The 57,671-nt window shown below is 40.0% G+C and carries 56 protein-coding genes, 1 pseudogene and 1 riboswitch (1 of these 58 cut by a window edge); of the genes and pseudogenes, 16 read left to right on the forward strand and 41 right to left on the reverse strand.

Going from position 1 to position 57,671, the window contains the following annotated elements; translation table 11 throughout:
* The 4 genes and pseudogenes from HMPREF2637_RS11450 to HMPREF2637_RS02205 all read left to right on the forward strand — a co-directional run.
* A pseudogene (locus HMPREF2637_RS11450) lies at nt 1–603 on the forward strand (XRE family transcriptional regulator); the annotation flags it as partial.
* 85 nt (nt 604–688) lie between these two features.
* A complete protein-coding gene (locus HMPREF2637_RS02195; protein WP_070838940.1) occupies nt 689–1,525 on the forward strand; it encodes an ABC transporter ATP-binding protein in 837 nt (278 codons plus the stop codon).
* A complete protein-coding gene (locus tag HMPREF2637_RS02200; RefSeq protein ID WP_014634657.1) occupies nt 1,518–2,237 on the forward strand; it encodes an ABC transporter permease in 720 nt (239 codons plus the stop codon). Before HMPREF2637_RS02195 ends, HMPREF2637_RS02200 begins: the two co-directional genes overlap by 8 nt.
* A gap of 157 nt (nt 2,238–2,394) precedes the next feature.
* On the forward strand, nt 2,395–3,303 hold the full coding sequence (locus HMPREF2637_RS02205; protein ID WP_070838941.1) for a helix-turn-helix domain-containing protein: 909 nt from the start codon (nt 2,395–2,397) through the stop codon (nt 3,301–3,303).
* A 113-nt stretch (nt 3,304–3,416) separates the two neighbouring features.
* Here HMPREF2637_RS02205 and HMPREF2637_RS02210 read toward each other — a convergent pair whose 3' ends face one another.
* The 17 genes from HMPREF2637_RS02210 to HMPREF2637_RS02290 form a co-directional block, all read right to left on the reverse strand.
* On the reverse strand, nt 3,417–4,289 hold the full coding sequence (locus HMPREF2637_RS02210) for a hypothetical protein (RefSeq protein ID WP_070839018.1): 873 nt from the start codon (nt 4,287–4,289) through the stop codon (nt 3,417–3,419).
* A gap of 371 nt (nt 4,290–4,660) precedes the next feature.
* The gene (locus HMPREF2637_RS02215) at nt 4,661–5,122 is read right to left on the reverse strand and encodes a GNAT family N-acetyltransferase (RefSeq protein ID WP_070838942.1); all 462 of its coding nucleotides are present in this window, start codon (nt 5,120–5,122) and stop codon (nt 4,661–4,663) included.
* 37 nt (nt 5,123–5,159) lie between these two features.
* Nucleotides 5,160–5,945, reverse strand: a complete 786-nt coding sequence (locus HMPREF2637_RS02220; RefSeq protein WP_070838943.1) for an ABC transporter permease — start codon at nt 5,943–5,945, stop codon at nt 5,160–5,162.
* Nucleotide 5,946: 1 nt separating this feature from the next.
* Entirely contained in the window at nt 5,947–6,765 is an 819-nt protein-coding gene (locus HMPREF2637_RS02225; protein ID WP_070838944.1) for an ABC transporter permease, read from the reverse strand.
* 1 nt (nt 6,766) lies between these two features.
* Nucleotides 6,767–7,759: an ABC transporter ATP-binding protein gene (locus HMPREF2637_RS02230; RefSeq protein WP_064525145.1), complete on the reverse strand. Its 993-nt coding sequence runs from the start codon at nt 7,757–7,759 to the stop codon at nt 6,767–6,769.
* Nucleotides 7,760–7,997: 238 nt separating this feature from the next.
* Complete coding sequence (locus HMPREF2637_RS02235) at nt 7,998–8,516, reverse strand: DUF3592 domain-containing protein (protein WP_064525148.1); 519 nt, start codon at nt 8,514–8,516, stop codon at nt 7,998–8,000.
* Nucleotides 8,517–8,705: 189 nt separating this feature from the next.
* A complete protein-coding gene (locus HMPREF2637_RS02240) occupies nt 8,706–9,308 on the reverse strand; it encodes a response regulator transcription factor (protein ID WP_064525151.1) in 603 nt (200 codons plus the stop codon).
* Nucleotides 9,305–10,387 carry a sensor histidine kinase gene (locus HMPREF2637_RS02245; protein ID WP_064525154.1) on the reverse strand — a complete coding sequence of 361 codons (1,083 nt, stop codon included), beginning with the start codon at nt 10,385–10,387 and terminating at the stop codon, nt 9,305–9,307. Before HMPREF2637_RS02245 ends, HMPREF2637_RS02240 begins: the two co-directional genes overlap by 4 nt.
* The gene (locus HMPREF2637_RS02250; RefSeq protein ID WP_064525157.1) at nt 10,380–11,117 is read right to left on the reverse strand and encodes an ABC transporter permease; all 738 of its coding nucleotides are present in this window, start codon (nt 11,115–11,117) and stop codon (nt 10,380–10,382) included. The genes HMPREF2637_RS02245 and HMPREF2637_RS02250 overlap by 8 nt, the downstream gene beginning before the upstream one ends.
* Nucleotides 11,114–11,995: an ABC transporter ATP-binding protein gene (locus HMPREF2637_RS02255; protein ID WP_064525160.1), complete on the reverse strand. Its 882-nt coding sequence runs from the start codon at nt 11,993–11,995 to the stop codon at nt 11,114–11,116. The genes HMPREF2637_RS02250 and HMPREF2637_RS02255 overlap by 4 nt, the downstream gene beginning before the upstream one ends.
* Nucleotides 11,988–12,167, reverse strand: a complete 180-nt coding sequence (locus HMPREF2637_RS02260) for a hypothetical protein (protein WP_049528118.1) — start codon at nt 12,165–12,167, stop codon at nt 11,988–11,990. Before HMPREF2637_RS02260 ends, HMPREF2637_RS02255 begins: the two co-directional genes overlap by 8 nt.
* Before the next feature lie 10 nt (nt 12,168–12,177).
* Nucleotides 12,178–12,387 carry a hypothetical protein gene (locus HMPREF2637_RS02265; RefSeq protein ID WP_002885203.1) on the reverse strand — a complete coding sequence of 70 codons (210 nt, stop codon included), beginning with the start codon at nt 12,385–12,387 and terminating at the stop codon, nt 12,178–12,180.
* A gap of 218 nt (nt 12,388–12,605) precedes the next feature.
* Nucleotides 12,606–13,550, reverse strand: coding sequence for a 3-oxoacyl-[acyl-carrier-protein] synthase III C-terminal domain-containing protein (locus tag HMPREF2637_RS02270; protein WP_064525163.1), 945 nt, complete (start codon nt 13,548–13,550; stop codon nt 12,606–12,608).
* A gap of 14 nt (nt 13,551–13,564) precedes the next feature.
* Complete coding sequence (locus HMPREF2637_RS02275; protein ID WP_064525166.1) at nt 13,565–14,827, reverse strand: F390 synthetase-related protein; 1,263 nt, start codon at nt 14,825–14,827, stop codon at nt 13,565–13,567.
* Nucleotides 14,805–15,620, reverse strand: a complete 816-nt coding sequence (locus tag HMPREF2637_RS02280) for an MBL fold metallo-hydrolase (protein ID WP_064525169.1) — start codon at nt 15,618–15,620, stop codon at nt 14,805–14,807. The genes HMPREF2637_RS02275 and HMPREF2637_RS02280 overlap by 23 nt, the downstream gene beginning before the upstream one ends.
* Nucleotides 15,595–16,575, reverse strand: a complete 981-nt coding sequence (locus HMPREF2637_RS02285; protein ID WP_064525172.1) for an NAD-dependent epimerase/dehydratase family protein — start codon at nt 16,573–16,575, stop codon at nt 15,595–15,597. Before HMPREF2637_RS02285 ends, HMPREF2637_RS02280 begins: the two co-directional genes overlap by 26 nt.
* The gene (locus tag HMPREF2637_RS02290) at nt 16,572–17,846 is read right to left on the reverse strand and encodes a glycosyltransferase (RefSeq protein WP_064525176.1); all 1,275 of its coding nucleotides are present in this window, start codon (nt 17,844–17,846) and stop codon (nt 16,572–16,574) included. Before HMPREF2637_RS02290 ends, HMPREF2637_RS02285 begins: the two co-directional genes overlap by 4 nt.
* A 261-nt stretch (nt 17,847–18,107) precedes the next feature.
* Between HMPREF2637_RS02290 and HMPREF2637_RS02295 the strand changes: the two genes are divergently transcribed.
* The 4 genes from HMPREF2637_RS02295 to HMPREF2637_RS02310 are packed head-to-tail and all read left to right on the forward strand — an operon-like array spanning nt 18,108 to nt 21,915.
* Nucleotides 18,108–18,884 carry an SDR family NAD(P)-dependent oxidoreductase gene (locus tag HMPREF2637_RS02295; protein ID WP_064525178.1) on the forward strand — a complete coding sequence of 259 codons (777 nt, stop codon included), beginning with the start codon at nt 18,108–18,110 and terminating at the stop codon, nt 18,882–18,884.
* On the forward strand, nt 18,881–20,023 hold the full coding sequence (locus HMPREF2637_RS02300) for a glycosyltransferase family 2 protein (protein ID WP_064525181.1): 1,143 nt from the start codon (nt 18,881–18,883) through the stop codon (nt 20,021–20,023). The genes HMPREF2637_RS02295 and HMPREF2637_RS02300 overlap by 4 nt, the downstream gene beginning before the upstream one ends.
* On the forward strand, nt 20,016–20,684 hold the full coding sequence (locus HMPREF2637_RS02305) for a hypothetical protein (RefSeq protein WP_064525185.1): 669 nt from the start codon (nt 20,016–20,018) through the stop codon (nt 20,682–20,684). Before HMPREF2637_RS02300 ends, HMPREF2637_RS02305 begins: the two co-directional genes overlap by 8 nt.
* Nucleotides 20,632–21,915 (forward strand): glycosyltransferase, encoded by a 1,284-nt coding sequence (locus HMPREF2637_RS02310; protein ID WP_064525188.1) that lies wholly within the window; start codon nt 20,632–20,634, stop codon nt 21,913–21,915. The genes HMPREF2637_RS02305 and HMPREF2637_RS02310 overlap by 53 nt, the downstream gene beginning before the upstream one ends.
* Before the next feature lie 90 nt (nt 21,916–22,005).
* On the opposite strand, the gene HMPREF2637_RS02315 is transcribed toward HMPREF2637_RS02310, so the two are convergent.
* From HMPREF2637_RS02315 to HMPREF2637_RS02380, 14 genes are all read right to left on the reverse strand, one after another.
* Nucleotides 22,006–22,491, reverse strand: a complete 486-nt coding sequence (locus HMPREF2637_RS02315) for a hypothetical protein (protein WP_064525190.1) — start codon at nt 22,489–22,491, stop codon at nt 22,006–22,008.
* 4 nt (nt 22,492–22,495) lie between these two features.
* Nucleotides 22,496–23,851 carry a J domain-containing protein gene (locus HMPREF2637_RS02320; RefSeq protein WP_064525193.1) on the reverse strand — a complete coding sequence of 452 codons (1,356 nt, stop codon included), beginning with the start codon at nt 23,849–23,851 and terminating at the stop codon, nt 22,496–22,498.
* 10 nt (nt 23,852–23,861) lie between these two features.
* Nucleotides 23,862–25,631, reverse strand: coding sequence for an Hsp70 family protein (locus HMPREF2637_RS02325; RefSeq protein ID WP_064525196.1), 1,770 nt, complete (start codon nt 25,629–25,631; stop codon nt 23,862–23,864).
* A 345-nt stretch (nt 25,632–25,976) separates the two neighbouring features.
* The gene (locus HMPREF2637_RS02330) at nt 25,977–26,915 is read right to left on the reverse strand and encodes a bile acid:sodium symporter family protein (protein WP_037602152.1); all 939 of its coding nucleotides are present in this window, start codon (nt 26,913–26,915) and stop codon (nt 25,977–25,979) included.
* Nucleotides 26,916–27,055: 140 nt separating this feature from the next.
* Nucleotides 27,056–27,505 carry a cytidine deaminase family protein gene (locus tag HMPREF2637_RS02335; RefSeq protein ID WP_064525199.1) on the reverse strand — a complete coding sequence of 150 codons (450 nt, stop codon included), beginning with the start codon at nt 27,503–27,505 and terminating at the stop codon, nt 27,056–27,058.
* Between the two features lie 10 nt (nt 27,506–27,515).
* Nucleotides 27,516–28,253 carry an ABC transporter permease gene (locus tag HMPREF2637_RS02340; protein ID WP_064525202.1) on the reverse strand — a complete coding sequence of 246 codons (738 nt, stop codon included), beginning with the start codon at nt 28,251–28,253 and terminating at the stop codon, nt 27,516–27,518.
* A complete protein-coding gene (locus HMPREF2637_RS02345) occupies nt 28,250–29,131 on the reverse strand; it encodes an ABC transporter ATP-binding protein (protein WP_021151707.1) in 882 nt (293 codons plus the stop codon). The genes HMPREF2637_RS02340 and HMPREF2637_RS02345 overlap by 4 nt, the downstream gene beginning before the upstream one ends.
* Nucleotides 29,132–29,201: 70 nt before the next feature.
* Nucleotides 29,202–29,879: a hypothetical protein gene (locus HMPREF2637_RS02350; protein WP_070838945.1), complete on the reverse strand. Its 678-nt coding sequence runs from the start codon at nt 29,877–29,879 to the stop codon at nt 29,202–29,204.
* 138 nt (nt 29,880–30,017) lie between these two features.
* On the reverse strand, nt 30,018–30,683 hold the full coding sequence (locus tag HMPREF2637_RS02355; protein ID WP_048790077.1) for a hypothetical protein: 666 nt from the start codon (nt 30,681–30,683) through the stop codon (nt 30,018–30,020).
* Nucleotides 30,684–30,695: 12 nt separating this feature from the next.
* Nucleotides 30,696–31,190: a YkgJ family cysteine cluster protein gene (locus tag HMPREF2637_RS02360; protein WP_002885314.1), complete on the reverse strand. Its 495-nt coding sequence runs from the start codon at nt 31,188–31,190 to the stop codon at nt 30,696–30,698.
* Nucleotides 31,191–31,274: 84 nt separating this feature from the next.
* A complete protein-coding gene (locus HMPREF2637_RS02365) occupies nt 31,275–33,275 on the reverse strand; it encodes an ABC transporter permease (protein ID WP_070838946.1) in 2,001 nt (666 codons plus the stop codon).
* Nucleotide 33,276: 1 nt separating this feature from the next.
* Nucleotides 33,277–34,035 (reverse strand): ABC transporter ATP-binding protein, encoded by a 759-nt coding sequence (locus HMPREF2637_RS02370; RefSeq protein WP_070838947.1) that lies wholly within the window; start codon nt 34,033–34,035, stop codon nt 33,277–33,279.
* 144 nt (nt 34,036–34,179) lie between these two features.
* Nucleotides 34,180–35,154, reverse strand: coding sequence for a sensor histidine kinase (locus tag HMPREF2637_RS02375; protein ID WP_107373190.1), 975 nt, complete (start codon nt 35,152–35,154; stop codon nt 34,180–34,182).
* Complete coding sequence (locus tag HMPREF2637_RS02380; RefSeq protein ID WP_048675379.1) at nt 35,144–35,824, reverse strand: response regulator transcription factor; 681 nt, start codon at nt 35,822–35,824, stop codon at nt 35,144–35,146. The genes HMPREF2637_RS02375 and HMPREF2637_RS02380 overlap by 11 nt, the downstream gene beginning before the upstream one ends.
* 206 nt (nt 35,825–36,030) lie before the next feature.
* Nucleotides 36,031–36,126: riboswitch (purine riboswitch) on the forward strand.
* Between the two features lie 148 nt (nt 36,127–36,274).
* Here HMPREF2637_RS02380 and HMPREF2637_RS02385 point away from each other — a divergent pair.
* The 3 genes from HMPREF2637_RS02385 to HMPREF2637_RS02395 all read left to right on the forward strand — a co-directional run bounded on the left by HMPREF2637_RS02385 (nt 36,275) and on the right by HMPREF2637_RS02395 (nt 39,601).
* A complete protein-coding gene (locus HMPREF2637_RS02385) occupies nt 36,275–36,856 on the forward strand; it encodes a xanthine phosphoribosyltransferase (protein ID WP_004182304.1) in 582 nt (193 codons plus the stop codon).
* Nucleotides 36,856–38,124: a nucleobase:cation symporter-2 family protein gene (locus HMPREF2637_RS02390; RefSeq protein WP_002891246.1), complete on the forward strand. Its 1,269-nt coding sequence runs from the start codon at nt 36,856–36,858 to the stop codon at nt 38,122–38,124. The genes HMPREF2637_RS02385 and HMPREF2637_RS02390 overlap by 1 nt, the downstream gene beginning before the upstream one ends.
* 127 nt (nt 38,125–38,251) lie before the next feature.
* A complete protein-coding gene (locus tag HMPREF2637_RS02395) occupies nt 38,252–39,601 on the forward strand; it encodes an MATE family efflux transporter (protein ID WP_070838948.1) in 1,350 nt (449 codons plus the stop codon).
* A gap of 887 nt (nt 39,602–40,488) precedes the next feature.
* Here HMPREF2637_RS02395 and msrB read toward each other — a convergent pair.
* The 3 genes from msrB to manA all read right to left on the reverse strand — a co-directional run bounded on the left by msrB (nt 40,489) and on the right by manA (nt 44,057).
* On the reverse strand, nt 40,489–41,439 hold the full coding sequence (gene msrB, locus HMPREF2637_RS02405; RefSeq protein WP_070838950.1) for a peptide-methionine (R)-S-oxide reductase MsrB: 951 nt from the start codon (nt 41,437–41,439) through the stop codon (nt 40,489–40,491).
* 132 nt (nt 41,440–41,571) lie between these two features.
* The gene (gene brnQ, locus HMPREF2637_RS02410) at nt 41,572–42,900 is read right to left on the reverse strand and encodes a branched-chain amino acid transport system II carrier protein (protein WP_070838951.1); all 1,329 of its coding nucleotides are present in this window, start codon (nt 42,898–42,900) and stop codon (nt 41,572–41,574) included.
* 215 nt (nt 42,901–43,115) lie between these two features.
* Nucleotides 43,116–44,057: a mannose-6-phosphate isomerase, class I gene (manA, locus tag HMPREF2637_RS02415; RefSeq protein WP_070838952.1), complete on the reverse strand. Its 942-nt coding sequence runs from the start codon at nt 44,055–44,057 to the stop codon at nt 43,116–43,118.
* A 371-nt stretch (nt 44,058–44,428) separates the two neighbouring features.
* Here manA and HMPREF2637_RS02420 point away from each other — a divergent pair, with 371 nt between their 5' ends.
* The 3 genes from HMPREF2637_RS02420 (at nt 44,429) to HMPREF2637_RS02430 (ending at nt 45,771) form a co-directional block, all read left to right on the forward strand.
* On the forward strand, nt 44,429–44,881 hold the full coding sequence (locus HMPREF2637_RS02420) for a DUF3290 family protein (RefSeq protein ID WP_002885310.1): 453 nt from the start codon (nt 44,429–44,431) through the stop codon (nt 44,879–44,881).
* Nucleotides 44,878–45,510, forward strand: coding sequence for a DUF421 domain-containing protein (locus tag HMPREF2637_RS02425; protein WP_021143946.1), 633 nt, complete (start codon nt 44,878–44,880; stop codon nt 45,508–45,510). The genes HMPREF2637_RS02420 and HMPREF2637_RS02425 overlap by 4 nt, the downstream gene beginning before the upstream one ends.
* Before the next feature lie 66 nt (nt 45,511–45,576).
* Complete coding sequence (locus HMPREF2637_RS02430) at nt 45,577–45,771, forward strand: CsbD family protein (protein WP_002891254.1); 195 nt, start codon at nt 45,577–45,579, stop codon at nt 45,769–45,771.
* 71 nt (nt 45,772–45,842) lie between these two features.
* On the opposite strand, the gene HMPREF2637_RS02435 is transcribed toward HMPREF2637_RS02430, so the two are convergent.
* From HMPREF2637_RS02435 to HMPREF2637_RS02445, 3 genes are all read right to left on the reverse strand, one after another.
* Nucleotides 45,843–48,434 carry a carbohydrate-binding domain-containing protein gene (locus tag HMPREF2637_RS02435; RefSeq protein ID WP_070838953.1) on the reverse strand — a complete coding sequence of 864 codons (2,592 nt, stop codon included), beginning with the start codon at nt 48,432–48,434 and terminating at the stop codon, nt 45,843–45,845.
* 119 nt (nt 48,435–48,553) lie between these two features.
* Complete coding sequence (locus tag HMPREF2637_RS02440; RefSeq protein WP_070838954.1) at nt 48,554–48,997, reverse strand: ASCH domain-containing protein; 444 nt, start codon at nt 48,995–48,997, stop codon at nt 48,554–48,556.
* A gap of 74 nt (nt 48,998–49,071) precedes the next feature.
* On the reverse strand, nt 49,072–50,457 hold the full coding sequence (locus HMPREF2637_RS02445) for an amino acid permease (protein ID WP_070838955.1): 1,386 nt from the start codon (nt 50,455–50,457) through the stop codon (nt 49,072–49,074).
* A gap of 325 nt (nt 50,458–50,782) precedes the next feature.
* Between HMPREF2637_RS02445 and HMPREF2637_RS02450 the strand changes: the two genes are divergently transcribed.
* Entirely contained in the window at nt 50,783–53,932 is a 3,150-nt protein-coding gene (locus HMPREF2637_RS02450; RefSeq protein ID WP_070838956.1) for a KxYKxGKxW signal peptide domain-containing protein, read from the forward strand.
* 130 nt (nt 53,933–54,062) lie between these two features.
* Nucleotides 54,063–54,545, forward strand: a complete 483-nt coding sequence (locus HMPREF2637_RS02455; RefSeq protein ID WP_070838957.1) for a glutathione peroxidase — start codon at nt 54,063–54,065, stop codon at nt 54,543–54,545.
* Nucleotides 54,546–54,650: 105 nt separating this feature from the next.
* Here HMPREF2637_RS02455 and HMPREF2637_RS02460 read toward each other — a convergent pair whose 3' ends face one another.
* The 4 genes from HMPREF2637_RS02460 to HMPREF2637_RS02475 all read right to left on the reverse strand — a co-directional run.
* Nucleotides 54,651–54,911: a SemiSWEET family transporter gene (locus HMPREF2637_RS02460; protein ID WP_002888017.1), complete on the reverse strand. Its 261-nt coding sequence runs from the start codon at nt 54,909–54,911 to the stop codon at nt 54,651–54,653.
* A 252-nt stretch (nt 54,912–55,163) separates the two neighbouring features.
* Nucleotides 55,164–55,526 carry a hypothetical protein gene (locus tag HMPREF2637_RS02465; protein ID WP_070838958.1) on the reverse strand — a complete coding sequence of 121 codons (363 nt, stop codon included), beginning with the start codon at nt 55,524–55,526 and terminating at the stop codon, nt 55,164–55,166.
* Between the two features lie 125 nt (nt 55,527–55,651).
* The gene (locus HMPREF2637_RS02470; protein WP_070838960.1) at nt 55,652–56,692 is read right to left on the reverse strand and encodes a hypothetical protein; all 1,041 of its coding nucleotides are present in this window, start codon (nt 56,690–56,692) and stop codon (nt 55,652–55,654) included.
* A 478-nt stretch (nt 56,693–57,170) separates the two neighbouring features.
* A protein-coding gene (locus tag HMPREF2637_RS02475) for an FtsX-like permease family protein (protein ID WP_070838962.1) crosses the window boundary here: on the reverse strand, nt 57,171–57,671 show its end. 645 nt of this gene lie beyond the right edge of the window; the window shows 501 of its 1,146 coding nt (coding positions 646–1,146); its start codon lies beyond the right edge, outside the window — the gene reads right to left on this strand; its stop codon occupies nt 57,171–57,173.

A 57,671-nucleotide genomic window follows, 5' to 3' on the forward strand; every position in this document is an offset into this window, starting at 1 on the left:
AAAGATATTGAGGAACTCTACGACAACTATATTGAGATTCTACCAGAGGACGAGCTTTTTGCTATTGATATCATTGAAAGAACATTAAATTTCATAGCTGAAGGGGAGGGAGAAGACCTTGTTGAAATAGTATTTGAAGATTATTTAAATCAAGTATTGAAAAAAGAACAGTACACATTGAATGATCTTTTATTGATAAAATATTATTCTGTACAGTGCCAATCATCTTCATATGATGAATCTATAATCGAGAATTTTCGAAAAAAATTGATAAAACAAAGATTGCAAGGAGATGAATTAACCAATGTGGAACTATTGGGAGCATTATCAGCTATAGCTGGGATATATGTTATGCACCATGAATACGAACATATGAAGTCTCTCGTCGATAAGATGTATGAAATCATACATTCCATTATGCAACACTCATATCAGCCAGGTATCACAATGCTTGAAGCAAAATACTATTTATATTATGAGAATAACATAGAAAAAGCAACCGAGCTCTATCATACAGCTACCCTACTAGCCGAAGCCTTCGGCGACCAAGTCTTCATCAAAAATCTTAAAATGGAAATGAAAAAAGATTTAAATACGAAATAACAAATCTAAGTGACATAAATGTCCTTTTGATTCGTTATTTTTTTGTTTATACTCATTCATATAATCAAATAGGAGAAATCAAGATATGACAAACCTTATCGTAGCAAAACAGTTAAGCAAACAATTTCAAAAATATAAAGCAATAGAAAATCTAAACTTCACAGTTGAAGAAGGTGAAATTTTAGGTTTCCTAGGGCCTTCAGGTTCTGGTAAAACGACAACAATTAATATCTTAACAGGTCAACTCACTCCTAGTCAGGGAGAAACTTATATTTTAGGCAAATCATCCCTTCAGTTAAAAGAAAAAGATTTGTCAAAGATTGGATTAATTACTGAAAATAGTGGCTTTTATGAAAAATTAACACTTCATGACAATCTTCTATTCTTCGCCAAACTCTACAATGTTTCACTAGATTATATTGACGATTTGATGAAACGTGTCGGACTTTATGACCATCGAAAAACCTTAGCAGAAAAACTCTCTACAGGGATGAAACAACGGATGCTTTTAGTTAGGGCTATGATTAACAAGCCAAGAGTTCTCTTTCTTGATGAACCGACTTCTGGTTTAGATCCATCAACATCTCAAACCATTCACGCTCTCATCAAAGAGCTTAAAGAACATGGAACAACCATTTTTCTGACGACACATGACATGCACGAAGCTACCATTTTATGCGATAAAATTGTACTTCTAAATAAAGGGAAGATTGTTGAAGAAGGAAAACCTGCTGAGCTTATTCAGAAATACAATACCAATAAGATGGTAAAAGTGACCTATTGTTCAGGTCAAGAGAAAGTGATTCCCTTCTCTGAATTAAATCATATTACTGCTATTCAGGATATTCAAACCATCCACTCATGTGAACCGACTCTAGAAGACATCTTCATTCAACTGACAGGAGGAAAACTTAATGTTTAACCAATTAAAATCTTTACTATGGCTTAGAAAACGAGTAATCAAATCTAATAAAAGCATTATCCTACAAATCCTCCTTCCTTTAGGACTTGCCTTTCTCTACAAATATATTTATGAGATACAAGGTAGCCTAAACAATTCAGTGAAAGCCAATCTATTAGTTACCTGTTTAGCCATATCTTTGAGTGTATCAGTTGGAACTCCAATCAGCACGATTGTTTCTGAAGAAAAGGAAAAAAATATTTTAAGAACTTTGTTTTTAAGTGGTGTTAACAGTACGAACTATATCCTTTCAGTTTTATTTTACCCAGTGCTTATTAGCTTAGTTATGACAACTGCTATTCCAAAAATACTAGAACTGAATATTGAAACTCATTATGGTCCTTATCTTATCGTCTCATTTGCTACATCTTTAGTAATGATGCTTATCAATCTTTTCATTGGATTAATCAGCAAAACTCAAGTATCTGCCCAAGTGATTAGTCTTCCAGTAATAATGATTAGTATGTTTATTCCAATGCTTTCAGAAATCAGTAAAGATTTTGATAATGTCACAAAGTACAGTTATATGGGATTGTTCACGAAATCTATAGGGCACCTTGAAACCTTTAAGTGGCAGGACCAAGTAGCAAGCTCACTATCCCTGCTAGTCTGGTTACTCCTATTTACTACACTGATCATTCTACAATCTAAGAGATTACGAAAAATATCTTAATTCAAAACCATAACCATCTAAACTGAGTGTTAGATGGTTGTTTTGTTTATTTCCCTTCTTTTGCTCTAACTAGAAACTCAGATAGCTTCCTAGAGTCTTTTCATTCACATGATTTTAAGGTATATTATTATATAATTAAAACTCAAGGGGAATACAGATGTCTGATGATATTAAAATCGAGATTGGAAAAAGAATTCGTGAAGAACGTGAACGAATAGGTTTAACACGTGAGCAGGTTTGTGACACCGAAGAAGAATTAACCGTCAAACAACTGATGAGAATCGAGCTCGGTCGCTCATTACCAACTATTGTCAAACTGCAATACATCAGTGATAAATTGGGAGTTTCCCTAAACCATTTGCTAGGTGAAACAAAACTAGACATTCCTGAAGACTATTACAAGGCTAAATATAAACTCATGAAGTCTCCTGTCTATGGCGACCCCGAACGTATCAAGAAGAAGCTAAAAGATATTGAGGAACTCTACGACAACTATATTGGTATTCTACCAGAAGAAGAACTTTTAACCATTGATATCATTGAAAGAACCCTGAATTTTATATCTGAAGAGAAGAAAGAAGATCTTGTAGAGATTGTATATGAAGACTATTTGAACCAGGTATTAAAAAAAGAAGAGTACACCTTGAATGACCTTCTGCTAATAAAATACTATACCTTTCAATGTCAAGTTGGTGACTATGATAAAGAAATTGTTGAAAGTTTTCGATGTAAATTAATTAATCAAGAATTACAAGGGGAAGAGCTAGTTAATGTTGAGCTACTTGGAGCATTGTCAACTATAGGTGGAATCTATGTGATGCATCAAGATTATAGAAATATGAAAACTATTGTCGATAAAATGCATACTATTATTGATAAGACACTACAACATGCTTACAAACCCGCCGTACTCATTTTTGAAGCGAAATATTATCTCTTCTATGAGAACAATAGAGATAAAGCAACTGAACTTTACAAAATGGCTACCATACTAGCCGAAGCCTTCGGTGACCAAGTCTTCATCAAAAATCTTAAAATGGAAATTGAAAAAGATTTAAACATATAATAGAAAATATATCAGCAACATCTTTAATATGATTCATTCTAAATGTAATAACTACCAAAGAAGCATCTGAAGTCAAACTCAGATGCTTCTTTTATTATTTTAATTTTTTACTTTCAGCTGATAATATGCTTCTTCAGATACTTCTTCCCATACCAGTCTTCTACTGACTTGCCTTCCCAGTCACGGTATTCTTCGGGGTATTTTATTTTGTAGTAACCTTCTAAAAAGAAAGGGAACTCCATGAAGATAACCATTGCCAAGAATCCAATATCTATGATTATCCATGTCAAGAACATACCTAACAAAGTCAGGCTTTGTGAAACTGCTATACCCGAATGCGATAAGATTATTTTGATGATTACAGCAAGCCCTAGCACTCCTGAACCATAGGTGGCGATTAGGCTTGCTATTCTATCAACAAGAGTTTCTCTCGCCTCTTCACCGAAAAAACAAGTGCTTAAACTTCTTTTCTCCATACGAAGGAATATTAGGGCAATAATAAACAGAAGAATATAAATAAACCAGATTCCAACTGAGGTTAGGGTCGGTAGGGCTACAGTTATTGCCAAGAGATTGAACTCAAGGCAAAACCAAAATAAAAAGGTCTCCATATGAAAGCGATATCTGTATGGACGAATAAACGGTTTTCGAACAAATTTTCCAATAAGTACAAGTAATAGCCATATAAAACAGCAAATCAGAAATAATTCAGGGGTCAAGAGTGACGGCTTGTGAACAGGCAAGGTTAAATCTTTGGGATCTGCAACATCCAAAGAAGAGGCAAATAAGGCACAGAGAAAATTACATCCGAATACAAAAAAGACGCTGTAGAGAATACTTTTTATTCTAAAACCAATACTTGGCTTTCCATTATTTAAGCCTTTTCCAAGTTTTTCGTAATAGTCTTTCTTTATATACTGAAGAGAAGCATCGTCTAGTAAATTTAGACTCTCTTCAAAACTGGCTTTAAAGATTGATTTTTTCATTTTTATCTTATCAATAATTCCTTGTGTTTTTTTAGGTACTTCCAATTAATCTCTATTCGATTGGTTAAATCATAAAGAGCGAGACAGACCTTTTTAGTTTTCTCAGCTAGTGTAGAGTCTGTGTTTAACTGAGCCTCTAGCTATTCTCTGGACAAATCAGGATCTATCAGCACGATTGAAAGGATGAGATAACTCTCAAAAAGTTCTTATATTTCTGCTTTAATTACGTCTGACTGATTGCTTCTCTAGCATTCTTTATGACAGCATCAAAATCTCCTGACCTAGACTTTACGAGTGCCTTGCTCTACCAACTGAGCTAAATTGGCTAACACTTTTATAGTATGGCACTCTCAATTTTTTGTCAGGAAGTTTTAAACGATTTTCTTTATCAAAATCTGGCAAGGATTTTGGGGATCCCATAGTTGAGGAAAAATCTCTAATTTTTTAAAACCAACACTTCGATAAAAGACATTTGTTCGGTCATAATCTTTATTTGAACCTTCTGCCACTGTTTTTACCTGTAGGTAGTCTACTTGTTTGCCTGCTTCACTTTCTAAAGTCGCAAGCAATTGACTGCCAATTCCTCTACCTTGATAAGCTTTTTTTACGCCGAGACAATCAATCTCTGCACACTCTTCACTAGAATAGGACAAGCTTACAAATCCAGTCAAATCACTCTCCTGATAGGCTGCCCAAACTTGCAAATCTTTGGCTCCTTCGATGTAGGCTTGCGTGCTTTCTGGTATTCCAAACCATTCTGGCAAATCCTTTAAAACCTCATCAACAACTGCCATTTTTTGATCTTCATCCTTGACTTCTTCAATTGTAAACATCATAAGTTCCTTTCTTGATTTTGGTCTTACTTCCCCCTTACGAGCCAGCACTTTCATAGGCATCCAAGCCCCTATCCCAGAGTTTGAGGGAAATGAAAAAGAAGACAAGGGAAATCAGAATCAAACCACCGATGTTAAAGAGCCCATTCTTGCCCTGCAAGAAATAGCTAGCTGGATAATAAGCTGTAAAGGCGAAAGGCACGATAAAACTAATCAACCAACGAAGGAGCGAATTGTAAATGGAAATCGGGTACTTGGCAAAGTCATTAAACATATAGAAAATGTAAATCATGGCACCTGACTGCTTGGTCCAAAAAGCGATGCTGGCTGTCGCGATTTTTAAAGAAGTATAAATCAAGGTCGCAAAAGGAATACAGACTAGAAAAATCAGGAATTTTGAAAGAGTCCAAGCGATGCTAGTCACTGTTGTTCCTAATAGAATGCCACCGACTAAGAGTTCACCCAAGGCATCAATCTGAAAGGTCTCAACCAGGATGTGAAAGAGAGGGTTGATAGGACGAGTCAAATACTTATCAAATTCCCCTTTTCGGACTAGCCGTTGACCTAAAGCCCAGAGATTGTCAAAAAAGAGATGATCTAATCCCTTTGGAATCAAGGAAAATCCATAGATAAAGGCAATCTCTTGAAAAGTCCATCCTTCTAGGGATGGGATATGTTGAAAGATGACATTGAGAAATAAGAGGTTCAGACCTTGTGTCAGAAAGACTCCCAAGACACCAACCACAAAATCCACCTTGTATTCCATGATTTGCTTGATGTATTGTCTGATAAAAATCAGATGCATGCGTTGATATTTTTTCATACTAACCTCCTTGAATGGTGATGAATGTCTGGACTCGTTTCCAAATCAACTGAGACAAGCCCACCATCACTATAAGCCAGAAGAACTGGAGCAAAAGCGCTTGAAGAATCTGACTGGCATCGTATTTCCCAACAATGATCATAACCGGAGTGTAAATCAAGGATGAAAAAGGCAAGAAGGAGAGAATAGCTGAAACCACCTTTGGAAAGAAAGCCAAGGGAATCAAACTTCCAGACATAAAAGCCACTATGGAAGTCTTGAGTAGATTGGAACCCCAAAGATTTTTAAACACAAAGGCTGAAAAACCAAAACAGATATTAAAGAAAAAGTTAATCAGATAGGCGAGCGTTAAGCTAAAGAGATATAGAACCATCAACCCCAGCACTTCTACAATGCCTTGCCCAGATAAGATTTTCATCAAAACAATGACACTTAAAAATGGCAGTCCAACAGAGATAAAAATCAACCACTTGGAACCAAGCTCCGTAAAGAGGTAAGAAGCCGCAAAATGCACTGGTCGCAACAAGCGCATGATAATGGAGCCATCCTTGACCTCCTCCCCAATCATAAAGGAGCTATCAGACCTGGTCAAGAGATTGGTCACAAAACTCATGATGATATAAAGGGTGATATCCGCCATGCTAAAGCCCTGAATCAAAGGCTCCTGGGAGGAGTCAAAGACAGCCTTCCAGAGATAAAAGGCCACAAAAGCCCCCATGACATCTCCAATCCGATAGAGAATAAAGTTGACACGATAGGTAATCAACTCCTGAATCCCTGCATTGATAAAGGGTTTATACCGTCTCCACAATTTGACCACCTTAGAGCTCCTTTCGGTAGAAGCGACGGATAATATCCTCAATATCCGTATCCACCATCTTCAAATCACGGACTTCAAAATCAGACAGAGTTTGCTTGATAATATCAGCTGACTGGTAGCGAGAACTATCGAATTCAATAGTCAGGCTATTTCCTTGCCTATCAATGGTCATATCAGGCAAGCCTTCATAATGAGAGACTAAATGACTTTGACCTGGTATCAGATCGAAGGAGAGAGTCTTCATCTTGCCAAAGGTTTCCTTGAGCTGGCTCACCGTTCCATCAAAAATCTCTTGTCCCTTATCAATCATAAATATCCTATCACAGAGTTGCTCAATATCACTCAGGTCGTGAGTGGTCAATAGAATAGTGGTCTCTTCCTCCTGATTGATTTGAGTGATAGCCCGACGAATGTTATCCTTGACTGACACATCCAAACCAATAGTTGGCTCATCTAAAAAAAGAACCTTGGGATTGTGAAGCAAGGAAGCCGCAATATCCGCCCGCATCCGTTGACCAAGCGAAAGAGTCCGTACAGGATCCTTGATAAATTCCTTCAAATCTAAAACTTCATTCAAAAAATCCATGCGCTTGTGGAAGAGCGAGTCTGGCACATCGTAAATCTCCTTCAAAACCGAGTAAGTCTCTTGCAGGGCCAAATCCCACCATAGCTGGGTTCGTTGTCCAAAAACAACCCCAATATCCTTGACATAATCTTGACGATTATCCTGTGGAATCTTGCCATTAATCCGACAAAAACCAGATGTCGGTTTCAATATTCCTGTTAGCATTTTAATTGTGGTCGACTTCCCAGCACCATTTGCTCCGATAAAACCAAGAATCTGCCCCTTGGGCACCTCGAAGGTCAAATCTTTGACCGCTTCAAAGGTCTGCTTTTCAGGATGAATAAAGGAACGCAAAGCCCCCTTCAAGCCCGGTTCCTTAACAGTCTTCACAAAATTTTTCTGAAGATGTTCCACTTCAATCATCGCCATATCTATCTCCTAAAGTAAAAAATCAACAAACCGTGTCCTCTAAACACAAAAAGCCAATTTCTCATCTCCTAAAATCTGCCTTCTTTATCACAGCAGAAGGTATCAGTATTACTCTATTATAAAGCAGTTAAAAAAGGAAACCAAGTGTTATTTAGCAAAAGAGAAAATAGTTTTGATACTTGAAAAAACAAAAAAATCTGTCTAAAAAGACAGACTCAGATTGTATGATATAAAGCATTTATCGGACTGCCATAGTCAAACAAATAATCGTGATGATAACAAGCGTCAAAACCAATAGCCAATAAGTCAATTTATAAACTTTCACAGCTCCACAAAAACGTTCGACATAGGATTCTTTGGGATTATCTGGATTGTACCAAACCGTCAGGGGTGATCCCAAAGGAAAAAAATCCTTGGCAGTATATGGCACTGACGAATTGGTGTATAGAACAAGTCTTTTAGCCAACAAGTCTGGATTAGAGGTGGCTTTGGAACTCTTCCAAGGAAGTGAAACTGTCGTGACCCACTCATACTCCAGACTTCTTCTAAAAGCTTTACCATTGACGACATACTCTACAATCGGAGCAATGGCATCAGTATAGTATCTATAGCCAACTACGCTACCTTTTATGCTCTCTGTAGACCTCTTTTTACGATTAAGTTCTTTGAGATACAAATAGCGAAAAAGAAATATTGTAAATGACAAAACGACGAAGCCTATGGACCAAGCCCAAAATAGAATCTGCAACTTAGACATGATTTGCCACCTCAAAGATGATTTTTCCCATTTGATTCTCCCACATTAGTCTTTGTATTTTACTCACTTGAATAAGCACAATTCACTTCATTTTACCATTTCTAGGCTTGGCTTGCTTGTGAATGTTTAGATAGATTATAAGACACAAGAAAAGCCACCAATAGTGACTTCATTCTTATCTATTTCTCCTCATCCCAACCAGTCTTTTTCTTTGGCAATGCGGACGGCTTCTGTTCGGTTGCCTGCATCGAGTTTAGTCAGGATGGCTGTCATGTAATTTCGGACAGTTCCATTTGAAAGAAAGAGGCTTTCAGCGATTTCTTGGTTGGTTGAACCTTGGGCAACCATGGCCAAGACTTCTTGTTCACGTTGACTGAGTGGATTATTGTCAAAGGCGACACCTTCGACAAGCTCTGGTGAGTACTCCTTATGACCTGCTAGGACGGTATGGATGGTCGCCATGAGGTCACTGATGGAACGCTCTTTGAGCACGTAGGCATCCACGTGGGCTGCAAGGGCTCGTTTGAAATAGCCTTTTCGTTTGAAGGTGGTCACTATAACGACCTTCGTTTCTCTTTGGTTGGCACGGATCCACTCAAGAACATCAAGGCCTGTTTTAACTGGCATTTCAATGTCTAAAATGGCCACGTCTACCTCTTCTTTTTCCAAGAGAGCAATGGCTTCTTGGCCATCACTGGTCGCATGGACCTCCTCGACATCGTCCTCCAGCATGAGAAGTTGGCAGAGGGCGTCCCTCAACATTGACTGGTCTTCGGCGACTAATAATTTCATGCTTTTCCTCCCTCTTTCAAATGCACACGAATGGTTGTTGGATGCGATTGAGACAGAATTTCCAACTCTCCATCTACCAAACTGAGGCGCTCTCTAATACTGTGTAGTTCTTGTCCAGTGACTTCCTCAAAGCCACAACCATCATCTTCAAACTCTAAAACAATCCCATGATGACGACTTAGACGAATCTGACAGCTATCAGCCTGACTATGTTTAATGACATTATTGGCCAGTTCACGAAGTACCATAGATAAGGTAGACTGAGTAACTGGTGACAGGCTGTCTAAGTCAAGACTGCTGTCCACGGTCAAGACGATATCCGATAGGTCAAAGAGCCGCTCAAGTTCTAGCAACTCCTCAGCTACCGTTCGATACTTGAGCTGATTGACAATCTCACGCACCTCGTACATGGAGTCACGGCTAATTTGGTTCAATTCTTCCAGATTCTTTCTAGCAGCATCATACTGCTCCTTGTCCATCTGTTTTAGAGCCAACTCGGTTTTAAGACTCATCATGGCAAAGGTGTGTCCCAAGGTATCGTGCAAGTCACGACCAATACGATTACGTTCATTTTCAGCTGATAGGATATTGATGGTACGGTTGGCTTCTTCCATCTTTCTCTCCTGACGTATACGGTTTTGAAAATAGTACATTCCCAACGAAAAGAGGAGAATAGCCATAGACATGAGGTGGGTACCCAAATCGTCTGTCAATAGGAAGGATGATGACGTCAAAATCAAGAGTGTCGCTAGAAAGGATAAGAAGCGATAAGATGATATGCTATCCTCAAAGCGCCAAACGAGAAGATTGACGTTGAAAAAAATAAACCACATCATGCCCCCCTGGAAGGTCATGGTCATAAAGATAATGTAAGCTAGAGTGTAAAACCACAGAAAGGGAATCCACTTACTATAAGCTTTTTTCAAATACACCATCAGGAGATAAGCTATGGTAAACAGTCCAGTCAAAACTATGGTCCAAACTGGAAAATACCCACCAAAGACTCCCAATACTGGAAAGACAAGGAAAATCAGACTAACAAAATAAGCGAAATCATTTTTCTGGTAAGTTCTAAACATGGTCACTTTCTCTGTAAGATTTGATAAAAAAGGCTAAGCCTGTAGCTATTGTAGCATAGACCAGGATAAAAATGAGTGATTTCCATGAAAATTCCCCTTTTTTGGCAAAATTAACTACCAATTGATTGATATGATAGATGGGTGTCCACTCAGAAATATGCTGAACCCATTTTGGAAACATGGTTACTGGCATCCAAGAACCACCGATAATAGCAAGTCCAAGAAAGACGATATTTCCGACGATAGACATGATTTGTTGAGACTTAATTTGAGCTAGGAGCAAGCCAAAGGATAGGAAGACTAGGCTTGACAAGAGTAACAGAGCACCTGAACCAAGCCAATGTGAGAATGGCATCTCAACATCACGCGCAAAAGCTCCCACACAGAAAGTCACTAGGATAGCTACCATAAAGTTCATAAGAACACGGAAGATTTTAGAAAGGTAATAGGCCTGAATACTGATTTTTGAATGTTCGATATAGGTTAGCCAGTGCTCCGTTTGGTCCTCTCTAAGCATGTAGGGAAAGGTAAAAAAGCCAAAGCTGGACATAGAGAATCCTGTCATGGTCAACATATAGGACAAGATAAAAGCTTTTTGTGACGCTGGGTCAGGACTCATCTCCATACCTGAAAACAAGAGGAAAAATCCGACGGGCATTCCGATAGACATGATAAAGACTGGCCAACTGCGCCATGTTTTTATCCATTCGATTTTAAGTAGTGCTTTCATGACTTGTCCTCCCTTGTGCTATCAAATAGGCTATCTAAAAGTGTCTTGTTTTGAATTTCAATGTCAGAAATGCGACAGCCTAGAGCTTGCAAACTACTCCATACACTTTCAATATCTTTAGTCATAAAGGTGACAACATCACGTTTTTCAGTCACTTCATAAATGGCTGCCAGTTTGTCAATACTTGGCACAAAGCGACTTGCTAAGGTGACTTGCTTTTCCTTTTCTTCGCTACGCATAGCATGTGGCGTAGTATCCCTAATGAGTTTCCCCTGATGAAGAACCAAAATGCGGTCAGCTGTGTGCTCGACTTCTTCGATATAGTGGGACGAATAAAGAATAGTCACACCTGACTTTTTCAGATCATTTATGATTTCCCAAAAGCGTTGGCGTGTCGTAGTGTCCATCCCTGCTGTCGGTTCATCTAAAAAGAGAATGTCAGGCTTACCAATAAGACAGAGGACAAAGGCAAGAAGACGTTTTTGTCCCCCTGAGAGTTTGTCTGCGAACTGCTGATACTGGTCGTCTTTGAATTGTAAGAGTGCTTGTATCTCTTCTTTAGATAATCCATTTTCAGAAATATCTTGGAAAAAAGCAATCAGTTCCTTGACTTTCAATTGCGAGGGAATGGTATTTTCTTGGAGGAGAACCGCAATTTGATCTTGCGCTTTACCCGTTTTGCCCTTGATAAATACTTGACCGCTACTGGCTTTCTTATCGCCAAGAATACAGGACATTAAGGTCGTTTTACCAGCACCATTTGGCCCAATTAAAGCAAGACAGTCTCCTTTTCCCACCTCAAAGCTAATATGGTCTAAAATCGTTTTTCCTTTGATTTTTTTGACAAGATTTGTGACTTGAAGGATTGCTTCACTCATGCTTGTGATTTCCTTTCTTTTGATAAAAAGCTAAAAAAACATAACAAGCTGCAACAGACACACCCATAACACTATAGAGAATATCACTGCTGCCATGAAGTAGGACATAAGCAAAGAGGATGGTCCAAGTTGTTGCTAGGAGCATAATGCTTAGTATTTTCAATAGTTTCATTCTGGGCCTCCTAGTTTTTTAAATCATTTATGACAAGGTCGATAAAACTTTTAGCCATAGTGATGAGAATGTAGGCTGAGATAGACAAGCCAATAATCATGCCAAGATTTGAGAAGATAGCTTCAAAATTGCCTTTTTCAAAGATGTCAGTAAACATGCTAAGTCCAGCAAAGATAGTTCCGATAACTGCGTAGATAAGGTAAGATGTTTTGATTTTCATGAGATGACCTCTTTCGTTTTTTATTATTTCTAAGTTATGACTAAAGTATATCTTTTTGGTCACTCTCTTTTTAGCACCAGATGTCATGACATGATATGACATTTGTCATGTGACATAAAGGCAAAAAAAGAGCTGACCTTTCAGTCAACTCTATCTTAAGTTATAAGCAAAAGAAGGTTCATCCGTCATTTTGACACTACTCGTTTCTAGCCAAGAAATTATAATTTCAAGGCCAACATGTTAACCGTCATACCTGCTGCTGTTCCCAAAAGGTAGACGACATCTCCTTCTTTAACTAAGCCATGATCTAATGAGTAAGCTAAACCAAATGGAACAGATACAGAAACCATATTACCATAGTCAGTAACTATGTTAAGATATTGATCTTCAGCAATACCAAGTTTATCCATTACCAAAGATAAGGCGCGACTAGCTTGATGGGGAATGATGTAGTCCACATCCGCAAGAGCCAAGTGAGTTTTCTCTTGGAATTCTTGGAACATATCAGGAAGCTTATGCGCTGATAAAAGGAGAATTTTCTTGCCCTTCATATCAAACATAAAGTCCGTTTTTGACTTTTCTGAATATTTTTTAGGATGGTAAGAAGTCAAACCTCCACGGATTTCAGTATCATGAGCACCTTCTGACCAGGTATGTTGTAGACTTGCAATAACCCCTTTGTCTTGAGAACTTGATTGGAAAATAAAGGCTGCTGCTCCGTCACTAAAGAGTTCAAAACTTTCTTTTTGTTTCGGATTGAGACCCAGACTTCCGACCTCACTAGATACAATCAAAACACGATGGTATTCACCAGCTTCAATCAAGTAGGACATTGTTGATAAAGCTGAGATAAAACTTGTACAAGTCGTATTGATATCCATGGCTGGGATGGCAAGTCCTTTTGCCACGCGCTCATGAATCAAGGCTGCAGTACAAGGAATAGGCTGCACACCAACTGCACTGGCTGAGACAAGACAATCAATGTCATCAATTTTCAAATTGGCATTTTCAAGAGCTCGTTGGATAGCCACTTCGGCCAAATCCAACTGTGTTTCTTCATCTTCTACAACACGATAACGTGTTTGATTTTTGAATTGTACGGTTTGGTTTGGAAGACAAACTCCATAACTTGCGATTTCAACATGTCTTTTTACTTCTGTCATTGTCATTCATCCTTTCATAAACGCTGAATACGTTTGAGTTTTCGACTGGTATCCCAATGATAATCGGAAAAATGGATTTCTGGAACCTTAAACTGCTTTTGCTGCGCCAAGAGTTGAAACTGAGCTGTGATAGCTTCTTCTACTTGCTCGTCTCGTTGGCTGAGACAGACTTCAACAATCTTCTCTGAATGTTGCTTGACTTGATAGTCTCCAACATTTTCCACAAAGAGAATACAACGCCTGATAAAATCAGGATAGATTGTCACCTGTCCTCCATCCTGACCTTCAAAGTAGAAGATATCATCGGAGCGACCTTCGACCTTGTCAATCCTTGTATAATGAGAACCACATGGACAAGGTTCAGGATTTTCAACCAAGATATCATTAAGTTTGTATCGGTAAACAGGTTGACTGCTTCGCTTGAAATCCGTTATCACTGGATAAAATCGATGCTCATCCAGATACTCTTTCTCTACAAAAATGATATCCTCATTGAGGTGAAGATATCCTGCAGAACAGGTGCAGGCTAGAAAACCTTCCGTCGCTTGATAAACCTGGTCAATAATGGGTAGCTTAAAAGCACTCGAGATGCGAATTCTATCACTATCCTCTAAAATTTCTGCTACAGAGACAATTTTTTGCGGTGAGATAGACAAGTCTCCTGCCTTAAGACGCTTGCTCAACTCTATTAACATGGAAGCTGGTGCCACAACAATAGTCGGTTGATAATGATTAAGACGTTCAATATGTTCATCGGTATTTTTGAAAATATCGAAGTATTCTAATCGTATCAATGACATATTGATAGTCTGGTAGAGTTCATTATCTGCTCTAAGGAAAAAGGCAATTCGGTGGCCAAAAAGATGACTCTTTGGCAACATCTTAGCTAAAATAGCTGCCGCCCACATGCTTCGCTCTTTCTCGGTCGTGATGAAGAGGCCACGATGTCCCGATGTTCCTGATGATAAACCAACAGCCACTTCACCTTTAAGTTCGGTGAAGTCACGAGTCTTTTCACTCTCAATAGCCAAGGCTAAAGCCTCATCGCGATCGATGCCTTGAGTGTTTAACTCGTTAAAATGCGTCATCATAAAGGTCTTATCCATATGGTCGAAGTCAGTAGGAACACCATTTTTGAAATAAGGAGACTCTCGCTTTAGAAAATCCATATAGTTAGATAATTGCTTTTTCTGATAAGCTTCTAAAGCTGCTCTCGTTTTGAAGTTGTGAAGCCATCTGGTTTGGATAAAGGTTTTAAGAAAGGTTATTTTTTTCATACAAGATACGCTCTATCCTTTCTACAGGGTCATGGCTAACTAGTACTTCCGTCCCATCTTTTAGGATGTCCTCTAGTAACTCAGTTCCCTTAATATAATCCGACATATTATCCTGAACCAAGGACGGAATGAGGTGCATTTGTTTCGTATAAGGTAGCAAATCGACACCCCAGCACAAGTCCGCTGCGATAAAAAGATTATAATCTGGAAAGTAGAGACAAGCCTGACCCTTGGCATGGCCATCAACAGAGGCTACCAAGATACTTCCATCTCCAAATAAATCACAGGTCGGACGATAAGGAAAAGTTGAGTTTTGTTGATTAGCCTTGATTACTCTTAACTGTTTCTCAAAAGACACTGGCAAAAATTCCTTAAAAATCAAATCCTTCAACTTAGGCTTCTGATAAACCTCATAAACCTCCTGAGTCAGAAGGAAGCTCGCATTAGGAAAGAAGCCAGCTCCTCCCAAATGATCAGGATGCAGATGGGAAAGCATAACATAGGTAATGTCCTCAGGCCTAATCCCCCTCGCCTTCAACAAGCTTGAAATCTGATCCTTTTCTGTCATCTGCACCGGCGTTCCCAAACGATACAAGCCATAGCGAAGCTTGGTCTTAATATCGTAGTGATAACCTGTATCATAAAGCAGATAGCCTTTATCTCTGTGTTTGATTAGAAAGACACCGGCTGGAAAGGTCATTTTTTTATTCTTAACTTTCTTGAACAAAAGACCAGTATAGCTTGTACAATATCCCGCAGGAAAATAATCAATGCTTTCGATAATCTTGGACATATTGTTCAATCCCTTCTGAAATCGTTATTTTAGGCCGATAGCCCAAGTCACGCTCCGCCTTGCTAATATCCAAAGTCTGACTATAGCGTAGCAAATAATAGGTATAGCGTGTTAGGGCTGGCTCTCCTTTGAGCTTTAGTCTCTTATAAATACACTCCAAACTACTTGAAATAGCAGACACAAGTGGAGCTGGGATTTTGCGATAACGGATGGGATAGCCCAAACCTCTCAAGGTTTCCTCAATCAAGTCTCTAAATACTCTGGGTTCTCCATTGGTAATATTATAAACTTCTCCAGCTGCTTGAGGAGTTTCCAAAGCCAGACGAATAGCCAAAGCAACATTTTCCACACAGGTCATATCCATCAGTTGACGACCATCACCAATCAAAGGAATACCGATCTTCTGGCTAAGATTAAGAACACGTGGCAAAATGCTGGTGTCTCCAATCCCAAAAAGTCCACGAGGTCGCAATATAACACTAGACACATCAGGATAATCTTTAAATAGTTTTTCTGATGCCAATTTACTTCGAATGTAATTGTTAAGCCTATTTTCCTGAGGGGCATCGCTTTCTTTGATACCAAGCTGGTCTCTAGGCGCTGCATAAATACTTGGAGACGACACATATACTAAGCGCTTGATATTAGCCTCACGACAAGCCTCAAGGACATATTTAGTTCCTAAGACATTCGTTTGGTAAAAATCTTCCCAAGGACCCCAGACAGTTGACAAAGCACCGGCATGAATGACCATATCCATTTCCTGACAAGCTTTGGTCAAATCCTCTTGGTTTGTCAAATTTCCTTGAACAAAGGTCACAGAGGCATTTACCAGAGATTGGCCAATTGTATGATTACGACCGAAAGCTCGGACTTGATAACCGTGATCAACCAATTCTTCCACGACATATTTGCCTAAGAAACCTGTAGCCCCCGTTACTAAAACTTTCTTCATCGTTTTTTCTCCTTGTCTGCCAGTAGGCGAGCAATTTCACCCTCCACTACTTCTGTAGGATGATATGACTTGGCAGCATGACTTAAAGCCTTTAGCTCTGACCAATCTTTCTTAGCCAACAACGCCTCAAAAGCTTGCCCAATTGCCTTATCATCCTCTCTTTTAACAGTCAAAGCTACACCTGCCTCAAGTCCACGAATAGCATAGTCATACTGGTCATAATCGTGTGGCAGTATTAGGGCTGGCTTGTTATTTATAATACATTGGAAAAAAATACCTGAACCACCATGGTGAATAACATAATCCATCTGGGGAATGTATTCATTGTAGGGAAGATAAGAAACCACTGAAACATTATCCATTAATTTTTGGCATTGGAATTCTTGTCCACCAAGACCTAAAGTTACAAAAAACTGACACTCAGGATGAGACTTAGCTAACAGCTTCGTTTGGTATATCAAATTATTCTTTGCCCAGTCCAATTGGGTACCACAAGTCACAAAGACAATTTTACGATTTGCAAAAGGCGACAAATCAAGAGGATAATCCTCACATCGCTCAACTGAACCTCCAGTTGGACCCACCCAGAGATAATGTTCTGGGAATCCTTTTTTGATTTCCAATTCTTTCATACCTATTCCTAAAATAGAATACGGTGAATAGATGCTCTCTTGTCCATTTTGGTCGTACATCTTAAAACCATAGCGTTTTAATCGATTTCGTAATAAAAAAGCGGCGGAGTACTTCAAAAAACGAGTCAGTTTTCTGCCTAGCCATTGTTGAATCAATTGATTGCGATTCTTCGGACTTCCCATTCCTCCGAAGAAACAAGGAGAACCATCCGTCGTTTCAATAGCAAATTGTGTAGCCATTGTCGTTATCCACGGAATCCCCATTTGCTCTGCAACAAGTCCACCCGACAAACTGACATAATCGGCAATGACTAAATCAGGTTGGCTTACTTTCCATTCCGATAGTAATTGATCGGAAACAAGATTAATAATATCAAGACTAGCTGATAGTTGACGATAAGCAGAAAAAAGGCCCAATTGCTCCTTATTATTAGCCACCCTTTCAAAGTCCATTTCATGACCTTCAAGAATAGTAACAACCTTAAAGCCTGCTTCCTCAGCTACTGCACGTTTCTGCTGTCCTGTGAATAAACGAATATCATAGCGAGGATTTTTTAATAAAGGCATTAGCAGATTCATGGTTGGATAAAGATGCCCACTTAATGGAACGATGACCACGTCAATTTTTAGTTTTCCCATAACATTAGCATAGCAAATTTTTTTTGAAAGAACTACTCAAAACCAAATACTATCTAAACTCATTTTCTCTGAATAGATACACTTCTTCAGTAAGATTTTTCATCCATTAATCAATCAAAGCTTGCCACAAATACTTTAACATAAAACTTTTCAATATTTTTTAGCAAGAATCCCCTAACTTACCTCCATCATGACAAACATTCTTTCCAAAGGAATTGAGAGGTAGTTTTCTGTTTCAGTAAAATCTGATAAACTAGAGTTATGCAAACAACAGACTCATTTAGTAAGGCAATTATTTTGGGAGCTACAGGAGGAATTGGACGTCACCTAGCAACTGAACTGGCAAAACATCTTGATTTTCTGGTTCTAGTAGGCCGAAATCCAGACAAATTAGTCCAACTGCAAAATGAATTAGCTGGAAGCAAGGCACAACTTTCAATTAAGGTTTTAAATCTGTGTGATAAGGAAGCACTGGAGAATTTTGGAAAGGCATTAGATGCTGACCTTCTGGTCAATTGTGCAGGACTAGCTAGCTTCTCCATAGGAAGTGATTTAGCCACAGAAAAGGAACAAGAGCTCTGGCAGGTGAACTACCATACTCCAGTCCAGCTAATGAAATTGCTAGTGCAGAAAAATCAGAAAATCCGACTAGTCCAACTTTCCTCACTAGCAGCTCTTTTTCCCCATCCCTATTTAGCGGCATACAGTGCCAGTAAGGCTGCCTTGCAGAACTACACTCTTGCTCTTCAGGAGGAACTATGTCAATCAGATTCCCCGGTCCAGCTAGGTCTGTATATTCTTGGACCAGTCCAAACAGCTATTTTTCCTCCTAAACTAGTAGAGGCATTGGGAGGCAGTCGCTTGCAGATGAAGCCTGAGAAAGTCGCTCAGCAGTTGATCCGATTCATAGAAAGGGATACTTCCTATGCTGTTATCGGCCTTCGCTATCGCTTGCTAGTATGGCTAGGTCGCTTGCTTCCCCAAAGATGGATCATTCGTCTCCTTGAAAGGTATTTACGAAAGGGACTTAATAGATGAAATTGTTAGTTATATTTTTAGGCGTTGCTTATCTTCTCTTATTTCTCATCCGTTGGTTACTGTCCTTCATTTATTATAAAAAAGGTCAGTCTCATCTTGCGGACTTCCCAGAAGAGCTTTTTACGGTGGTCCAACCCATCCTCTCTGGGGATCCTCGTTTAGAGAGTGATTTGCGGGCCAATCTCCAGCAAACAAAAGTAGTTGAGTTTTACTGGTTAATTGACCAGTCTGACACAGAAGCTCAGCATGTAGCGAACAAAATTTGCCAAGATGAGTCATTTGCCCAACGTATCCGAATCTTTCTCATTGAAGACGTCCCTCAGGGAATTAATCCCAAGAGTTACAAGATTGAGCAGGTTGTAGAGGAGCTGACCCGGCCTTATCTGATTGTTTTGGACGATGATAGTGTGATTGATTTTTCTAAAATGGGTGAGCTGACTACCTATCTAGGTCAAGAGGTCATTCTGACAGGTATTCCCTATAACCAAGAAAGAAGTAATTTCTGGTCCAAGCTGGTCGCAGCATTCGTTAATGGCAATTCCTTTATTACCTATTTTACCATGGCAGAAGTTGAAGCGAATCACTCCATTAATGGGATGTTTTATATCCTACCGGTAGAACTTGCAAAAGATCAGGGGCTCTTCACAGCGATTAAGGACTATCTGTGTGATGATTTAGCTGTGGCCGATTTTTTAAGGAGTAAAGGAGTATCCATTATCCAAACGCGGGTTACCTGTAATGTTCGAACGACTATCAAGGATGCCAAGCAATATTTGCTCCAGATGAAGCGGTGGCTTCTCTTTAGCTCCATCTATCTCAAAGAACACCTGGACTGGAAGCTGTTTAGCCTCATAGGTTTACCTAGTTTTCTGCCTCTCCCAGGTTTGATCTTAAGTCTTATTTTAGGTTGGCCTTATCTTCTTCTATCCTTAAGCTTACTGGTATTCAAGGCAGTTTGGATGCTCCTCTATCGACAAAGCATTCTAACCAATCGCTTACACTTGGATGAAGTCACCTACGAAGTGCTGAATGATTTCCTGCTTCCTTGGCTGTTTGTCTATGTTCTAATGACACCTCCTGTGATTAATTGGCGGGGGCGGAAGATTCGAGTGACGGATGGAAAGATTCGTTATGAGTAAGATGAAGTCCTATCTAGACCGTTTGTCTGCTTTGTCTCCTGATCAGACCATGCTAGGCTCTGATTGCTTGGTTCTCTTTCTTAGTGGGAGCAGTGATATTACTTGTGCCGGGCTGACAGCTGGGCAACTAGACCTCCTCCATGCAATTTGTCCATCTGGCTATTCAGTGGTAGCCAGTAATTTTCCCTTCAATCAAGATTTTGAACATATAAAGTCTCCACAAGTATCCCTCTTGTCAGCTTCTGCATCCAATATCATCTACTATTGGCATACGATTTTGAACCTTCGTTTCCAAAAGTTGTTACAGGAGCACTTGTCTCCCTTGTTGGAAGCTCAGGAAGTAGTTCTTGTCTGTAAGAGTTCAGGGGTCAATATGCTTACTCAATGGTTGAATCATTTGGATAACGAGATATCCCTTCCAAGATTTCGCATAATCGCACTTGGTCCTGTCTCCCAAAAACTCTTAAACAACAAAAAACTAGAGGTACTGGTGGTTAAAGGAAAAAAAGATCCATATTCTAAATTCTTGGATTCCCACCAAGCGGATATCCTAGTGGATTCGGATCATTATAGCTATGAATACAAAGAAGATGTGAAAGGAATCATTCATGACTGGATTAGACAAAGTGATAAAAATCGATGTGATAAGCGTTCCATTTAGTGGTCATTTATTTCCGACCTTGACCCTGGTGAAACCCTTGTTAGAAGACCCTCGTTATCAAATACGTGTCATTACAGGTTATCAAAAGAAGAAATTAGTTGAAAAAATTGGCTTTGACTGTGTTGCCTTATTTCCAGATCGTCCGACAGTGATGGAAGATATCGCCAATACCTCAAAGCAAGCAAAACCACATATTATGTACCAACAATTAATCGCAAATAGCAAACTAATTCCAGAAGTTATAGACGAAATCAAGCGAATTTGGGAGTCCGATGGAAAACCAGATTTGATTATTGCAGATTTCATTGCAGCTCCTGCTGGTATTTTAGCAGACCGTTTGGGAATTCCCTGGATTACGACCCTCCCAAGTCCAGTAGCTATTGAGAGTCGCACAACTACTCCTGCTTATTTAGGAGGTTGGAAACCCCATCAGGGAATCCTCTACAAATGTAGAGATGCACTGGGTAGACAGATTATTCGCATGGCAAAAAGAATTGGCTTTGCACTTGTTAAAAGAAATCTTAAAAATTTACAAGATTTCAAACTTTATAGAGAGGATGGTACAGAAACCATCTATTCTCCTTATTCAATTCTGGCTCTGGGAATAAAAGAGTTGGAGTTTAGAGATGATTTTCCATCCCATCTTAAGTGGGTTGGTTATCGCTGCCTTTCTTTTGACAAACTACCCAAGGAACAAGAACAGTATTTCACGACCTCTCAAAAACGCGTGTTAGTGACTTGTGGTACCCATTTAAAATGGGAAAAAGAAAGAATGGTGAAATTGGCCAAAATGCTAAGTCAAGAATATCCTGACTATCATTTCTATGTCACACTAGGTAACCCAAGTGGTTTGCAAAATCCGCCACATCATCTAAATAACAATCTTTTACTTTTTGATTATCTGCCCTACACAGACATTCTAGATAAAATGGACTTTGTGATACATCACGCTGGTTCAGGTATTCTAATGGGATGTATCGAACAAGGCATTCCTAGCCTTATTCTTCCTCAAGATTTTGATCAGTTTGATAACGCCTTACGAGCTGAGTTAGCCCAGGTAGGACTTGTCTCTCGAAAAAAAACAGAGTCTGAAGTCTTAGATTTATTCCAAGCATTAATTTCTCAAAAAGATTGGTCTAAATTACATTCTCTAACTCAGATAAGTAAAGCCTATCAACCTACAGAAATACTTTATCAAGAGATTGAAAGACTTTTAAACATAGATAAATAATCTTATTAACAAAAACTTAGGTCCTCTCCTAAGTTTTTTTGTAACTTTTAGTCATTATAAAAAGCCGACCAAAGGTCAGCTTTCTATAGTCTAATATCTCTCAGCAAGTTCGTAATAAGTGCGGACGACATGTCCTTTATAATGCACTCTGACTTTCCGTAGCCAAAGGCTATCACCTTTTTCAAGGGTATAGAAGTCATCTCGACTAACGAAAAAGTTACGTTTTGCCTCACCAACTTTAACGACTAGGAAATGATTGGTACTCGTTCTTGGTGCCTTAGCAATTCTCTTTCCAACTATGACACCTACTACCTTTGACCAGTCCTCGCTATAATAGCCCATCTTGGTTAAAATAAATAGAAGAAATTTATCCGTTAGTATCCAAATACCAGAAGAAAGAGCAAGTACGAAAAAGATAAATATTCCTGTCACCAAGCCCAGACTACCACTCTCACGTCCACTGTCAAACCAGAGATGCAAACCTTTCTCATTTCCAAAATACAGCAGGGCTAGAAAAATACCTGTAAGGAGGAGAGAGAAGACTCTTTCAATATTTCTCAAAATAAAATCTTTCATGTCTCTACTCCTTTTCTACCGTAGTGTAGCTACCATTTTCACTCTTGATAGCAATATCTGATGACATGGCTACTGATAAAGTAATGGGACCACGAACTTGGCCATCAGTATCTCTGAGTTCCCAATTGCTACCGTCGTTACTTGTGGCTAACCCCTTGTCTTCTTGTCCATTTTCATAAACTGGCAGGACATAAACCTCTGTCACCCCCGGTAGTTCTTGATGCTGTCCTGTCGAGCTGTCCTCAATCACAAAGGTTGAACTAGCTTGGTCATAGACCACTTTCTTTGTATCAGAAATGGGCTTGTCTGATTTTTTAGCCAAATCAGATATGGCTGAAGCTGCCTTATCTACCGTTCCCTGTGAGACCAGTTCATTTCCTGTAAGGCCTGTGATGACCTCTATTTTCTTAGGTTGCGATTTCTGCATCTCTCTGGTGAAAAAGCCATTAGCGAGGAAAAAAATACCACATACCATTACTATAAAGGATAAGACAATCACCCCTCCACCTGTCCGTGTGGGCTCTGTCACTTCTGTCATTGGACGAAGAGGAGGTCCTTGCCAAGCGTTCTTTTTGTGTCTCTTATCCAAGAGGTCACAAAGGTAGTCTTCCAACAATGCGAAGCCATAATCCTTGGCTAGACTTTCAATTCCTTCCAAGGTCTCATAACTTAGGCCACCTCTTTCAAGTATAGCACCAATAGTTTTGGTAAAACGGTAGGCAAAATCCTGGTCGTCCAACCAGCCCAAAGCAGCACACTCACTCATATAGTCTTTGAGTTTAGAAATAGTTAGAGTATTATATAGGAAATATAGCTCAACAGTCTGAAGAAAACTATCCTGCTCTTCGATAGCTAAATCTTCATTTAGGACAGAATCCTCGCGAGTCCTTGAATGAGGCTCACTGTGATTGAACATTTCATGAGTATCTGATAAAGTTAGCTCATCCAGTTGCTTCTGCTCTTCTTCAGCATCCACCTGCTGAACCTCATATTCAGTCACTTGCTCGTCGTTGACTTTTTCAGTTGCATAATCTGTAAGCTCAAGTTCATCAATACTTTCTTGCTCTTGAACAGACTCGCTACTATCTGCAGCTTGTTTAAAGGAAGCTTCTAGCTGGGAGGTAGACACCACCCCAACCACGCTACCATCGGTCTGTTTATGGCCTATGACAGCACTATTCTCCTCATTTCCAGAATGCGATTTTTGCCAGGCAAGGGCCTCTTGATAAGCCTTTTGCAGGCGTTGGAAATTTTCAGGATCATCCTCAGGGTGATAAACCTTACTCTGTTTGGCGTAGGCTCTCTTGATGTCCTTAAGATTATTGGTTGGTTGAATGCCTAAAATCGACCAAAAATTCATGCGTCACCTCCTATCTCCAGAAATTAGGGTCATCAGACCTATCAAAGGGCTTACCATTCTCCTCATGGTCGTCTTTTTCTTGACGGAAAATATCCAAATCATCTAGTGACATGATATTTTCAATGCTATCAAGATAAGCTTGGTAGCGTTTCACGATTTCTTTTCGTTTCTTGATATTGTTAATAGCCAACTGATAGCCTTTTTCAAAATCTTCCATCTGCCACAAAAAATGTAGTTGCATCTTATAAGGCATCTCCATGACTAAACGATAGGCACGCTCAGACTGCGTTTTAAAGTCGGCCTCAAAGGACAATTGATCAGAGACAAGCTTGATATTCTCCAGATGCTCACTCTTGTCGACCTCTTCGATTTTACTTTGACTACCGATACGATACGTTTTAGTCTCGCCTGTTGACCCCAGTTTAACCTCTATATAGAGCATGGAATTAATATCGTAAGTAAAGGTGGTCTCAAAAAACTCTGTCTTAGTCGCAGTCCCAGGAACATCGATAATAAACTCATCCAAAAAAAGATTTGCCTCAGGATCGAGCGATTCTCCCTGATAAATCATAAAGCGACATTGTTTCTGTCCCCGGCTGGCATAATAAAATTTGCTAGCTGAGGTCGGAAGGACAGACAGCTTATTAATAACCTTTGAAAAAATATTTTTATCAAAGTCAGAGTCATAGGCACTGATTCCCAATGAGAAAGGACAAATATCAGTAATTACCAAATCTTTGACCTTTTCCTGACGCTCTTTAACAGCTAAATAAGTCCCCAAACCACGCGCAACCAACTCATCCATATCCTTCAAACGCTTAATAGGAAGATTGAGAAGATTCATGATATAGGATTGAACCAAAGGCATCATGCTAGACCCACCAACCAAGATAAAGGCATCTAGCTCATGAGCCCTGTAGCCGCTATCACTCACCGCTCTACCAATGACTTTCTTAACACGGTCAAGAACAGGTTGAATAATGGACTTAAGCTCAGCTTGAGTGTATTGTTTCATGTAATATTGGTCATCGTAAGTTAAGGAGACTGCAGCCAGTTTTTCCTTTTGTAGCTTGAGCTTGCAACGTTCTGAAGACAAGAGGAGACTAGACTTTTGCTTCCTATCTAATTTCTCCAAATCAATCCCTTGCGACTGGCAAAAGTCTTCAGCAATAGCCTTATCAAAGTCACTACCACCCAAGAAGTTATCACCTGCAATGGAAACAATTGAAATCACATTATCAAAGCAATCAACCACAGAAACATCAAGCGTTCCTCCTCCAAAGTCGAAAACGATGAAAGACTCGTCCATACCAATCTTATGACAAGAAATAGCTGCCGCAGAAGGCTCGTTAATCAAACGTTCTACCTTAATGCCCAATCGTTGTCCAATAGCCTTAGTCGCAGATCGTTGCTTCTCGTTAAAATAAGCTGGCACACTAATAAGTATCTCATCTACCCTTTCACCTAAGTAACTCTCCGCATCTGCTACTAATTGTTTAACCACCAAAGTTGACAAATCCGTTGCCGAGAAAGCTTCCCCATCAAGGTAAAATATTTCATTGGTTCCCATTGAACGTTTAAAGAGTTGGGCCGTATTCTCAGGGTCAGTCACTAAGCGTTCCTTCGCAATTTTTCCAACCGTCAAAACATCATCAGACACATGGACCACGCTAGGCGTCAAATATTCGCCAAAGCCATTTGGAATCAGCTCAACCTCACCCTCACGATAGGTAACCGCTAGACTATTCGTCGTTCCCAAATCAATACCAATTGTTGCCATAACATTCTCCTAAACTGCTTTTGTCCTTCCATTATAACATAGTCAAGAATGTCCTTTTCAAGTGGTAAATAAACTATTTCAAATGAACCATGAACTAAGAAAGTCTGCAAAGATTGGCAGGTGATTCTTTTTGTGAACAAAGTGAGTTTAACTGAGACTTTCCGCTATGATACCCCCCTAAGAACTTAAACTTCAGAGTTTCAGAAATATCGAGACCTTATACTCTAAGCTTAGGTATGGAACTTCCTTGACGTTCGCTGACGCCCATCATCACCTAAGGACAGTCTCGAAAAAGATTCTTTATTAAAAAATAAAAGCCAACCCAAGGTCAGCTTTTCATTTATCTTAATGACTATTTTTTGAATGGTTCTTCCACCATGATGAGAGGATAGAACCTGAGATATTGTGCCAAATACTGAAGATAGTTGATGGGATGGCAGCTTGTGGCACGAAATATTTCATGGCAAGGGTTGCTCCAAGACTTGAGTCTTGCATCCCCACTTCGAAAGTAATGGCTTTTTGTTGTGGTTCTTCCAAACCAAGGATTTTTGAAAATCCAAAACCAAGGGCATAACCACAAAGGTTATGAAGCATAACAACTGGGATAACAAGGGCTGTCGCTGCTGTGAAAATATTGGCATGGTTGGCAGAAACAACTGCTCCAACAATCAAGAGGATGGCGGCTTGTGAAATCAAAGGCATAATCTTGATGATGGCATCGATTTTCTTACCAAAGATTGAGTGAACGAGCACACCCAAGATAATAGGGACAACCACGATACGCAAGGTACTTAGGAAGAGGCTTTGGGCAGGGACACTCACGTACTGACCAGCCAAGAATGACAAGAGGGTTGGAATCATGAGTGGTGCCAAGAGAGTTGAGAGGGTTTCAATAGAGACATCCAAGGCAACATCCCCACCTGAAAGGAAGGCCATGACACTCGATGAAGTCCCACTTGGACAAGAGCCAACAAGGATAACCCCTGCTGCTGTAGCACCTTTCAGATGGAAAATCATACAAAGCAACCAAGCCAAACCAGGCATGATGACATAGTGAGCTACAGTCCCGAGAACAACTGGAATTGGACGCTTAGCAATACGTTTAAAATCTTCAGTTGTCAAGGTAAGCCCCATACCAAAAAGAATCAAACCAAGCAGATAAGCCGTATTGGGAATGACCCAACTACTAGTTGCAGGAAGGGCGTAGTTAAAGGCCGCCCAAAGGATAACAGCTACAGTAAACCATTTGCTGAGCCATTTACTAAAAGATACAAGTGACTCCATAATGAAACCTTCTTTCTATTTTCACAGAATAGTATAGCACTTTCATTTTGAATTTTAAGGTAAATTTCGAATTTTCTGAAATTAATTTCAAAACAATAACCCTCACACTTAGAATGCGAGGATTATTGATTTTATAAACCTTAAGACTTATCTTCTAACTTCTCTTCAAACTGTTGAGCCCGTTCTTCTCCCCACCATAGTGGCAATAATTCGCCCAAAGTAATGGTTTGACGTGTTTCGTAGTCAATCATAAACTCCAAGTTACGATTATCAGGATGGAGTTCCATTAGAAATTCTCGACAAGCCCCACAAGGCATGCCAGACGGTCCACCATGAGGTGGCTGGTCGCGAAAGGCGATAATTCGCTTAACCTTGGTCTGACCAGACTCTTGATACATATTGAAAAGGGCAGCCCTTTCAGCACATAGATGGAAAACACCACAAGTTCCTTCCATACAAAAGCCTGTAAAAATTTGTCCATCTTCAGCCTCAACGGCAGCCACAACGTGTCTAGCATAGACAAAGTCTGAGACTTCCTGTGGCTGATACAAGGCTTGAGCCTTTTCATACATTTTCTGCCAGATATCCATTATTTCTCCTTTAACCTCGATCACTTTCCCTTTGAGACTTGATAAAGAGTGCAAGCCCTGTTGCTACTGCAGTATAAGCTACAATAAACAGGAGTGATTTCCATGAAAATTTCCCATTGATAGCAAAATTAACGACCAATTCATTGACATGATAGACAGGCGTCCACTCAGAAATGCTCTGAACCCACTTTGGAAACATGGAAATAGGCATCCATGAACCACCCACAATAGCCAAGCCAAGGTAGGTGATATTTGCAACCACAGACATGATTTGTTGGGATTTAATCTGAGCGATAAGCAAGCCAAAGGCCAAAAAGACCAAGCTTGATAGAAGTAAGAGGGCACCTGAACCTAGCCAACCTGACAAAGGCAACTCAACATCTCGAACAAAGGCTCCCACACAAAAAGTCACAATGATAGCCACCATAAAATTCAGCAAAACACGAAAGATCTTAGATAGATAATAAGCCGAAATGCTGATTTTAGAATGCTCGATATAGGTCAACCAGTGCTCCGTTTGGTCCTCTTGCAACATATAAGGGAAGGTAAATAAACCAAAGCTAGACATGGAAAAGCCAGTCATGGTCAACATATAAGACAGCAAAAAATCTTTTTGAGCCTCAGGATTAGGTGTTGAGACAATACTTGAAAAAAGGAGAAAAAAGCCAACAGGCATCCCGATTCCCATGATAAAGACTGGCCAGCTTCGCCACGTTTTTATCCATTCAATTTTTAGTAATGCTTTCATGCCTTGTCCTCCCTTGTTGAATCAAATAGGCTATCCAAGAGTGTTTTATTTTGGATTTCAATATCAGAAATTCCACAGCCTGATTTTTCGAGTCTTTGCCATACCTTTTCGATATCTTTGGTCATGAAGCTAATGACATCCCGCTTTTCAGTAACCTCATATATATCTTCCAAGCCATGAACAATGTTAACAAAGCTACTTGGAAGAGTGACCTGTTTCTCTTTCTCTTCATGTCGCATAGCATATGGTGTGGTATCTCTGATAAGTTTTCCTTGATGGAGGACTAAGATACGGTCAGCTGTGTGTTCCACTTCTTCAATATAGTGAGAGGAATAGAGAATGGTCACACCTGATTTTTTCAAATCATTAACAATCTCCCAGAAACGCTGACGAGTAGAGGTATCCATACCCGCTGTCGGTTCATCCAAAAATAGGATTTTAGGTTTATCAATCAAACAAAGGACAAAAGCTAGAAGACGTCTTTGCCCACCAGAGAGTTTATCCGCAAACTGCTGGTACTGGTCTTCCTTAAATTGCAGGAGTTCCTGAACCTCTTGATTGGTCAAGGGATTATCAGAAATAGATTGGAAGAAGGCAATCAGCTCACTGACTTTCAAACTATTTGGAATGGTATTTTCCTGAAGGAGAACCGCGATTTTATTTTTGGCCTTACCTGCCTTACCATCAATGAGGACCTGACCACTGCTGGGCTTTTTATCTCCAAGAATACAAGACATCAAGACAGTCTTACCCGCCCCATTAGGTCCAATCAATGCGACACAATCTCCCTGATTTATCTCAAAACTAATATCCTCTAAAATTGTCTTTCCCTTGATGCGTTTTCCAAGGGATGTGACTTGAATAACCGTTTCACTCATACCTGTGATGTCCTTTCTTTTGTATAGGAACCATGCTAATTGACAATAGAGCTGATATCATTGGACTCCCTTAATACTCCACTTCCAACTCCGTACAGAAGAGACTTCCGCTCAGATGAAGTCTCGTTTCAACTTGCTCTAAATCAGATTCAAAACGATCCACCTTTACAGATGATAGGGGATGTGAGATTCCAGTGGTGTCCATAACACAAGCATGAGGAAGTCTAATATGAACTTCACCAAACTTAGCATCAAGATGAACTGCTACCTGACTTGATGCAAAGCTGGCTTGACTCAAATCCAGCCACAGCTCACCGAAAGCCATATTCATATCAACCGTTTCGACTTCTTGAGAATAGATGCGATACCTATCCTCAGCCATATATGTCTTAACAGAAATATGTGGTCCTTTTTGGTCGTTCTTATTGACCTTATAGTCTTTAGTGAGACCTTTCTTTTGACTACGGCCATAGAGCAACTCTAAAGCCAAACCTATTAGAAAGATACCGCTAAAGAGATTCCATTGTGCAAAATCGAGGTCTAACAAGTCATGAACATAGGGTGATAAGAAGGCCAAACCAAGAAAAATGAGGAGAGGTCGCCTATTCAAGATACCAAAACAAAAGAAAGCCACGAAGAAGACCAGATTATAGTTGACCATGATCCAAAAATCTGGAATAAAGGCACTAGCGATAAAACAAGCTGCTAGTAAAAACAACAAGAAGGACCGAAGATTAAATCGTTCCATAAGAAAACTCCTTTCTAGTAAATGATTGCAATTTTCTAATTATTTCCACTACCAGTATAGCACTATTTGTAAACGCATTCAATGTTATATTAAAAGGATTTGCAAGAAAAAAAAAGAGCTTTCGCTCTTTCATCATTTTCAATGTTTGACAGTTACTTGGCCAAAGGATACTGAGCCTGTTAGAGAAACTGTAGTGCTTGATAACTCTCGCTCTCCTAGACTATCGTAGCCTTTCACTCCTGCTAGGCTTGTATGAAGCCCGTGTGTATCCACTTGCCAATCCTTGGGCACTCGAATGATAACTTGAGAAAAATTGGCCTGAACCACAATCTGAGGTCGGTCCGTCATAAACTGAGCCTGACACAAATCCAAGGTCAAACGCCCAAAATCGGCGTTGGCATAGACAGTTTCGAGGTTTTGAGAAGTCACCACTTGCACAGACTCTGAAAAAAGAGTCTTAGCAAAAATCTCTCGCTCATGTTCTTTAGACACCTTGTAAGAGAATTTTTTCTTATAACTTGGCTTGCTCAAACGGTCCACTGCAATGCCCAGGATAAGAATCCCTACAAAGAGTGTCCATTCTGAATAGTCCAATCTAAAGAGGTCATGGATATAGGTCGATAGAAAAGCCATCCCCAAGAAAAAGAGAAATTTCCCCTTAGATTGCCAGCTCAAAAGCACAAAAAGCAAGGCCAAAATCAACTTATAATTAAAAGCCAAATACAAATCTGGAATAAAAGCTGTTGCAATAAAATAGGCTGCAATGATAAGTAGGGTGAAAACACCTGCATTAAATCGTCTCATAACAGTTCCTTTCTAAATCCTGTCCTTGAGTTTTTCCACAAAAAGGTAGGCTGCTGGACAGAAAAGCGTATTTTTTATAGTCAGATGATTGATCTGATAGATTTTCTTACGATCCGTGTGAGGAAAGGCTGCACAAGCCTTAGGACGGACATCATAAATATCACAGAGATTATCAGGCCCTAAGAAGGGACAAGGCATAGACTTGAAGACCTTGTCGCCATCCTCATCTACCTGAAGGTACATCTCCTCGAAGGCAGGTAATTTCATTCGAAAATGCTTGGCAATGCGAGTAATGTCCTGCTCTGTGAAGTCGGGACCAAGCGTCTTACAACAATTGGCACACTGGGTACAATCAATTTCTTGAAAGACTTCATTGTGTACCTGCTGAACAATCTTATCTAAATTTTTAGGAGCCTTCTTCTTGAGTTGTGCTAGAAACTTTCGGTGCTCTCCTTGCTTTTGACGTGCCAATTCCTCATAACGTTTGACATCAATAGTCTGTGACATGTGTTTTCTCCGATGATTTATAATTCTATCATCTATTATAGCATAAAAGAAATAGAGCCTAGCATGAACTAGACTCTATGTCAATTACATCGATACGATTCGACGATAGGAACGAGACGTTAGGGCAAAAACCAAGATATAGGCTAGGAAGAATACGCCACAAACAATGATAGTAACCACTAACATAAGACTTGGATTAAGAACTCCAATGATACGCACAATCAAACTGATCATATGATAGGCAAAGGCCAAGTGAATAAAGGCAAAAATCAAGGGGAGGAAGAAGACAGTAAGGACTTGCTTTCCAATGGTTTGCTTGACTTGGAGGTCGTCCAAGCCAATCTTTTGAAGAATAACAAAGCGCTCACGATCCTCATAACCCTCGGAAATCTGTTTATAGTAAATCACGAGAACTGTGCCAAGCATGAAGATGATGGATAGGAAGATGCCGATAAAGAAGGTTCCACCAACAAAGCCATTTACCATGCCTTCTGCATCATATCGACTATTTGCAGTGAAGTAAGACTTAGGGAGGCCAGTAGTTTGTCCAGCTAACTGTTGTGTTTCTTTATCCGTGATTTTGTCTAGCAAATCTGAATTTTTCTTGGCATCATGTGAAGGGTCTTTGACATTAACACCAACATAGGTAGCTTGGGTGGTTGCTGTTCCTTTGATACTTTCTTGAAAATCATCCATATCAGGAACAACAAGGTAGCTATAATCAGAAACTATGATTGTGAAGAGGTTGGGTATTTTACCTTTAAGAAAGTCATTAAGGCTATCATGGATCTGGTAGGTTTGACTGTTGACAGACAAACTCTTTTGATCTTTTAATATTTTATTTTTAGTAAATAAGCCAACTTGATTCGAAGTCAGATTGAGGTCTTTACCTGTTAATTGTTTATAAGTAGATTGTGAGAAGACAAGAAAAATTGACTTTGGTAGAACTTTTCTTTCATTCTCAGAAAAGATGGTTAGCTTGTTTTTTTCTTGTTCTTTGATACCAAAGTAGAGGTAACTTGCTTCCACTTTTCTATTTACCTGATTTCCCGTCTGTACTAAGAAATCATCTATAGCTCTCCGTGTACTTGTTAAATCTACATTCGTCCCTGTAACTGAGTAATCATGCGGAGCAGAACTCGCCAGATAGTCTTTTTTTCCAGCATAAATACTTGCAGCACCTACAAGTGTCACCAAAACCATACTTGAGAGAATGGCAATGGTCGCCAGCCCAACTGCATTTTTTTTCATCCGAAAGACAAGGTTGGAAATGGAAATCATATTATTGGGCTTGTAATAGTAGCTCTTCTTCTTTTTCAAGAGTTGCAGAACAACTGTTGTCCCGGCATTAAAGAGAAGGTAAGTCCCTAGAATGACCAGTAGAACAGCTAGAAAAAAACTCATAATAGCCGTTACTGGATTCTGAACAGAGAGAGCAAGATAGTAACCATACCCCATAGCACCAAGTCCCAAAAGGGTTTGAATCACTAGAAAACGTCCCTTTTTTTCACCCTTAAGGCCATCTTTAGTTAATTGTAAAGGATTAAGCCGTAGCAATCGGAAACCATTTACCAAAACCAACAAACTAAAAATACAAACAAAGATGACAAGAACAATAGGAATTGTCATTACTTGAAAGGTCGAAACTAAACCAGTACTTTCACCGATAAGCCTTTGAAGAAAAGCATAAATGAGTTTATCGAAAAGTGCCCCCACACCTATACCTAGAAGCAAAGTCACAAAACTCATAATCACTGTTTCTTTTAGAATCATACTAAAGAGATGACGCTTCTCTAAGCCTAGCACACTATAGAGACCAAGCTCCCTTGAACGATTTTTCATAACAAAGCTATTGGCATAAAGAACAATAATTCCAGAGGATAGGGCGACAATTCCAAGTCCCATCCCCAAAACCATCTTGATAGCATCTGCCCCAGTCAAGTCATCCAGATGAGGATTAAGCGTTAAAGATGTAAAGATATAGGTAATGGCAATAGCCAGAATGGTTGCTAAAGCAAAAGGATAATAAAGCTTACGATTTTTTATGAGATTGGACAAAGCCAGTCTATTGGTTAGACGAAACATATTAGTTCACCTCACTTGCCATTGCAGTTAGTGTATCGGAAATTTCCTGGAACATTTGATGTTCAGACTTATCTCCTTTGAAGATTTGATTATAAAGAATTCCATCCTTGATAAACAAAACACGCTTCGCACGACTGGCAGCAGCCGTCGAGTGAGTTACCATGAGAATGGTCTGACCGGTGGTATTGATGGCATCAAAGACATCTAAGAGTGCCGCTGAAGATTTGGAATCCAGAGCACCTGTTGGCTCATCTGCTAAGAGGATTTCTGGTTGAGTGATGATTGCACGCGCAACCGCAACCCTTTGTTTTTGCCCACCTGAAATTTCATAAGGGTACTTCTCTAGTAAGGAATGAATTCCCAGTTGACGACTGATTGCATCTACTTGTGTCATCATTTGCTTAAGTGGGCGACGAGAAAGAACCAAAGGTAGCAAGATATTATCTTTAACGGATAGGGTATCCAAGAGATTGAAATCCTGGAAAACAAACCCTAATCTTTCACGACGGAAGCTAGAAGCATCCTTGTTTTTGATGGTTGCTGTGTCCATACCATTCAGATAGACACGCCCTGCTGTTGGTTTATCAAGCATGGCAAGGATATTAAGCAAGGTTGATTTTCCTGACCCGGACTCACCCATGATTGCAACATAGTCACCTTTATCAACCGTAAAATGGATATCTTTAAGGGCTTCAACCTGATTTCCTTTGAAACGTGTTTTATAGACTTTTTTAACATGTTGAACATCTAGTAATGTCATAATAAGCTCCTTTATTTAATAGATTTAGAAGAGATTCTAGGAACCTCTTACTTAACTTCTGATACCATTTTATAGAAAAAGCAAGGTCTCAACCATAACCCTTGCTTTCATTTCTAGCCTTATTTCTTACACTTTTGTAAGTTATTAATCAATAGCCAACTTCTGCTTTTGAAAATGAATGGAAACTGTGGTTCCTTGACCTACTTGGGAACTAATACTAATATCATGTCCAAGCTGATCAGCAATTTTCTTAGAAAGATAGAGTCCCAGTCCAGACGACTGCTGAGTCAAGCGACCATTGTAACCTGAAAAGCCACGCTCAAAGACACGTAGAATATCACTATTTTTAATACCAATCCCAGAATCTTTAAGATAAAGTCTATTATCTTTGAAGTAAATGTCAATGCCACCACTTTTTGTGTATTTCAAACTATTTGACAAGACCTGCTCTACGATAACCAAGAGCCATTTTTCATCTGAAACGACCTTAACATCCAAGTCATGTAGATTAATAGTCAATCCTTTTTGAATAAAGAATAGACTATGTTTTCTAACAACTTCTTTAACTAAGGGGTCTAATGCAACCTGCCTCAACTGCAAATCATCATGAAAGTTTTCCAAACGTAAATACTGCAAGACCAGATTGGTGTAGGCATCAATCTTGAAGACCTCTTGCTCCAAGAGAGCCCTCGTTTTACTATCTGTAACATCCCCTAACAATAATTGACTGGCTGCTATTGGCGTCTTGATTTGATGCACCCAAAGAGTATAGTAGTCCATCAAATCTGTATAGCGCTTGCGCTCCTCCTCAGTCTGAACCATTTGACTCTCCTTAGCATTTTCCAAGGCCTGAGCTAGATAAAACTCTAAAGGACTTGATGGTGTCATTTTCTCATAGAGATAGGCTAAGTTATAAGACTGATAAGAGCTAACCAAGTCCCAAATAACTATGATGATAGCCACAAATGTCAGTATGGTCAAGGCATAATGAAGAATATCTGCTGCCTCTTCAAATAAAAAGGCAAACAAAACCAAGATGATTCCATTAAAAATAAACAAAAGATAGAAAGGTAGACGAGACCTAATCTGATATTTGATAAATTGACGCTTATCCATCATGACGCAACCCGTAACCGACACCTTTCTTGGTTTCAATAAAATCCTTCAAACCAACTGCCTCTAACTTCTTACGTAAACGTGCCACATTGACAGACAGGGTATTATCATCAATAAAGAAGTCACTGTTCCAAAGCTCCTTCATAAGGTCTTCCCGACTAACGATATTTCCAGCATGGTCGAAGAGAACTTGTAAAATCTGAAACTCGTTCTTGGTCAAAGAAACGACTTCTCCCTGATAAACCAGATCCATGGCCTTAAGGTTCATAATCACACCCATATATTCCAAAAGACTCTGATCCTTTCCAAACTCATAAGATCGGCGCAAAAGCCCTTGAATTTTTGCCAAGAGAACATTTTGGTCAAAGGGTTTAGTCACAAAATCGTCCCCACCCATATTGATTGCCATAACGATATCCATGGCCTGATCCCTGGAAGACAAGAACATAATAGGCACCTTGGAGACCTTACGAATTTCCTGACACCAATGATAACCATTAAATAGAGGTAAACCAATGTCCATAAGAACCAAGTGGGGCTCTACTTTTACAAAAATAGATAATACTTCCATGAAATCTTCAACAAGAACAACTTCGTAACCCCACTGTTCTAGCATTTTTTTGACTTGTTGACGGATAACCTCGTCGTCCTCCACTAATAAAATCTTATGCATAACTCAACCTCTTTCATTTCCCACTATTATAACAATAAATACCCCAAGAAACGACCATTCTCAGCAAATCTTACAATAATGTTAGATTAAATTTTCCAACTTTTAAAATAGTGCGTTTTCATAGGAAAAATCCTTTGAGTCTTCAAAGAAAATATAGTATTATAATAGAGTTGATGTTGGTTTATCATCAACCAACGACAGCTTCATCGAACAATGAGAAGATTACTTATTTATGTCACGAATTGGCGTGACGTTTCTACAAGGTGCCGTAACACCTAACAATAAGTAAGTCATAAAGTCATCAAAAGATTTTACCGTCTTTTTATGATTTTAAAGGCTTGCTTTGCAGGCCTTTTTCTGTTATTCGATTGTTTTGATCTTTGTCAGAGTCTCAATGGAATCTGAGAAAATCAAAATACACTTTAGTTTTATTTTTTTATAGGAGGTAATATGAAATTACTGGAAGACCGCATTCTCAAAGATGGGAATGTCCTTGGGGAGAACATCCTCAAAGTTGACTCTTTCCTTACTCACCAAGTGGACTTTGATCTCATGCGTGAGATTGGAAAGGTCTTTGCTGAAAAGTTCAAGGATGCAGGCATCACCAAGGTGGTGACTATCGAGGCATCTGGTATTGCTCCAGCCCTCTATGCTGCTGAGGCTTTGGATGTCCCTATGATCTTTGCTAAGAAGGCTAAAAATATCACCATGAATGAAGGGATCCTCACTGCTGAGGTTTACTCCTTCACTAAGCAGGTGACTAGCACTGTCTCTATCGCAAGCAAGTTCCTCACTCCTGAAGATAAGGTTCTCATCGTTGATGACTTCCTAGCTAACGGCCAAGCTGCCAAAGGCTTGATTCAAATCATCGAAGAAGCTGGCGCACACGTCGAAGCGGTCGGTATCGTTATTGAGAAATCTTTCCAAGATGGTCGTGCCCTTCTGGAAGAAGCTGGCTACCCAGTTGTTTCACTTGCTCGTTTGGATCGTTTTGAAAATGGTCAGGTCGTATTTAAGGAGGCAGACATCTAATGCAAAACAAAGAGAAACATTCGCAGGCGGCGGTCCTAGGACTGCAACACCTACTTGCCATGTACTCGGGATCAATCCTGGTTCCAATCATGATTGCTGGAGCCTTAGGGTATTCAGCTCATGAATTAACCTACTTGATTTCAACCGACATTTTCATGTGTGGTGTAGCAACCTTCCTCCAACTTCAACTTAATAAATACTTCGGTATCGGTCTTCCAGTTGTTCTTGGGGTTGCCTTCCAGTCAGTAGCACCACTTATTATGATTGGTGAGAAACACGGTAGCGGTGCTATGTTTGGTGCCCTTATCGTTTCAGGGATTTATGTTATCCTCGTTTCTGGCGTCTTTTCAAAAGTGGCCAATCTCTTCCCTTCTATCGTTACGGGATCTGTCATCACTACTATTGGTTTGACCCTCATCCCTGTGGCTATCGGAAATATGGGGAACAACGTTGATAAACCAACTGGTCAAAGCCTCTTCCTTGCAGCTATCACCGTTCTCATCATCCTTTTGATTAATATTTTCACTAAAGGATTTATCAAATCCATCTCAATCTTGATTGGTTTGATTGTCGGTACTGCTATCGCAGCAAGCATGGGCTTGGTTGACTTCTCACCAGTGGCTGCGGCACCTATTGTCCACGTGCCAACACCATTCTACTTCGGAATGCCTAAGTTTGAGTTGTCATCAATCATCATGATGTGTATTATCGCTACAGTGTCTATGGTTGAATCAACTGGGGTTTACTTGGCCCTCTCTGATATTACCAAAGAACCACTCGATAGCACTCGCCTTCGTAACGGTTACCGCGCTGAAGGTTTGGCTGTTCTCCTTGGTGGACTCTTCAACACCTTCCCATACACTGGTTTTTCACAAAACGTTGGTCTTGTGAAATTGTCAGGTATCAAGACTCGCTTGCCAATCTACTATGCAGCTGGTTTCCTTGTTCTTCTTGGACTCCTTCCTAAGTTTGGTGCCTTAGCGCAAATCATCCCAAGCCCAGTCCTTGGTGGCGCTATGCTTGTTATGTTCGGTTTTGTTTCTATCCAAGGGATGCAAATCTTGGCACGTGTTGATTTCGCCAACAACGAACACAACTTCTTGATTGCTGCGGTATCAATCGCTGCAGGGGTTGGTCTTAACGGCAGCAACCTCTTCAACAGCCTACCAAATGCTTTCCAAATGTTCTTCTCAAACGGTATCGTCGTTGCAAGCTTGCTTGCCATCGTCCTCAATGCCATTTTGAACCATAACAAAAAAGAAAAATAACACAAGAACACCTGAGTCACTTGACTTAGGTGTTTTGTCATGCAATAAAACAGATTGAATCCAAGTCATAACTATAGTACAATGAAAATACAAATGTTTGAAAAATTAATTTAGAAAGGAAAACAGAATGCACGAAACACATTCTCTCCGTGAGCGATTCCTTGTTTTCTTCAAGATTTTTGTGCCCATACTGATTTATCAATTTGCCAACTTTTCGGCAGCCTTTGTGGACACTACCATGACTGGTCAATACGATACCCTACACTTGGCGGGGGTAGCCATGGCAACGAGTTTATGGAGTCCTTTTTTCACCTTTTTAACAGGTATCGTCTCTGCCTTGGTTCCTATTATCGGACACCATCTAGGGGCAGGTCGCAAGGACCGAGTGGCACCTGATTTCTATCAATTTCTTTATATGGCCTTGGGACTATCACTTATCCTCTTTGCCCTCGTTTTTCTGGGGGCACCCTTGGTTTTGAACCATCTAGGTCTGGAGCCTTTGGTCAGAAAAGTCGCCCTTGGTTATTTACGCTTTTTGAGTCTTGGTATCATTCCCCTCCTACTCTTTAGCGTGGTTCGCTCCTTCCTTGATGCACTTGGCCTCACGCGCCTTTCCATGTACCTCATGCTTCTGCTCCTACCCCTCAATGGTTTCTTCAATTTCCTCCTCATCTATGGCATTGCTGGTTTACCAGAGTTAGGGGGAGCTGGAGCTGGGCTTGGAACTTCATTGGCTTACTGGGCCCTTCTCCTTATTTCCATCAAGGTTATCAGAAAGCATAAAAAGATTAAGCCCTACCACATTGAAAAGGTTCAACCCCTTGATAAAGCAGCTCTGGTTGACGCCCTTAAACTAGGTCTCCCTATTGGTGGAACGGTCTTTGCGGAAGTCGCCATCTTCTCAGGTGTTGGTCTGGTTATGTCTAAGTATCCGTCACTAGTGATTGCTAGTCACCAAGCGGCCATGAATTTCTCAAATCTCATGTATGCCTTTCCTCTCAGCATTTCCAGTGCCATGGCTATCATTATTTCCTACGAATTTGGGGCCAGACGCATGGATGCCGTCAAGAGCTACAGCAAGCTAGGTCGTCTAACGGCCCTAGGATTTTCTATCTTTACCTTGATTTTCCTCTACTTCTTGCGTTATGATTTAGCTGAACTTTATGGGCATGAGCCTGACTTTTTGAGAATGACGGCCATTTTCATGACCTATAGCCTCTTCTTCCAAGTGGCAGATGTCTTTGCGGCTCCGCTTCAAGGAATCCTGCGTGGCTATAAAGATACCAGGGTACCTTTTTATCTCGGTGTCCTAACCTACTGGGGCATCACCCTCCCAGTTGGCTTCCTGCTTGAAAAAGTCACTGGACTTGGTCCCTATAGTTACTGGATTGGCCTGATTGCCAGTCTTATCGTCAGTGGTCTCTGTTACCAATGGCGCTTAAATAGAATCGTCAAACGATACGAATCACAACAGTAACACACCTGAAGCAGTCTTTTCCGACTGCTTTTTCTATGTCCAAATCTCGATAATACAGAAAAAAAAACTCCTGCATATTGAAAACAGATAAACTGTTATCAATACACAGAAAGCTTCTTTTGATGAGTGATTAATTAAATTCAGATTTTCCTGACCTATTACCAAACTGGATTCATTAATGAAAACATAGATGTTTAATATTGAAAAAAGTATCACAGAGACCAGCTGGATCAACTAAGGCAACATAAATCATGACTAAACCACATAGAGCTAGGAAATGATAAAGATAAACTACTTTCTCCCCTGTTTTAGGAAGTAAAAGAAAAGACCAGAACCACAAGACACAAATGGCTATTAATATGATTAGTTTATTCATCCATTCCATAATAATCTCCGTCAAAAAGGTTTAGCACAATAAAATAGTCCTTAGGACTATCTGAATGTTATCACAAAATCTAACAAGCACTGTCATTACTTCTTAAGGAAATATCTTAGTATTCTCTTGCTAGTCTTGTTTTGGTAAGTTAAGACATATAAAATCATATTGGGAGGTTGGGAAGACTCATTATTACACAAAGTACAATAATGTTTACAGACGCTAAAACCAGCAAAAGCTAAGGAGAATGACACATTTACACTTGTCAGATTTCTCACTATTATAGTGTACTATTTTTTCTATATACGAAGTAAAACAAATTGGATAAAATTGTTAAAAAATGTAATGAAAGGTCACTTTTTTGTCCTGAACGGTTAGGTCACATGTTATGTTAGATTTAAAGGCCTTTCAATAATTTCTTTTACAGGCAAAAGAGGCTGGTAGCAAGCAGTACCAACCTCTTATTTTATGATAAGCTTCTGCTAGAAAATCTCTTAATACTAGTGAATAATCAGTCTACTTGGTCAAGTAAGTAGGCGTAACCTTCTTTTTCCATATCGGCTTTAGGCACAAATCGTGTCGCTACGCCATTGATACAATAGCGTAGACCACCCTTGTCACTTGGACCATCTGGAAAGACATGGCCAAGATGAGAATCACCCACACGACTACGGACCTCAATGCGTTCCATATTGTGAGAATGGTCTTCTTTGTAATTGGCTACCTCAGGACTAATGGGGCGAGAGAAACTCGGCCAGCCACAGGCTGAATCAAACTTATCCTTGGATGAAAAGAGTGGCTCGCCAGTCACCACGTCAACGTAAATTCCAGGCTCAAATTGATTCCAAAGAGGACTTGTAAAGGCCCGTTCCGTTCCATTTTCCTGGGTCACAGCATAGGCTTCTGGACTCAGACTTACTTTAAGCTCCTCCTGACTTGGCTTGTGATACGCGCTTGAATAAATAACAGGATTAACTGCTTGATTAACATTTATATGGCAATAGCCATTAGGATTCTTCTTGAGATAATCTTGATGGTAATCCTCTGCAGGAATAAAGTGCTTCACAGGCAACAATTCAACCGCCAAAGGCTGGCCGTATTGCTCAGTCATTTCTTGGAAAACTTGCTCGATAATTGGCAAGTCATTTTCATCGGTATAGTAAACACCCGTACGGTACTGAGTTCCCACATCATTGCCCTGTTTATTTTTGCTTAGAGGATTGATAATACGGAAGAAATGTAGCAAAATCTCTCGCAATGACACCTTGTTCGTATCGTAGGTCACTTGAACAGTTTCAGCGTGGCCCGTCTGACCAATAAGTTCATAGCGAGTCGTCTCACTACGCCCATTAGCATAACCCGAAACCGCATCAAGCACACCTGACACACGAGAGAAATACTCCTCAACACCCCAGAAACAGCCACCAGCAAGATAAATAGTATGATTATTAGGATTTGACATTTTTAACACTCCCTTCAATAGATACTTGCATCTCCACGCCTTAAGTGTAACGCTTTTGAGAAGATTTCGCACTTAAGGTGACTTGGAGAGACAAAAAAATCCCACCACATATTATGTGATAGGATGTCATTTTTATTCCATTTCAAAGCTTTCGCTCTTGATTTTATCAGGTAAGATGAGAGACAAAAGAATACACAAGATGGCTGGTATCAACCATGGCAGTGATGCTCCTGATAATGGAAGGAAGTTAATGAGGGCATTGAGTCCCGCAAGTTTAAACTGGCTTCCAATTACACTAAGCAAGGCAATCAGCGTGACTACTGCAACTGTCACTTGCATACCAGGTTTAGACAAGGCCACGAACTTGTTGGCAATCACAATCATGACAATCGTGATGGTAATTGGGTAGAGAATCAAAAGCACTGGTACTGAGAAAGCAATGATATTGTTAAGTCCCAAGTTGGCAATCGCAAACCCAATCAAGGTAAAGATAATGGCGTAAGCCTTGTAAGATACTTTCGGAAATGCCTTGTGGAAGAATTCCCCAGTCGCAACGATAAGTCCTGCGGTTGTTGTGAAGCAAGTCACTGTCACCATGATAGCTAGGAAAATCTGAGCCGCTGGTCCAAAGATGGCTTGTGTGGCTTGTGACAAGACACTTGCACCAATATTGGCATCTTTTGGTAATCCCGCCACTTGGAGTGGGAAATGATTCCCCAAAAAGGCTAATCCCAAATACAGAGCACCAAAGAGGATAGTAACTACGAAACCAACGACCCAAATCGTTGAGATATACTCTTTTTTAGACTTGAAGCCTAATTGGTTGAGCGTGACTACTGCTACTACACTGAAGGCCACAGAAGCCAAGGCATCCAAGGTGTTGTAGCCTTCCAAGAATCCTTTACCAAAAGCAGAAGCCTGATAGGCTTGACTTGCATCCTGAGGATTGTGACCACCATATTTAAATGCTCCTGCCACGATAACGACAACAATCATGATGGCAAAGATAGGCGTCAATATACGTCCAATACTATCTAGAATTTTAGATGGATTCATGGCAATCCAAAGCGCTAGAGCAAAGTAGATTACGGTAAAGACAAAGAGCCAAAGGCTAGTATGTCCACTTCCAATCAAAGGAGAGAAGCCAATTGAAAAGGCGGTGGCGGCCGTTCTAGGAATGGCAAAGAAAGGACCAATGGACAGATAAAGTACTGCCAAATAGACTAGGGCAAACTTAGGCGAGATTTTTTGAGAAATCTCATGAATGTAACCCTTAGGATTTAAAGTCCCGATAACCAGTGTTAGGATGGCAATACCAACACCTGATAGGACAAAGCCGGCAATGGCTGGCCAAAAATGAGCTCCAGATTCAAAGCCTAACTGAGGGGGAAAGGTCAGATTTCCCGCTCCAAAGAACATACCAAACAACAATAAAGCTGTAAGGCTTCCCTTTTTTAACATAAGTTTCTCCAATCTAAAACAAACAAGATCTTATGCCCCAAATAGACACAACTTGTTTATTATAATTTTAGTCAACTTATTTAGTATGACATGATTAGTTTGGAACTTCAAGCTATTGAAACGTATTTACAAAGGTTTTTAAAATTGCAAATTTTCTGTATCCTTGTACGAAAAAACTAGACAAGATTCTCATCTCATCTAGTTTGATATTTTGATTATGGGTGACTGACAATCAGTTCAAGGTTTCCCTTAATTTGCCATGCTTCAACATCGCTAGGAAGAATAAAGTGGCTGCCTTTTGCAATTTGGTATTCTTGATCATCGACTAAGAGGCTTCCTTGACCGTCAAGTACACTAAACAAACTGTAATCAGCAGTCTTTTCAAAATCAGCCTTACCTGAGATTTCCCATTTATAAACGGCGAAGAAATCACTTGCTACCAAGAGCGTTGATTTGAGGTCATCTACTTTTGTTGTGACTGGTCGACTGTTGGCTGGCTCACCGATAGTAAGCACGTCGATAGATTTTTCAAGATGGAGTTCACGCAGGTTACCTTGATCATCTTTACGGTCAAAATCATAAACACGGTAGGTCGTATCACTAGATTGTTGCGTTTCAAGAACCATGATACCTGCACCAATAGCATGCATGGTACCACTTGGCACATAGAAGAAATCACCTGCTTTAACTGGAACCTTAGTCAAAAGATTTTCCCAATCCTTACTTTCAATTTGCTGACGCAGTTCTTCTTTTGATTTGGCATTGTGGCCATAAATAATTTCAGCACCTGGTTCAGCAGCAATGATATACCAACACTCTGTTTTACCAAGTTCACCTTCATGTTCAAGTCCATAAGCATCATCTGGATGGACCTGCACACTAAGCCAATCATTAGCATCCAAAATCTTAGTCAAAAGTGGGAAGACAGGTTCTTGACGATTGCCAAATAACTCACGGTGCTCTGCATAAAGAACATCTAAAGTTTGACCGGCATAACGACCATTCTTAATAGTAGAAACACCATTTGGGTGAGCAGAAATAGCCCAGTACTCTCCGACATGGTCGCTTGGAATGTCGTAGCCAAAGACATCACGCAAATGCGTACCACCCCAGATTTTTTCTTGCATAACAGATTGTAAAAATAATGGTTCAGACATAATTACTCCTTTTTCTAGGAACGAGAGGCCTTAACATTTTTTGGAATTCAAGAAAAGGTGTTGACTCTCTTAGAGATTAACAGTGAAGTCTTACATAAAATAACCAATCTCTTTAAGTTACCAGACTTCTGATTCTCGAAAAATTTAGGCAAGTTCTGATTGTTGATTACCTCAATTATAAGCATAATTTGTGAAAATATCAACAGAGTCCTTAAAGAAATCATAAGATTTTGGCTTAATGGCTGCAAGTCATTTCAATAGCAAATTTCCTTTAAGAATCCTACTCATTCCTTCATTTTTCGGATAGATTGATTGAATTTAAAGACTTTTTAACCTATAATGTTATTGATATTATGAAAGGAAATCTCTCAATGAAATTCTATTCCTATGACTATGTGCTAAGTCAGATTAGCCAACAAAACTGGGTTATGGTTGCCATTACTGCAGGACTTATTTTAGTGACCGGTGTATTTGCTTTTAAAGCCTTCAAAGAACGCCATGATACTAAGTTTCGTGAACTCTCTATTATTTCTATTTTAACCTTAGTTGCCGTGGTTCTAATTGCTATCAGTAATTTCCAAAGCAATCAATCTAACAACGACCAATTTAGAGCATCTCTTCACTTTATCGAGGTTGTGTCTAAAAATCTTGACGTTGATAAGAGCAAGGTTTATGTCAATACTTCTACTACTACAGATGGCGCTATCCTCAAAGTTGGAAACAAGTACTATCGTGCCATCTCAGGTTCAGAACCTGACAGCTACTTGCTAGAACAAATAAAACTTTACAAGTCTGATGTTGAACTCGTGGAGGTTAAAAAATGACATCTTTTTATCTTACTGTTGCAATTAAACTAGCTTTGGGGCTTATTTCACTCGTCTTTGTTATCAATTTAACAGGTAAAGGAAACCTAGCACCTAGCTCAGCTACTGACCAAGTACAGAACTTTGTTCTTGGTGCAATCCTCGGTGGTACAATTTATAGTAGTACCGTTTCAATCCTCCAATATATCGTGATTTTGATTATTTGGACGATTTTGATTTTACTTCTTAAATGGCTCATCACCAATATTCACTTTATCAAACATTTGATTGACGGTAAACCAACCGTCATCATCAAACAGGGTCAACTAGATCCTGAAGCTTGTCGCTCTATAGGACTTTCAGCTTCTGATGTCGCTTTAAAATTACGTTCTCAAGGAATTTTTCAACTCAAAGAGGTTAAACGTGCAGTTATTGAACAGAACGGCCAATTGATTGTGGTTCGTGCGGGTGATGAAAATCCGAAATACCCAATCGTTACTGATGGGGTCATTCAAACAGAAATTCTTGATACTATTGGTAAAACGGAGGATTGGTTAAATGAAGAGCTTCAAAAAATGGGATATGAAAACGTTTCGGATATCTTTATTGCTGAGTACGATAAAGGAAACATTAATGTCGTTACTTATTAAACAAACCACTTGCATTACCGTTTAATATTGTCTATAATGGTATCATCATAAAAAGGAGGTTCTACTATGGGAATCGAAGATAAATTAAATCAAGCTAAAGGCGCTCTTAAAGAGGGTGCAGGTAAACTGACTGGCGACAAAAAGACTGAAATCGAAGGTGCGGTTGAAAAAGTTGTAGCAAAAGCAAAAGACGGTCTCGAAGATGTTAAAGAAGGCATTGAAGGTGCTGTTGAAGGCCTTAAAAATAACTTTAAAAAATAAGACAAAAAAGAAGTTTTCAAGCCATTTGGCAAGAGAACTTCTTTTTTTATTTGTTTTCTAAACTAAAATTACTAACGAGAATGCTTGCTTCCTTTAAGTGCAAATGATGCTGTCATAAGTACAGCCCCTAATGCACCTAATCCCAAGCTACTCACATCACCAGTATCTGGTAACGTTGATTGGTTTGCTTGGCTACTTTGTGAACTTTTAGCAGACTGATTAGCCTTAGAACTTGTATGTTGTTTCTGGGCAAAATTAGTTTGTACAACTGAGCTAACATTTTCCTTTTGACTCAAGCTTGACTGACCTTTTGATGCTTCAGAAGTTTGATTTTGAGTAGGAATCTTATTCAACTTCTCAGCAGTCTCTTGATTTTGTTGTTGGGTGCTACTTGTCTTATCTGTCCTTGCCTGTGCGGGCTGTACTTCTGCTGACTGATTTGCAACTGCTACTTCAGACATCAATGATGTTACTTCAGGGTCTGAAGCATTAGTCCTTGATGAGCCTTGAGCTGATGGGCTTGTGCTACTTGCTGTCGTAGAAGTTGTGCTACTCACATTTGGAGACGTTGAGTTACTTGTTTGACTTGCAAAGTTTGGTGGAGTTGGACGTCCTGTATTAGACGTCTGACTTGTTGAACTTGTAGTACTTGTGCTAGACGTATTCTCAGAACTTATTGAACCAGATTGGCCCCATGGTGTGTTAATGCTACCAGTATTAGTTGAGCTTCCGCCATAGCTAGTCGGTCCCCCATAGCCTCCGAAATTATCAGACATTGAGGTATTGTCAAAGCTTCCACCTGGGAATCCACCCATTCCACCTGCACCAGGACCGTTGTTTGTGCCTTCTTCAGTAGCTGTTGCAGTGGCACTTGAACCACTTGAGGTCGTGATGGTATAGGTTTCACCCGAAGTTAGACTCTCGGTACTAAAGACTACATTTCCAAATGAAGACGTCGCTGTCGTTGTGGCAACAACATTTCCAGAGCTATCAGTGACTGTGATGGTGTCCCCTGCACTACCTGAAATGTTGGCCATGATATAAGATTGGCTCGAACCCGTTGTAAAGGCCTGAGCCATTCCTTGGTTACCAATAGCCCATACAGTACCACCCGAGATAATACCTGTCCCATCATAGTCGATAGCGGCATTATCTGCACTTGTCTGAGCGACATAGAGAGAACCACTTTTAACTGTCACATTCCCGTTACTGTCAATACCATCACCGTCTGCTAGGATTGTAACCGTTGCACCGTCAATATTGATGGCAACTTCATTTTCCAAATCAGAAGTCGAGTTGGTTAGGCTTGAAGTGTCTGCACTGTCCTTGGTCGTCCACTCAGTGGCGTTAATACCGTCATCTCCAGCAGTGATGTCAACAGTTCCACCTGTCAAGTTAATATAACGTCCTTCAAGGCCTTCGTCACCTGCCACGACCGTTACTTTAGAATTGCCTTCAATGGTCAATTCATCCGTAACCGTGATACCTTTATCAGTCGCATTAATCGTTACCGTTGAGTCGGTAATTGTCAAGTCACCACTATTCACATCTGTTTCGTCTTCGACTTGAATACCATCATCAGTTGCCGTGATGTTGACTGTGGCATTTTTAATGGTTACAGCTGTCGTTGCATTGATGCCATCCTTGGCCTCAGAAGTCAAATCAAGCGTTACAGAGTCAACCGTTACACTGTCAGCCTTAATGGCGTGCTTTTCAGTACTTGAAAGGGTCAAGCTACTTCCAGTACCGCTGGTGATGGTCAAAGCTCCCGCTGCTTCGATGGCATTGGCAGAGGTTGAAGAAATGGAACTGTCTGAAAGGACATTCACTGTCAATTCTGCTGAGGAACTAGAAGTGATTGAGGAATCTGTTAAGGTCACTCCATCCAAGTAGATTGTAACTGGATCCGTCACACTACCAGCCACAATAATAGTGTAACTTGAGCCATTACCTGTTAGAGTATATGAACCTGATTGATTAATGGTAACGGTAGTGCCGTCAACTGTTACTGTGCTACTATCACTTGTTACCACAGTTGTCCCATTAAAGGTAATCGTGGTCGTTGTGCTTTCTGAATCATCACTGCTAGACTCAGTTGTTGTTGTCTCAGATGTAGTATCTGAAGCATTGTTGGTTAAAACTGAAGCTGTCTCTGAAGCAGTCGCTTCAGTGGAGCTTGTGCTTGTATGAGTGCTACTGTTTTCATCTGTAGTAGTTGTAGCCGTTTCTGAAGTTTCATTAGTTGTTGTTGCAGCAGTTTCAGAAGAACTTGCTTCTGAAGTTGAGGATGTGCTTGACTGATTAGATATTTCACTACTTGACGATGTATCTGTTGTGTCGGATGTTGAACTTGTTGCTGACGAAGCCGTGTCGGAAGTTGTAGTTGTAGTACTTGTATCAGTGTCTGTACTTGTTTCAGTAGTATTTGACGAATCTTCTGTCTGCACACTTTCTTCAATCAAATCGGCAGTGGTTTCACCCGTCGTAACCGTTGAGAGTGTTGATTCGGTGTTAGTCTCATCGGCTGAAGCCTTATTTTCATTTAAGACGACCGAGCTACCAAAAATTAAGCTCGCTACTAGGACTGAACCCGCTGTTTTCCATTTTGATGATTTTTTAATGGCGTAACGTTCTTGTGTTTGTTTGCTATGTTTGTATGTCATATCTTAGACCTCTTTCTTACTTTTGAGATGACTCTATTAAACACAAGAAACCTAAGACAAGACTTAAAGAAAGGTTAATCTTTCCTTAAAGTAAAAAAATCCCAAAAACTTTGGAACTTTCATTCTATAGGGTAAACCACTCTAAATTCTTCCAACACAACTAGACTGTCCTGACTAAAATGTAGTCCAACCTCATGCAACCAATTGCTAAAGAGATTCTCATGAAGCTTTTGCCAGTAAGCTAAGGTTCGATCTCCTTCACCTTCCTTGTAGGCATGGTTTTCAGAAACCTCTTTAAATGGGATGACCTCAACTTTCGTCGTTTCAATAATACAAATAGCATTCTCCTTACTATCAAGAATGACGCTCATTTCATTTTCTTTGGGCAACGGTTCATTCCCCACTGTATACAAGTCAAAAGCTGAACTGGTTGCTGTCTTTTGCCCCATCAATACGAGTTCTGCCAAATAATCTGCTTCCACGCCAAAGGCCCAGGCATCAATCTTATCTCCGATTGACTGATTTAAAATCTTATAGGCTTGCCACATCTGGTCTGATTTCATCAATCTACTCCTGCTTTTACTTTCCCTCCATTATATCAAAAAATGATAGGCCAGATGGCACTATCATTTTCATCTTAATACTTAGAATGTTTGTAACCGTAAAAGGCATAGATAACTGAACCGATTAGCACTGCTAAACCAAAAGCTAACCATGTCTGCCAACTGTACTGACTCATAAAGGAGAGGCAGACGATAATTGAAATAATGGGCAAGACAGGAACAAATGGAACCTTGAACTCGTCCTTCTGTGGCAAGCCCTTGTCCTTACGAAGAATAATGAGAGCAATAGCCAAGAGAACTAAGTAAGCCAAGGTCGCAATGTTAACCAAGGATGCCATATTGGCCAAGGAGAAGATACCTGCCGAGATAGCTGACAATACGCCTGTCAAAAGTGTCGCATGATGTGGAACCTTATTAGTCTTTGAAACCTTTTGGAAGGTTTGGGGAAGGAAACCATCACGCGCCAGGCTATAAACCATACGACTAAGGGCATAGGCCATTGAAATACATACCGTAATCAAGGTCATAATAGCAACGACAGAGACGTAGTTGGCTGCCCAAGAAATACCGATATAGCGAAGAGCATAAGCCACGGCATCATCAACATTCAACTTGGTATAGTGAACCACTCCTGTCAAGACTAGCGAAACCACTGCATAAAGTGAAGCCACGATAATCAAGGCAAGAACGATACCTCGAGGAACGTTCTTTTGCGGCTCTTTAATCTCGTCTACCGTCATAGAGATAGACTCGAAACCAAGGAAACCAAAGAACATGAGAGAGGCACCTGCCATAATACCAGTTTTTCCCCCATAAATTTGACCAAAGCCAAATGGTGCAAAATCTGCCCAGTTGCTAGGATTCAAATGGAAGAGGCCAACCAAGATAAAGACCGCCAAGGCTGAAAACTTGAGCACTACCAATAGGGAGTTCAAACGTAAAGCCTGCTTAGAATTCATGAGAAGAAGAGCTGTCACCAAGACCAAGACCAAGACTGGCAAGAGGTCTATGTAAGTGCCTTGACTGGGATTAAAAGGCCCACTGATGGCATGAGGCAACTTAAGACCAAAGCTAGCCAGTAGCCCCTTGAGGTAGGCACCCCAACCAGAGGCAACACTGGATACGGCATTCATAAAGACAATCATGGTCAACCAGCCACCCATCCAGGCAGGATACTCACCCCAGACAGCATAGAGGTAACCATAGACACCACCGGCTGATGGGTAACGTGAGGCAAACTCAGCAAAGAAAATCGCTGACATCCCAACACACACGGCTGAAATCAAGACTGAAATAATCAGAGCAGGGCCAGCCAGAGTCGATGCCGCGGTACCAGTAATGGTAAAGATACCGGTTCCGACCATGGCACCGATTCCCAGAAGGACTACATCCCTAAGGGTCAGATGTCGTTTCATCTCAGTCTGAGCGAGACCAACATCCTTTTTACGAAAAATACTCATTTTTATACTCCATTTTTTGCGAAATACCGAACTATTATACCATATTTCTTGGCCTAAAAGGGCCTCTTTCTGTATTTTTATACTTTTATTGTTGAATGCTATGCCAAAAATGAGGACTCCCAGTGGTTGCTTTTTAATTTTACATACATCTCTATCAAAAGAAACTTGCTAAAGTGGTTCTTTAGCATTCATTTTGTTTCTAAAATCCTTATCTCGAAAGAATTTTCAATTTTTAGAAAAAAACATGAAAATCTTATGAATGCGTTTGATTCTTCTAATGAAAGATGTTAGAATGGGGTCATTAAAAAGGAAAAGGGGAACTTTTATGGAAAATAAAGTTCATTTTAAACTTCATAAAGTGAAAAAACAATGGGTTACCATTGCCGTGTCTGGTTTGGCACTTGGTGCCTCATTGATTGGCGTTAGTGTCTCTGCCGACGAGCAAGCTACAAATCAAGTTACCTCAGCTAGCACGCCTGAAAGCGTCAGTCAGGATCCTGATCTTGTCGTCACAGAAACAACTGTTGCTACGACAAAAGCTGATCAAGTCGCAACCAATAAGGCAAGTGATACAACTGCTACTGTCACAACTGATAAGCAGCCAGTCCTTAAAGAAGACCAAGCAAGTAGCACTTACAATTTGTCTAGTGGCGAAACGAGAACTGCTACTTCAACTTCAGAAATAGCTAACACAGCTACTGACGTGAATAGCCAAGCACCGGAATCTGTTGAAACTGCTGTCGTTTCTGGCGGTCAATTCAAGAGCGATGCTGAGGGCAACTGGTACTACCTTAAAGACGGGAAAAATCTGACAGGTGCCCAAAACGTTGACCATTTCGACCTTTATTTCCACGAGGATGGCAAGCAAGCCAAGGGTGAGATTATCACTGAAAATGGACAATCTTACTACTATGACAAAGCCAATGGACGTAAGGTAACCAATACCTCTATCAACATCGATGGTCAAGCCTACAATGCTGATGCCCAAGGTCGTTTGACAGCAGTTCTACCTGAAACGAACAAACGCAACCAGTTTATTGAAGACAACAACCACAACTGGTATTACCTCGGCAAAGATGGCAAACCCGTCACTGGTGCTCAGAACATCGATGGCTTTAACCTCTACTTCCACGAAGACGGTCGACAAGCTAAAAATGAAATCATTACTATTAATGGTGATAGCTACTATTTCGATAAAGACAATGGACGTCGTGTAACAGGTCGCCAATATCTTGATTATGCAAACCATAAATACTTTGGTTACTACTACTTCGACAAAGATGGCAAGATGGTAAAAGATGACTTCATCACTGAGAATGGCAATCTTTACTACTTTGATGCTACTGGTAATCAACCTGATTCTGTCTTTGTCTCAGATAAGTCGGGCAACTGGTACTACTTCGACAATTACAAGGCAACTAAAGGCTTCTCAGCCCCATTTGGTTTCCGCACCGAATTCCTAGACCGTAGCCAAGCTGACTACAAGACAAGCGTTCAAAACCTGAACGGACAACAGTATTACTTTGATCCTAAGACTGGTATCATGGTAACCAATCGCTATGTTTCTGACGACAAGGGGAATTGGTATTACTTTGGTAAAGACGGTAAAGCGCTTCATGGCTTTCAAACGGTAGATGGTAGCCTTCACTACTTCAATGATAGTGGTCAACAAGTCAAAGGGGACTTCCTTTACTACGATAACGATATCTACTATTTCGACAAAGACAATGGAAATCCAGTAACCAACCAATTCGTTAATAGAGATAACTCTTGGTACTACTTCGGAGCTGATGGTAAAGCCGTGTCTGGTTTCCAAACCATTAACGGACAGAACCTTTATTTCCACGAATATGGTGTCCAAGCCAAGGGACAACTGGTTACTATTGACGGCAAAACCTACTACTTCGATCCAAATACAGGTGACAAGTGGGTTAATCGCTCACTTACCTTAAACGGTACGGTCTATAACTTTGATAGCAATGGTGTGGCGACTCTTAAAACTGCTCAAACCTCAAATCGAAACCAATTTGTTCAAGGTAGCGATCAAGAATGGTACTACTATGATGCTAATGGTAAAAAGGTCACTGGTTTACAAACTATTAACAAGGACCTCTACTACTTTAACGATAAGGGCCAACAAGTCCGAGGTGCTTTCTTCACCATAGGTGATAAACACTATTTCGCCAGCAAAGACACCGGTGCTGTTCTTCGAAACGCCTTTTATCATGATACATCCACTGACCATTACGGTGACTTCTCTGAAACAATCTACTACGCAGGAAGTGATGGTGCCTTCAAGACAGGTTGGTTTGAAGTTGATGGCAACCGTTACTACGGTAGCGACTATTCTGATAATGATACCTCTAAAGGAAGTCTCTACACAGGAGTTGTCAACTCTCAGCTCTTTAGCACAGATGGAAAACTCTTGACAAACGGTCTCTATCCTGAGTTCAAGCGTACTGGTGAAAATGATTATGAACTTAAAGACGTCTATATCACAGATACTGATGGTAAAATCAAAGAAGGTCCTTATCAATATGATGGTAAGATTCTTGGATCTAAATATAGCAGTGTCCGACAATCACAATGGTCAACTATTGACCAATGGGACATTCTTAATGGGCACCTCTACCATTTCGACTCAACACCAATGACCTTCACAGCACCAAATGGCCAAAATGTGACCACAAACGTTGCCATTGCAACAACCAACAAGGCCCTTACTTATCGTGGCGTAACCTTTAATTTTGATGCCAAGGGTATTGATGCGGCAAAAGAAAAAGCCATCCACTTTGACCAATTGCAGACGGATCGTAGCGGTACAAGTTATCTCTATGAAAATGGTCAAAAAGTCACTGGCTTGAAGACCTTTGATGGCGTCACTTACTATTTCTATGAAGATGGCCGCCAAGCCAAAGGCACAGAGGTTACAATCAACGATAGAACTTACCAATTTGACCAACTGACTGGTATCATGACACGCAACGCCTTTTCAAAATCATATAATTACGAAGGTTCTCCACGCTTCCCATACTACCCAACACGCTACTATGGTAACGACGGGGCTGCTCTTACTGGTTGGCAAACCATCGACGGCAAGGACTACTACTTCCGAGCTAGCGGAAACCTTGAAACAGGACGTTTTGTCATTGGAGATAGAGCCTATAATGCTGATGACAATGGCGTAGTTGCTGACCGCAAGGGTGAACCTGCCTACCGCAATCGTATCGTCTACGATAAGGGCGACAACTATTATTACAATGACAAAGGTGAGAAAGTGACCGGCTTCCAAGAAGTTGACGGCAAGGTCCTCTACTTCGACGCTGAAGGCAAACAAGTCCTAGGACGCTTTGTCACAGTTGATAATTACACCTACTATTTCGACCCTAAAACAGGAGAAAAATACACTAACCGCTCTGTCCTCATCGACGGTAAACTCTATACCTTCAATAAAGATGGACATGTGGTGTCTTAAGATGAGATGAAACCGAGACGAAAGTCTTGGTTTTTTGGTGGGGAAATGCTAAAAGCTATACTGTAAGAGTACATTTCTTATGTCTCTATTTTTGCTATAATAGTCTCAAACAAATAAAAGGAGATTTTCTATGACATCCTTATACGATTTTACAGTTTCAGATCAAGCTGACCAACCCGTGTCTCTCCAGGACTATAAGGGCAAGGTCGTCTTAATCGTCAATACAGCAACAGGGTGTGGTTTGACGCCGCAATATCAGGGCTTGCAGGAACTTTATGACAAATACAAAGACCAAGGATTCGAGATTCTTGATTTTCCTTGTAATCAGTTTATGGGACAGGCACCTGGTAGTGCTGAAGAAATCAATAGCTTTTGCACCCTCAATTACCATACGACCTTCCCTCGTTTTGCCAAAATCAAGGTCAATGGTAAGGAAGCAGAGCCACTTTTTGAGTGGCTTAAAAAAGAAAAATCCGGACCCCTTGGGGCTAGAATTGAGTGGAACTTTGCAAAGTTTCTGATTAACCGTGAAGGTAAAGTCCTAGAACGCTTTTCTTCCAAAACTGATCCACTAAAAATGGAAGATGCTATCAAGGTTCTTCTTAATAACTAAAAATAAAACGAGAGTAAAACTAGAACGACAATCACTGACGGTCGCTAGTTCTGCTCTCGTTTTCTGCGTTAAGAAAAATAGTATAGAAAGAAATTTCGCTTTATTTTAGAACAAAGCTGTCAATGCTGTAATCAATCCAAAGATGATACCTGGCGCATTTGCAGCAGCAAGGGGAAGGTCACGTTCTTTTTTAAAGAGACCATAGTAAACCCAAAGGCTACAGTTGATAGCCGCTACCAAAGGTTGGATAAAGTTTCCTTTATGACCAGACAAATTGTCCATGATTTGTGGTACGTAAGATACGTACATCATTACTGACATAAAGGTTGCTACCCAACCAAGGGTTTTCATTTGTTTATCTGACATTCGAGACTCCTCTTTTATAAATTCTTTCCTTGTACATCTTAAAAAATATTACAAGGCATGTTTTAATGCACTAGAATTAAAACAGTGTCTATCTTACGCTTTTACAATAGAGAATTCAAGAATTTTGGGGCAATGTTAAAAACATGTAAACTATCACAAGATTGTGATTGGTCTCAGTCTTGTGATAGTGAATTTAGTCTCTTATGTAGCATTTTCATAAGAAAAAAGACCTTCATAGTGGTCTTCAAATGGTTATAATACCGACATTTCCTCAACAATCGCCCTACAAACCTGACGGGCCATGACCGCATTATCACCAAAATTAATATAGAACGGTTGTGAAGAGCTCGTCTTCATACGGACACAGTAATTGTGGTAAATGTGGTTAGACCACCAGTAAAGCCAGAAGCCACAAATACCAAGCAATAAAAGCCCCAAAAACGGATCCTTTCCTAAGAAAATCAATCCCAGAAATACTCCCAAAAGAGCAATTTTCGGAAATGCACGCTTGTCACAAACGACATCGACGGCATTAATCTTGTTAATAGCTACTGAATGGCCACCCCATGACAAAATTTTACCTGTTGAACTGACACCACCAATTTGAAAACTCATTTATATACTCCTAATCCTCTTATTGCTTGAGACACATAGTCTCGACATGTACGTTTATTTATCTATTATCCTACTGGCGGTGCACGCCAGCCTTTAGTCAAATCATTTGACATGATATCTCCTTTCTATCCCTCAGAAAGTGTCTGCCTAAATTGAGCTAACTTGTCCAAAGTATCACTTGAAACTAAACCTTTGATATTTTCATTTGAACGATGATTAATATTAGCTTCCCATGCCTGTTTGATACTATCCCTCTCATTATTGAGCTTTGATTTTGACAAAATATTAATAGGATTTTTTCGTTCCAAGCTAACTGCTTGGGGGGCCTCGAGACGTTTTACCTTACTAGAGAAAGTTTGCTTCAAACAGGATAAAACTTGGTCCACTTTCTTTTTCAAAAATGTTTTAATTGAATAAATTAAATGATTTCTAAGTCGCTTAAAGATTGAGCGTTGAGCATTTGCTCCATAAATTTTTGGTGGCTCAATAGATTGACCTGAGAGCTTATAATGTAACTCCTGCTTTGATAAACGATAAGTCACCTGACTAATATAGGTATTGTGTTCTGGTAACTTCTCTAGATGGGCGCTTTTAGATAACTGCTGCCATGCATTCTGAAAATCATTATCCTTTCGCATTACTTCCAAGTAAGCATACGCTGCCTTTGTCAAATATACCAGTTTCCTTTGATGACATGCCAAGAGCCCACCCCTTAACAGTTTCTTTAAGGTCTTTTGATAAGTCTGATTAAATTGGTACTTGAGACCCGATCCCTTTTTCGAATCTGGCACAAAAATGTAAAATTGAGGATCTTTAGGTTTATAGAGACGTACATGGACACCCTCCGACTGTAAAGATTGAAGAAGTCTCAAAGCCAGATACTGACTCTGATCAAAGTAATACCAGTTTCCTTCTTTATAAAGCAAATCACTGATAGACGACTTAAGCCAAAAGTCACTATGACGGTTAGAAACAGTCTCTTGTCCAAAAGATTGTAATGCTTGATGACCACTCAAACGAAAAATCTTGTAATAATAGGTGTCTTTAGTAATGGCAACATAGATTGACTCAGTTCCATGAGCTTGTGAACACGATAACAGTTTCTCATTCTTGCTAAGTCGTGACTGAATTAAAGTTTTAACTGACTCTACATCAAGTGTTTTCATATTAAGTCTCCTCTCATTTTTATAACTCAGATAACATCTTTGATGCCATTATTATTGCACAGAAAAATAAGAGATTCAACCTCGAAAACAGCTAAAAACGTAGTCTAATGTGCGTATACCAAAAGTATTCATTTCTCAAAATTTACTACAAAAATAAAATGACACAAAACACAGTGTTTTATGTCATTTAATGTATGATAAATACATTATAAAAAATAGGTTTTTAGTGGTAAAAATAACATTTTCAAGACTGGACAGAATAGTATTTCAATACTTTTCTCAAAAACTTAAGCTATCCAAAGAAGACATTCGACTGTTAAAACTCTACAACATGTTCTCAGCTACTTAAAAATGAAGGTCACAAAAAGAAGTTACTAGTACAGTACTAGCAACTTCACAGAATGAAGAGATCAATTTTTCATAATACTATCTTTTGCTCCTTAGAATAATAGACTCTTTCTGATTAATTGTAACGAAATCATTCTGCTAAGAGTACTTCTTTGATGGTTTGTTTTTGGAGTTTTCTGTTAGATAGATAAAAGAGGCTTTCATAAATCACCGCAAAACCGAGCAAGGTCCAAAAGCACACATTCCAGTCAAAGTTGTGCTCAATCTTTTCAGGCACCGTGTCTTTGATCACACCGATCAAAATTTCCATGATGCCATATTGATAAGCCGTCCCAAGAATGAATCCTAGATAAGCCCAGAAACGATAAGGAGCGAGAATATGACTTTGGCATTCACGATCGGTGTAGCCAAAAGCCTTCATCAAGGCCAAGGTTTCGCGACTTTCTGAAACCACAATCCCCAATGACAAAAAGAGAATCGAGAAAGAAAGGATCAGGCCAATCATAATCATCATGGTTTGGATGATGTCATCTGTGTAGTCCCTTAGGCCAAAAGACAATTGAACCATAGCCGCGAAACACATGGAGCCAAAGACTACAAAAAACAGGATCGATTTTCTCCCCCAAATCAG

It is taken from the genome of Streptococcus sp. HMSC065H07, from assembly GCF_001837325.1.
Taxonomy (GTDB): domain Bacteria; phylum Bacillota; class Bacilli; order Lactobacillales; family Streptococcaceae; genus Streptococcus; species Streptococcus salivarius_H.

Coding starts and splice junctions, on each gene's coding strand:
- manA (WP_070838952.1), bottom strand. CDS start 44,057: ATGTCTGAACCATTATTTTTACAATCTGTTATGCAAGAAAAAATCTGG.
- HMPREF2637_RS02420 (WP_002885310.1), top strand. CDS start 44,429: ATGAAATTCTATTCCTATGACTATGTGCTAAGTCAGATTAGCCAACAA.
- HMPREF2637_RS02330 (WP_037602152.1), bottom strand. CDS start 26,915: ATGGAGTCACTTGTATCTTTTAGTAAATGGCTCAGCAAATGGTTTACT.
- HMPREF2637_RS02260 (WP_049528118.1), bottom strand. CDS start 12,167: ATGAAACTATTGAAAATACTAAGCATTATGCTCCTAGCAACAACTTGG.
- HMPREF2637_RS02340 (WP_064525202.1), bottom strand. CDS start 28,253: ATGAAAGCATTACTAAAAATTGAATGGATAAAAACGTGGCGAAGCTGG.
- HMPREF2637_RS02200 (WP_014634657.1), top strand. CDS start 1,518: ATGTTTAACCAATTAAAATCTTTACTATGGCTTAGAAAACGAGTAATC.
- HMPREF2637_RS02470 (WP_070838960.1), bottom strand. CDS start 56,692: ATGAAAACACTTGATGTAGAGTCAGTTAAAACTTTAATTCAGTCACGA.
- HMPREF2637_RS02255 (WP_064525160.1), bottom strand. CDS start 11,995: ATGAGTGAAGCAATCCTTCAAGTCACAAATCTTGTCAAAAAAATCAAA.
- HMPREF2637_RS02370 (WP_070838947.1), bottom strand. CDS start 34,035: ATGACATTACTAGATGTTCAACATGTTAAAAAAGTCTATAAAACACGT.
- HMPREF2637_RS02290 (WP_064525176.1), bottom strand. CDS start 17,846: ATGGGAAAACTAAAAATTGACGTGGTCATCGTTCCATTAAGTGGGCAT.
- HMPREF2637_RS02440 (WP_070838954.1), bottom strand. CDS start 48,997: ATGAAATCAGACCAGATGTGGCAAGCCTATAAGATTTTAAATCAGTCA.
- HMPREF2637_RS02315 (WP_064525190.1), bottom strand. CDS start 22,491: ATGAAAGATTTTATTTTGAGAAATATTGAAAGAGTCTTCTCTCTCCTC.
- HMPREF2637_RS02350 (WP_070838945.1), bottom strand. CDS start 29,879: ATGGAACGATTTAATCTTCGGTCCTTCTTGTTGTTTTTACTAGCAGCT.
- HMPREF2637_RS02195 (WP_070838940.1), top strand. CDS start 689: ATGACAAACCTTATCGTAGCAAAACAGTTAAGCAAACAATTTCAAAAA.
- HMPREF2637_RS02395 (WP_070838948.1), top strand. CDS start 38,252: ATGCACGAAACACATTCTCTCCGTGAGCGATTCCTTGTTTTCTTCAAG.
- HMPREF2637_RS02455 (WP_070838957.1), top strand. CDS start 54,063: ATGACATCCTTATACGATTTTACAGTTTCAGATCAAGCTGACCAACCC.
- HMPREF2637_RS02435 (WP_070838953.1), bottom strand. CDS start 48,434: ATGACATACAAACATAGCAAACAAACACAAGAACGTTACGCCATTAAA.
- HMPREF2637_RS02205 (WP_070838941.1), top strand. CDS start 2,395: ATGTCTGATGATATTAAAATCGAGATTGGAAAAAGAATTCGTGAAGAA.
- HMPREF2637_RS02430 (WP_002891254.1), top strand. CDS start 45,577: ATGGGAATCGAAGATAAATTAAATCAAGCTAAAGGCGCTCTTAAAGAG.
- HMPREF2637_RS02250 (WP_064525157.1), bottom strand. CDS start 11,117: ATGAAAGCACTACTTAAAATCGAATGGATAAAAACATGGCGCAGTTGG.
- HMPREF2637_RS02360 (WP_002885314.1), bottom strand. CDS start 31,190: ATGTCACAGACTATTGATGTCAAACGTTATGAGGAATTGGCACGTCAA.
- msrB (WP_070838950.1), bottom strand. CDS start 41,439: ATGTCAAATCCTAATAATCATACTATTTATCTTGCTGGTGGCTGTTTC.
- HMPREF2637_RS02355 (WP_048790077.1), bottom strand. CDS start 30,683: ATGAGACGATTTAATGCAGGTGTTTTCACCCTACTTATCATTGCAGCC.
- HMPREF2637_RS02345 (WP_021151707.1), bottom strand. CDS start 29,131: ATGAGTGAAACGGTTATTCAAGTCACATCCCTTGGAAAACGCATCAAG.
- HMPREF2637_RS02335 (WP_064525199.1), bottom strand. CDS start 27,505: ATGGATATCTGGCAGAAAATGTATGAAAAGGCTCAAGCCTTGTATCAG.
- HMPREF2637_RS02270 (WP_064525163.1), bottom strand. CDS start 13,550: ATGACAGAAGTAAAAAGACATGTTGAAATCGCAAGTTATGGAGTTTGT.
- HMPREF2637_RS02285 (WP_064525172.1), bottom strand. CDS start 16,575: ATGAAGAAAGTTTTAGTAACGGGGGCTACAGGTTTCTTAGGCAAATAT.
- HMPREF2637_RS02300 (WP_064525181.1), top strand. CDS start 18,881: ATGAAATTGTTAGTTATATTTTTAGGCGTTGCTTATCTTCTCTTATTT.
- HMPREF2637_RS02230 (WP_064525145.1), bottom strand. CDS start 7,759: ATGGCGATGATTGAAGTGGAACATCTTCAGAAAAATTTTGTGAAGACT.
- HMPREF2637_RS02390 (WP_002891246.1), top strand. CDS start 36,856: ATGCAAAACAAAGAGAAACATTCGCAGGCGGCGGTCCTAGGACTGCAA.
- HMPREF2637_RS02425 (WP_021143946.1), top strand. CDS start 44,878: ATGACATCTTTTTATCTTACTGTTGCAATTAAACTAGCTTTGGGGCTT.
- HMPREF2637_RS02465 (WP_070838958.1), bottom strand. CDS start 55,526: ATGAGTTTTCAAATTGGTGGTGTCAGTTCAACAGGTAAAATTTTGTCA.
- HMPREF2637_RS02380 (WP_048675379.1), bottom strand. CDS start 35,824: ATGCATAAGATTTTATTAGTGGAGGACGACGAGGTTATCCGTCAACAA.
- HMPREF2637_RS02325 (WP_064525196.1), bottom strand. CDS start 25,631: ATGGCAACAATTGGTATTGATTTGGGAACGACGAATAGTCTAGCGGTT.
- HMPREF2637_RS02445 (WP_070838955.1), bottom strand. CDS start 50,457: ATGAGTATTTTTCGTAAAAAGGATGTTGGTCTCGCTCAGACTGAGATG.
- HMPREF2637_RS02375 (WP_107373190.1), bottom strand. CDS start 35,154: ATGATGGATAAGCGTCAATTTATCAAATATCAGATTAGGTCTCGTCTA.
- HMPREF2637_RS02240 (WP_064525151.1), bottom strand. CDS start 9,308: ATGAAATTATTAGTCGCCGAAGACCAGTCAATGTTGAGGGACGCCCTC.
- HMPREF2637_RS02265 (WP_002885203.1), bottom strand. CDS start 12,387: ATGAAAATCAAAACATCTTACCTTATCTACGCAGTTATCGGAACTATC.
- HMPREF2637_RS02320 (WP_064525193.1), bottom strand. CDS start 23,851: ATGAATTTTTGGTCGATTTTAGGCATTCAACCAACCAATAATCTTAAG.
- HMPREF2637_RS02275 (WP_064525166.1), bottom strand. CDS start 14,827: ATGAAAAAAATAACCTTTCTTAAAACCTTTATCCAAACCAGATGGCTT.
- HMPREF2637_RS02295 (WP_064525178.1), top strand. CDS start 18,108: ATGCAAACAACAGACTCATTTAGTAAGGCAATTATTTTGGGAGCTACA.
- HMPREF2637_RS02310 (WP_064525188.1), top strand. CDS start 20,632: ATGACTGGATTAGACAAAGTGATAAAAATCGATGTGATAAGCGTTCCA.
- HMPREF2637_RS02365 (WP_070838946.1), bottom strand. CDS start 33,275: ATGTTTCGTCTAACCAATAGACTGGCTTTGTCCAATCTCATAAAAAAT.
- brnQ (WP_070838951.1), bottom strand. CDS start 42,900: ATGTTAAAAAAGGGAAGCCTTACAGCTTTATTGTTGTTTGGTATGTTC.
- HMPREF2637_RS02245 (WP_064525154.1), bottom strand. CDS start 10,387: ATGTTTAGAACTTACCAGAAAAATGATTTCGCTTATTTTGTTAGTCTG.
- HMPREF2637_RS02210 (WP_070839018.1), bottom strand. CDS start 4,289: ATGAAAAAATCAATCTTTAAAGCCAGTTTTGAAGAGAGTCTAAATTTA.
- HMPREF2637_RS02305 (WP_064525185.1), top strand. CDS start 20,016: ATGAGTAAGATGAAGTCCTATCTAGACCGTTTGTCTGCTTTGTCTCCT.
- HMPREF2637_RS02220 (WP_070838943.1), bottom strand. CDS start 5,945: ATGAAAAAATATCAACGCATGCATCTGATTTTTATCAGACAATACATC.
- HMPREF2637_RS02450 (WP_070838956.1), top strand. CDS start 50,783: ATGGAAAATAAAGTTCATTTTAAACTTCATAAAGTGAAAAAACAATGG.
- HMPREF2637_RS02280 (WP_064525169.1), bottom strand. CDS start 15,620: ATGTCCAAGATTATCGAAAGCATTGATTATTTTCCTGCGGGATATTGT.
- HMPREF2637_RS02215 (WP_070838942.1), bottom strand. CDS start 5,122: ATGTTTACAATTGAAGAAGTCAAGGATGAAGATCAAAAAATGGCAGTT.
- HMPREF2637_RS02385 (WP_004182304.1), top strand. CDS start 36,275: ATGAAATTACTGGAAGACCGCATTCTCAAAGATGGGAATGTCCTTGGG.
- HMPREF2637_RS02460 (WP_002888017.1), bottom strand. CDS start 54,911: ATGTCAGATAAACAAATGAAAACCCTTGGTTGGGTAGCAACCTTTATG.
- HMPREF2637_RS02235 (WP_064525148.1), bottom strand. CDS start 8,516: ATGTCTAAGTTGCAGATTCTATTTTGGGCTTGGTCCATAGGCTTCGTC.